This is a genomic window from Paenibacillus sp. Soil750 (assembly GCF_001428045.1).
In the GTDB taxonomy this organism is placed as follows: domain Bacteria; phylum Bacillota; class Bacilli; order Paenibacillales; family NBRC-103111; genus Paenibacillus_E; species Paenibacillus_E allorhizoplanae.
This window is the reverse complement of record NZ_LMSD01000040.1, coordinates 57,672-115,342: the sequence shown is the minus strand read 5'-3', so window position 1 is coordinate 115,342 and position 57,671 is coordinate 57,672. Positions and strand designations below refer to the sequence as shown.

The window sequence follows — 57,671 nt, the reverse complement described above, 5'->3', positions numbered from 1 at the left end:
GGACAATCATCGCTACCTAAAATATTAATTAGCCGACTAACTAAAAAGGAGGGTGTTTCATTGTCGCGTCACCATCATAATCCAGAATCTCTGACCCATTTGATGTCACACTTACTGAAAATGCACCGACATACGATTGATCAAATCATTCATCCCTATGATGTTTATCCAGGGCAGCCGCCTCTATTGCTGGCGTTGTCCGTAGAGGACGGACTTAGCCATAGCGAGCTTGCTGCTCGTATTCATAATAAACGGGCGACTCTGTCCGTCATGGTTGACCGCATGGAGAAAACAGGTCTAGTCGAACGACGCCCTGACGAGAACGATCAACGGGTTACACGTGTATATCTGACTGAGAAAGGCAAGGAAGTCACTGTACATGTCAAAGAAGCGATCAAGACTACGGATGAGATGACTTTTGCGCATTTTTTGCCCGAGGAAAAACTGCTATTTCGCCGTCTGCTACTTCAAATGAAAGATAATCTCCGTCCCAAAGAGGAGTAATTTGGTTAGCTGACAAACAAAAGGAAGGACGTCATGCCATGTGGAAACTACGATCGTTTGTTAAACCGTATTGGTTCATAACGCTACTCGCACCTTTGCTGATGGTGATGGAGGTATGCATGGATTTATCCCAGCCTCGTCTCATGGCGACCATTGTAAATCACGGGGTTGCTGAGGGAAATCTCGCATTGATCTGGTCGACAGGCATACATATGTTAGGCTTCGCCCTCATTGGTCTCATAGGTGGGGTGGGCTGTACATTTTTCACAGTGAAAGCGGCCCAAAGCTTCGGTGCTGACCTGCGATTAAGCGTATTCGAGAAGGTCCAGTCCTTGTCGTTCCGACAATTGGATACATTCTCGACCGGATCGCTGATCACTCGTTTGACCAGTGATGTGATGCAAATGCTGAACATCCTGCAAATTTTACTGCGCCAATTTACGCGTGAAGCGTCACTGCTTATCGGCAGTTTGATCATGGCTGTGGTCATTTCACCACGTCTTTCCTTGATCCTGCTAGCCGTTGTACCGCTTCAATTCGTCATTCTGTATCTATTGATGAAACGCTCTACACCACTTTTTCGCCAGATGCAGACGAAGATCGATCGCGTAATCACCGTTATGCAAGAGAGCACGACGGGCATTCGTGTGATCAAAGCTTTTGTTCGCGCCGCCTTCGAGCGGACGCGCTTTGGTAAGGCGAACACGGACCTACTGAACGCCAGTCTTAGCTCTGCTCGCGCCTTGGCTACAAGCGGGCCGTTGATGACGTTGATTTTGAACATAAGTATCGTTGCCGTACTCTGGTTCGGCGGAGCCCAAACATGGAGCGGTTCGATGGCTATCGGTGATTTGGCCGCATTCATTATCTATATCAGCCAAGTGCTGTTTTCGCTTGTATCCATAACGAATACGTTGATGAACATTTCCCGTGCGCAGGTTTCCGCTGAACGGATTCGAGAAGTGCTCGATACGAAGGTGGATCCGAATGAGCCTGCCAAGGATCAGAATAAACCAGAGCTACTTGAACCAGACCAATCTTCATCGACACCATCCCCTGTACTAGGTTGCGAATTGGAATTTGAGCGGGTTTCATTCGTGTATGAAACAGCTCCCGATCAACCAGTTCTCAAGGATATTTCGTTTAAAGCACTGCCAGGTCAAACCATTGGCATACTTGGGGCAACAGGTTCAGGTAAATCCACACTGGTTAGCTTGATCCCGCGACTCTATGATACGTCCAGTGGACATATTCGCCTAAATGGCGTAGATGTGAGAGAACTTCCTGTAGAACAGCTGCGGAGTCAGGTGGGTATCGTGCTGCAGCAGTCTATTTTGTTTAGCGGGACGATTCGCGACAACATACTTTTCGGCAAGCAAGGGGCATCGGAAGATGAGATGGTGGCAGTCGCTCAAGCCGCAGAGGCCGATAGCTTCATCTCCAAACTACCGGAGGGCTATGAAGCCAAGTTGGGGCAACGAGGCGTGAACCTATCCGGCGGTCAAAAGCAGCGAATAGCGATAGCTCGGGCTTTGCTTCTGCGATCTCCCTTACTTGTGCTGGATGACAGCACGAGTGCTATTGATCTAGGTACGGAGAAACGCATCCAGCGTTCTCTGCAAGCGTTGATGGCAGGCAGCACACGCATTATTATCGCTCAGCGCGTTTCCTCCGTCCTGCATGCCGATCAGATTCTTGTCCTCGATGAGGGACGCATCGCTGCGCGAGGAACGCATGAGGAACTGCTGGCGACAAGCGCGCTGTACCAAGATATTTACAACTCCCAGCAAGGGAAGGAGGCTGCTCTGCATGGCTAACAAGCAACCGCGCAAACCACGCGCGAAAAACATCGGCGCAACCCTCCTTCGCATGTGGGGGTATCTGAGGCTTCAACGTACCGGGCTGCTCACCGTTGCCATCTTGACGGTCATTGGTAGCGGTCTCGCCTTGCTCGGACCTTATTTAATTGGGAGAGCTATTGATGATTACATCATCCCGAGAGATCGGAGTGGATTGCTGTCACTCTGTCTCCTGCTACTGGGCTGTTACGTAGTCAGCGGAGCTGCATCTTGGATCCAATCCTATCTGATTGCTGGGGTATCCCAGCGGACGGTGTGGCAAATGAGACAAGATCTTTTTCGCCACCTGCACAAGCTGCCTATTAGCTATTTTGACAAGACCTCACATGGGGAACTCATGAGCCGCACGACCAATGATGTCGATAACGTTGCGACTACGCTCAGTCAAAATTTAACGCAGATTATGACCAGCATCATTATGATTGTCGGGTCTTTGATCATGATGATTACGTTGAATATTTGGCTTACGCTTATTGCCTTAATCACGGTTCCTATCGTACTTTTCACAACCAAGCAAATCACGAAACATACACAACGCTTGTTCAAAGAGCAGCAGCAGCGACTCGGTGAGCTGAATGGCTTAATAGAGGAGACGATCTCTGGGCAAAAAGTTGTGAAAACATTCCAGCGAGAAGCCGCAGCAGTCGATCAACTCGCTGCAATTAACAAACAGCTTCGAGTTGCTGGTACTGGCGCGCAGCAGCTTTCGGGTATGATGGGGCCGAGCATGAATATGATCAATCATTTTAGCTTCATTTTATTGGCTGCTATCGGCGGTTGGATGGTGCTGAGAGGATGGACGATGGTTGGCGTGATTATCAGCTTTTTGAACTATTCGAAGCAATTCAGCCGTCCGATCAACGATCTTGCTAACCAGTATAATATGATTCAGTCTGGGATTGCGGGTGCGGAGCGAGTTTTTGAAGTGATGGATAAGGAGACGGAATACGAATCGAATAAAGAGGGTATCCAGCTAACGGATGTCAAAGGGGAAGTCGTATTTCAAAATGTTTCCTTCAGCTACACGGACGAAGTACCCACGTTGCATGAGGTTTCGTTTACTGCGGAGCCTGGTGATTTGATTGCCTTAGTAGGTCCCACGGGTGCAGGCAAGACCACAATCATCAATCTGCTAACTCGCTTCTATGATGTAAATGAGGGCTCTATCACGATAGATGGGCTCGACATTCGTGAGATGGAAAAAGACAGCCTGCGCAGCCAGCTTGGTCTCGTGCTGCAGGATGTTTACCTGTTCTCGGGGACGATCCGAGAAAATATCCGTTTCGGCCGCTTGGACGCGACGGACGAAGAAGTGGAGGCCGCCGCGCAGCTTGCCAACGCGGACGGGTTCATTCGCAAGCTGCCGAACGACTATGACGCCAAGTTGACCGCCGGAGGCGGCAACTTGAGTCAGGGCCAGCGGCAGCTGCTCACGATCGCGCGGGCGATTCTCGCCGACCCCGCGATTCTTGTGCTCGACGAGGCGACGAGCTCCGTCGACACGCGAACAGAGCAGCACATCCAGCAGGCGATGGGTGTGCTGATGAAAGGGCGAACGAGCTTCGTGATCGCCCACCGGCTCAGCACGATCCGCGAAGCGAGTGCCATTCTGGTCATCCACGGCGGCGAGATCGTGGAGCGCGGCACGCACGAAGAGCTGCTGGCTCTTCGCGGGCATTACTATGACTTGTATGCGAGCCAATTCAGCGAAGCAAGTTCGCTTTGACGGACGGATGTGGAGGTCCGGCTACAAATAAAAAGGGAGTTCCCGTAGAGGGGAACCCCCTTTTTGCTATTTGGTACAGCACGCCACCAGCTGCCAACAGCAACCAGTGCTCCGTCAACCCTGCCACCAGCCATTTAACTAGATTTCCTCCATCTATTCGAGCACTTTTTCCCCGCGCGCGCTGAATTACTGGATTTCCTACAGCTAATTCAGGCCATTTTCGCCGAAATGCTCTCATATGACAGAATTAGCTGTAGTTTTTCCATCTAAACTCAGGAATCGCCGAGTTAAGCTAATTTTAGCTGTAGTTTCTACAGTTAATGCTCACCGCGAGGTGCCGAACGTTGCTTCCACAGGTCCTTCATAGACTTGGACCTGATTTCGTCCCGCCCGTTTGGCCTGATACAAGGCCATATCAGCATGCTTCAAAAGCATCTCCAAAGACTCTCCTCGATGGCTTGCCTGCGTTAATCCGAAGCTCGCAGTTACGGCTATCGAGCCGTAGCTGCCGCTCATCGGCTCAGCTGCGAGCCGTGCACGAATCTTTTCGGCGAGCAAGGCCGCCTCATCCAGCGAGCAGGCAGGCAATGCGATGACAAACTCCTCGCCCCCATACCTGGCAATCAGCCCACTAGGTACATCTACCTCAATTTGCCTCGCCACCCTCACTACATGCTGAATAGCGAGATCGCCAACATCGTGACCGTAGGTATCATTGATACTCTTGAAATGATCAATATCGAAGAGCAGGATGCACGTCGATTTCTCGCCAATCAGATCTTCTTCCAGAATCATCTTGCCCCGACGCAGAAACTCCGTTCGATTCAGCAGCTTCGTCAAACCATCATAATAGGCTAGCCGTTCTAATTGATCTTGGAGCAGTTTCTGCTCTGTGACGTCGATCAGCATCAGTAGACTCCCGATTGGCTCCCCATTGCGTCCTCGTACAACGGAGGAGCGGGTCTGATAATAGAATTCCTTGCCATCAGCGGCACGCCAACTAAATTCTTCCTGTGCACCGTCTTGTGATCGCAGCACGGGAAACGGCTTTCCCGACAACCGAATCCAAGCTTCATCGAGCGTTAGTCCAAGTGTGTCAGTTGTTAATTCTGGAAACATCGAGTTGATTACACCGTTGAAGTCCACCAGTCGGTCGGCGAAGTCCAGTACAATAGCACCTTCACGCATACTTTCAAAAATACGATCCTTCGCAATCGGAATAATCGTCAACATCCGTGTAGACACAATCGCCCAGATGTACATGGCAGAAGTGATACAAAGAATCATGGGCACGGGGTCAATGCCATACGGTGTTATGCCCATCAGATAGATGAATGCACCGGTCATTGGCATGAATTGTCCCATGATTAGGGTTACGAGCTGTAAACGGTAGGCTTTTTTGGTTTGACGCCATCTGCGCAGAAGCAAGACGACTGCTGCCAGCATACATCCGAATATATAAGCGCCGGGAACGATGTAATATTGTCCGATGACGATATCCGTAGTAGGGAAGGGGACATTTTCGCGAAAATACATGTCTTTATAAAATAAGTGGTGATATTCATTCGTACTCACCATAAAGAAGGTAATGGCTGGAATGACGAAGAGTGCTGCGATCTTACTACGAGTCAAGTTCAAGCCAACGTACTGCATGACAATCAGTAGACCAATGGCAGGCGCCGCCCCGATGCCGATATATTCGAGAATCGTCCATCGTTTTACTTCGGCTAACGTACTGCTGGCCATTTCAAAAGCATGGGCAAAAATGTAAATAGCTTCTGTAGCCGTATAGATGACGAATGTATATGCACCGGGGATTTCTTTGCGTTTGATATAGGCATACAAGCACAGAAAGACGGTGAAAACTCCCGAGGTCGCGATAAGTGAAATGAACATGGTTAGTTTAGGATCCATGGGTCGCACTCCAGTATTTGTAGAATGATAAGTGAACTTGTCGATTTAATGGTATCACATCCTAGCGTGTGGTCATAGGGAATGGTTGGGAAATGTGATTGGAGGTATAGGGATACAAGAATGGAAAGGAGATACAAAATTTAGTAAACTATTAGAATCAACTGAAATGATGAGCAATAGCTTGGAGGCGCGAATATGGATAGCTTTAACGCAATAGTCGTGGAGCGAATACAGGATCAGTTTTCTTGCAAAATAAAAGAACTACGCACGGAGGATTTACCGGCTGGGGAAGTGACGATCCGCGTCGCGTACTCCGGTATTAATTATAAAGATGCGATGGCTTGCAGCCCATCGGGGCGAGTCGTGCGCCAGTACCCCATGGTACCTGGCATCGATTTGGCGGGTACGGTCGTGGCCTCGTCAGATCCCCGCTATCGCGAGGGCGATGAAGTGCTTGTGACCAGCTACGAGCTGGGCACAGGGCATTTCGGCGGATTCAGCGCGTATGCGCGCGTGCCAGCCGATTGGGTCGTACCTCTCCCGCAAGGACTGACCCATCGCGAAGCGATGATCCTTGGCACGGCGGGATTTACAGCAGCCCTGTCCATTCACCGCATGGAACAGAATGGGCTGCGCAAGGAGCAGGGACCCGTGCTCGTGCGCGGGGCAACGGGTGGTGTGGGCAGCAGCAGCGTCTCGATGCTCGCCGCCCTCGGTTATGAAGTAGAGGCCAGCACAGGGAAGTCCGCTGACCATGCGTATTTGCTTGAGCTTGGTGCGACGCGGGTGCTATCTCGGGAGGAGCTTTCGCCTGCCGAAAGTAGGCCGATCAGCAAGGAGTACTGGGCTGGGGCTGTTGATCCTGTGGGAGGCTCGGCGCTCGCGCATGTACTCAGTCGGATGAAATACGGCGCCTCCGTGGCGCTGAGTGGATTGACGGGCGGCGCGGATTTTGCGGCGACGGTGTATCCTTTTATCCTGCGAGGCGTGAATGTACTCGGGATTGATTCTGTCTATTGTCCGTCAGTAGTGAGAAAGACGCTCTGGGAGCGGATGGCAACGGAGTTGAAACCACGGCTGCTTGAGCAGACGGTGTATAAGGAAGCCCGGCTGGATGAGGTTGCTGAGGCTGCGCAGTTAGTGTTAGAAGGTAAGGTCAGAGGCAGGGTGTTGGTTCGGTTGTAACGGGATCGTTAGAATAATGAGATGGGGGAGTGTTGGAATCATGAAGATGCGGGTATCCGCTGTTCAATATCATTTACATACAATAAGCAGCTTTGAAGAGTTTGCTGCACAGGTGGAGCATTATGTGAAGGTGGCGCAGGAGTTTGAGGCGGATTTCGTCCTGTTTCCGGAGTTGTTCACCACACAGCTGATGTCCATTGGCGATGAGAACGGCAAGGCATTGCCGATAGAGGCCCTCCCTTCTTTTACGGAGAAATATCGCGACTTATTTCAAGGACTTGCTCAGCAAACGGGCATGCATTTGATTGGCGGCACGCACATTACGGCTGAGGGAGACAAGCTGTTCAACACAGCGTTCCTGTTCTATCCAGATGGTCGTATTGGCGAGCAGAAAAAGCTTCATATTACCCCAACGGAAGTGAAGGAATGGGGGATGGGCGCTGGGGATTCGCTGCAGGTTTTTGATACGGACAAAGGGCGAATTGCCATTCTCGTCTGTTACGATGTGGAGTTTCCCGAAATCGTGCGGATGGCCCGGGCTCGTGGGGCAGATGTGCTATTCGCTCCTTCATGTACAGATGATAGACATGGGTTCCATCGGGTTCGATATACGTGTCATGCCCGGACGATTGAGAATCAAATCTATGTGGTAACGACGGGGACTGTTGGCGCTTTACCAACGGTTGATTTCATGAGAGCGAACTTCGGGCAAGCCGCTGTCATCACGCCAAATGATGTGCCGTTCCCGCCCAAAGGCATTCTCGTCGAAGGCGAGATTAATGGCGATATGGTTGTGACCGCCGATCTTGACCTCTCGCTGTTGGCAGTCGTTCGGGAGCGGGGATCCGTCACTACCTGGCGAGACCGCCGAACCGACTTGTACACCGATTGGTCATGATGCCATGAGAAAACATCTCTATGTATTCGATGGTGATACCCCCGTGGAGGCGATCATTCGTACTTATGGCGTGGCAGATTTCGAGGCGTTGATTGCTGTTCAGCAGGCAAGTTTTCCACCTCCCTTTCCATCTGAACTCTGGTGGACGAAGGAGCAATTGACGGAGCATGTGACTCGGTTTCCCGAGGGCGCTTTGTGTGTGGAAGTGGCGGGGCAGGTTGTAGGTTCAATTACGGGACTGCGTGTAGACAGTGAGGAAATGGCGGCTAGCGCTGATCATAGTTGGTTAACAGTAACGGATAGTGGATCCATCCGCACGCATCGTCCAGACGGGGACACACTCTACATAGTGGATGTCTGCATCATGCCAGCGTATCGTAAGCTTGGGCTAGGCAAGTGGCTTATGCAGTCCATGTATGAAGTCGTCGTTCAGTTAGGGTTGGTACGGTTGCTTGGAGGCGGGCGAATGCCAGGCTACCACAAGGTAGCTGACGCGATGAGTGCAGATAGCTATGTGTCAGCCGTGATGGCGGGGACGATGAAGGACTCGGTCATCACTTTTTTGCTAAGATGTGGCCGGACGCCAGTGGGCGTGGTTGCGGGGTATTTGGAAGATGAGGAATCGCTGAATCATGCTCTGTTGATGGAGTGGCGGAATCCTTTTACATATTACAAATAGGAGTGAGTTGAGCTTATGGAATTCATACGTATAACAAGCATTGAGGATCCGTTGTTCCGATCGATGCACGATTTAATGAAAGAGGTATTTCCACCGGAGGAAGTGCTGGATTATCCCTTGTGGAAAGAGCCGTTAGAAGACCCGGGCATTCGCGTTTTTGTTGCGGTGCATGAAGGCAAAGTGGTCGGTACGACGGAGTACCGCTATTACGAGGATTGGCAAGTGGCGATGACGGATTTCACCATTATTGGTGGGGCGGGGCTTGGGATTGGTCGGTTTCTAGCGAGAAAACGCTGGCAGGACCTTGAGCGACTGGCGGCAGAATCGGGTAAGCCAATGGTAGGGATGTTCGCTGAGATTTACGATCCGTATCGGATCGAGGGACATGCTTTTGGCGGCGTGAAGCCGATGGACCCTTACGTTCGACGTGAGGTGCTGTCGCATCTTGGCTATAAGCGGATTGATTTCTCCTACGTACACCCATCCTGGGAGAACAATGGGGAAGCTGTCGAGGAGCTGGATCTTTGTTTCCTGCCAACGGATGAAGATCAGGTGGAGATTAGTGCGGCGTTGGTGGCGAAATTCTTGCGGCGGTATTATGCGGTACTTGCGAATAAGCCACATGCTTGGGAAGCGATGGTTGATGGTTTGGAAGGTAAAGAGAAGCTGGCGCTGATGCCATTGTAATAGGTGTTGAGCTATGCAAAAAGGAGTCCAGATGGACTCCTGTATTTCTTTCTAGGTCAAAAAGTCTACCAACCGAAATCTAGCGTTTTACCCGTCTCGGCTAGCGTCTTGATATTGCTGAGAATCATCCACCAGCTGGACTTAGTAGACTCAAAGCTCGGGTGGTCTGGTGTCCATTGATCGTTCACAAGCGTCAATTTCGTACAGTTTCCAACCGTGTCTAGGGTAATTGTCATACGTGATTCAAACTCTGCGTGGTTCTCCCGATAGGAAGGACCTGCATGCTCGGTACAGCTAAGTAATTTCTCAGGCTCATAGGCCAAAATTTTGCCATACACATGAACCGTCTCATCGCCATCTTGACCAGGGCCAATATAGGAATAGTCCGAGCCAATTTCAAAGGTTGAATGCAGCACGCTGCCAAATAAAATTTGCCGAGTACCCTCTGGTGTGATGAGAATATCCCAAACTTGCTTTGTACTTGCACCAATATAAAATTCATACTTTAGCTCCATAACCGCTCGCACTCCTTCGCTTCTGTGATCCTACCTATCATACGGCAACTGTTGTTCCCATGTATTGTAAAAACGCGACAAGGAGTGTTCGATATGTCTACGAATCCGAATCCAAATCCGAGTACGAGGCTAGAGACGAAAGCGACTTCAGCTTCAAGCCCCCCGTTACCTAGCCTGGGTATCATCAATTTTCAGCAAGGTGGGCACAAATTTCAACTATGTCGGTATGCGCCGGCTGAGGATGTAGCCTTTTTCGTTCGGCATTATTGGGTTGTCAGATGGGACCTAGTCGGAAAAGAACCCTATACACAGCATGTTATTCCCAATCCTTGCGTGAATCTCGTTGTGGAGCCAGATCGCACGGCCATTTTCGGACCTGGTAAAGAGAAATACGGACATCACCTGGAAGGTCAGGGGAGTGTGTTCGGCGTGAAGTTTAAGCCGGGCGGCTTCTACCCTTTTGTCCAAGAGAACATATCTAGTATGTTAGACAATCCGTTAAGTATTAGGGATGTTTTTGACACTGACCCTCGTTCTTTGGAAGCTCAGGTGTTTAGCCATAGTGACGATGGGCGGAACATTCGTCTGGTTGAAAGCATGATTCGTTCTAAGCTTCCAACGCAGGATGAACAGGTCCTAGTAGTTAACCAAATTGTGGATTATATTTATGGGCAACCCGACATTACCAAGGTTGATGCGATATGCGAACATTTTCAAATGAATATCCGCACGCTGCAACGCCTCTTCGACCAGTATGTTGGTGTCAGCCCGAAGTGGGTTATCAAAATCGCCCGCATCCAAAACGCAGCGGAAACAACTGATGGAAACGACACGCACAACTGGGCTAAGCTTTCGATGGACCTCGGCTATCACGATCAGTCGCATTTTATTAAGGATTTCAAGTCGGTCCTGGGACAGACGCCGGAGGAGTATGTGTTAGGGAAGCGGGCAAAGTGATGGGAGGAGTGGTGGCGGGTGAGTGCAAGGAATGGGCAGATTCTTCGCAGGCACTTTACCGCCTATGCGATTGCGCAACTGCGGGATTGGATACTCGGCAGCTGCGCGTCAACCCGACATCTCTGGCACTTCGTACCTCCACCGAAAGGATAACTGGAAAAACTCCAGTTATTTTTCAAGTGTTTCATTGAGTTCAATGCTTAGCTGGAAAACCTCCATCTATTTTGCCGCTTTTCCGACTGAAGTCTCTAAACAGGGCGAATTAGCGGGAGGAAATCCAGTTATTTCAAGGAATGAGCTCTTATCGGGGAATTTAGCTGGAGAAAATCCATCTAATCGCTTCGGAGCAGATATACGCCGATGTAGTAAGTAACAATAACCCATGCAATACCTCCACCAATGCTACTCTACCTAAGACAACCACTTACTCGCCTGAGCGCCAAACTAACTATCAAGCTACAATAAGCTTCCCCGCAAACCCAGCTACTTAGCAAAACAACTTACTCACCCGATCACCAACTAGCAATCTTGCCACTCTGAGCTTCCCCATACAACCAGTCTCCCACATTTGCTGTGCATTACTGCCACTCACCACAGTCACACCTGGCGAAACGGATTCCGCCATCATTTCCTACATTGCCTGTTGCTTCGCACTTGCTTGCTTTTTCCGAAGAAGCGGGCCAAGCAACACGACCCCCGCGAACAGTAAACATCCACTCCAAACATAGACGGTAAACAACGATGTCGAATCCTTCAAATAACCGGATAAAGCCATGCCTATTAGCATCATCCCCATGAAAATCGGCGTAATCGCTCCGCCAACTCGCCCCATGAACGGCCCCTCGGTGTTCCGCATAATCAGGGTTTGAATACCAACATGGATACAAGGATAGAACAAGCCACTTACGATCTGTAGGATCAGCGTCACGGATACGAGAGTAGAGGCTCCGACGCCAACCGTGCAGAGGGCGCTGACGAGTAAACCAGTGGCAAGCAAAAACTGCGGTTTAACCTTCTTCGCAATCCCCATAATAACAATCCCGCCGATGAGCATAGCGGCCCCATTGGCCATCATAAACCATTGGAGAGACTCTTTGCTTAATCCTAATTTCTCAATAGCAATGAATATCGCGAGTGGTTGAACTAGACCTGCGGCTAAACCCGTGACACCGAAGGTGAGGCTTAGTGTTCGAAGTGCACGATTGGATTGCACATATCGCAGGCCAGACGTGAGCTCCTTTAAGAAGTTGCTGCTCCCCGAGGAGACTTCTTCTTCGTCGTCTTTCGGGAGGGAAGTAAGCACAAGTGATGAACCTAAGAACAGCACACCCGTGAGGATGAGCGAAGCCTCAATGCCATATTTCAGATAGATAAATGTACCGATGGCGGGTCCCAAGACCATGAAAATAGCTACGAGGGATTGCGACATGGCCATGACACCTTGGAGCCCATCCGCGGGTACATTCTTTTTGTAGAGCTTCATGGCAGACGGTTGAGAGAACTGCGATAAACTTGCGGAAATAAACGTCCCCACCAGTAAGGCGTACCAAGAACCAGAGAGTACAGCAAGCAGCACGATGAATACGGTAATGGCGGATATGAAATCACACCAAACCATGGTTAGCTTCGGGCGCCAACGATCCGCGAATGTACCGCCAATGAAGGCGAAGATAAAAATAGGCGCTGTCTCTACAACGGAAATCAAGGATACATACTGCGGATTATTATGGGTAATGTCCGAGATATAGAGGAGGATAGCGAAATTTCGGATCCAAATACCGAGCTGTAGGAGAACGCGGGACAGGAGAATGGTACGTACATAACGATTGGTTAACAATGTTTTCAGTCCTTTCGATTAATATTTACTAAATTACTAATTTACTAAGTTAGTAAAATAACAACCAAATCATAGCTCACTCGACCGAAGGAAGTCAATATGGATTTTGAATTGGAAATAAAAAAAGGCTGCCCTGGAAGGCAACCGTAACGGTAGTACGTCATTCATTTCCGGTGAATCTTACGCACTGCGAACAGATAAACAATCGTGGGAACCGGGGCCTGAATAATGCCCCAAATGCCCCAAAACCAAGGGTGGCGAGCGCCACGCCTGCGGGAGTCAATGTACAGCCATGTGCTTTGTACGAGTAAAATCAATGCGATACCGATCCATGCCCAAAGGGGCAGTTGATCGAATTTAGATTCAGTTGGTGTCATGAGAGTCCACCTGCTTTCTTAGGATTAGCCAAGCTAACGGAACCAATATGGCCGCGGCTTGGATGGAGAGGAAGGCAACCGGCTGAGCTGTTACCGTGAGATATAACACATAAAACGAAAGCATCGCGCTGATCCATAGGATCACTAGATCGCGCATCAGTTTGGATTTCCGTTGGAGCTTCGCGGAGGCAATTTGCTGATCAAACCATGCGGCGCTCGGCGTTGGCACGTGGACTGCAGCCTCAATCAGATCCAGCCCTTCACGCAGCTTGCGAGAGGTTATTACATCGGCCAGCTCCTCGCTCGTCTGCTCTCCGTCGTCCTGCTTCGCCGCCTCTCCTCCAAGCATCTCTGCTTGCCGCCGCTTGTGCAAATCATCAGCCATCTACTTCAGCTCCTTCCGTAGTTGTTTTAATGCATGGTGCACCCGAGATTTCACGGTGCCCTCCGCGATGGCGAGCATGCCGCCAATTTCTTCATAGGTGTATCCGTAGTAATGCTTGAGAATGAGCGGAATACGACTCTCACGCGGCATGTCAGCCAAGGCAACTAACACCTCCGGCCAAGCGTCATCGGTGTGATGTGCTGTCTGCCATTGCAACTGGCGTAAGGATTGCTGCTGCTCTTTCTTCTGCCACTTGCGCTCCCAGAGTCGACGTCTGCCCTGATCGATCATCAATCGTGTGGCGATGGTGATTAACCAGGACGAGAACTTTGAAGTCCCGTTGTAGAGCTTTATTTTTTCGATACATCGGACCATCGTTTCTTGCGTAAGATCCTCAGCTTGGGAGGGATTCAGCGTGATTTTGACCAAATATTTATACACAAATGCATAATGCTTCTGCAGAAGCTGAGACAGAGCTGCGGTGTCGCCTAACATGGCTAGACGAATGAATTCATTCTCATCCAAGTGATTGAACACCCTCTCTGTCTGATATCATAGATAGTACGAATAGCTACTGCATACCGTTCACAGCTACACGAAAAAATATGTAGAATGATTTATTAGCTAACCACGGCAGCGCTCAGACATGTATAATGACAGCAGGTAAGTCCATATGAATGATATGACTAATGGAGGACAACATATGAAACAAGGCATATATGCAAGAGCAGGATTATCTCCTGAAGAGCTAGAGGAAGTTCGAGCGCTATGGGAGATATGTAACAAGCACGAAGGCATTGACATCAAATTAAACTGGGGTACTTTATCCAGCCGTCCTGCTGGCGTGACGAACGATTTTGTATATTATGAAAATGACCGGATTGTTGGTTTCTTAGCTATTTACAGCTTCTTATCTACCGAGGTGGAAATCAGTGGCATGGTGCATCCAGAGGCGCGGCGCCGAGGAATTTTTAATCAACTTGTTCAAAGGGCTATGGAAGTGTGCAGCCAAAGAGAGGTTCCTAAGCTTATTTTCATCAATGAGCGTGGCTCGGTAAGCGGGAAGGCTTTTCTGACCAAGCTGGGCGCGGAGTATTCATTTTCGGAGTATGTGATGGAGCTGAAAGAGCAGGTCATCCCACCTGCCTCCACGCCAACAGAGTTGAGCATTCGCTTAGCAGATAGTTCCGATACGGAGCTGTTAGTTAAGCTGAATATGTCAGGCTTCGACATGTCGGAAGCTGACACACGTGAGTATGTTATGCAGACCATTACGGGTGACAAGGAACGGACGTGGATTGCGGAGCTAGGTGAGAACAAAGAGCCGATTGGAAAGCTTGGTGCCATGGTGGAGCCGGGTGTTAGTGGATTTATTTATGGTTTCTGCGTGTTGCCTGTAACCAGGGGTAAGGGGTATGGTCGTCAGATTTTGAGTCAAACGATCACAGCATTGAGAGAAAAAGATCAAACGGAGCATATCAAACTGGAAGTGTCGGTAGAGAATGAGAAAGCGCTCGGCCTCTATGAATCCTGTGGATTCGCAACGAAAAATGCGAATGACTATTACGTGCTTCTACGCGCTTAAAAACAAAAGGATAGAACAGCGATCTTTCTGCTGTCTATCCTTTTTTGCTATTTGCAGGTTCACACTCGTCGCCACCGCTCTACCCTGCCGAGCTTAACTGGAAAACCTCCATCTATTTCGCTGATTTAGCCCGAATGGGACGATTAGCTGGAAAATATACAGTTAAAATCCCCCGAATCCGCCGTTTCAACGAAAAAGGGTCAAATTAACTGGAGGAAATCCAGTTGTTTTATCCGATATGAGAAAAGTAACAGAATTAGCTGTAGTTTATACAATTAATGCCGTGACGTGGGATTGCGGATTGGTGCAATTGGCGAGTGGGCGTTGGTACAACGGTCGATGCTCGATAGTCTCTAGTGCGATGGTGAGGCTGAAATTTAAGCGAATCAATGATAAATGAGTTCAGATGACGCGCTAATAATCGTCCCCGTATTCAGCCCCGCACAGATGTCCTTCATCGAGCCAGGCTTGTCGAAATTGAACACATGAATCGGTACATGGTAGTCCCGCGCTAGAATAAAAGCAGATTGATCCATCACCTTCAAATTGTGCTGAATCACATCGTTGTAATGGAGAGATTTGTACTGGAGCGCCTCCTGATGGTGCTTCGGATCTTTGTCGAAAACACCGTCCACGCCCTGTTTGGCCACGAGAATGGCATCGCAATTGACTTCGATCGCACGCTGCACGGACGGATAATCCGTCGTAACGAAAGGCTGCCCATTTCCGCCGGCGAAAATGACGATGTACCCTTTTTCCAAGTGATGAATGGCTCGTAAACGGATGAAGGGCTCTGCCACAGATGCGATCGGAATGGCTGTCATAACACGCACCTCAGCATCCGTCTTCGCTTTCAACACCCCGCGCAGCATCAAGCTGTTGATGACCGTCGCGAGCGTGCCGATATTATCAGCCTCCGCTTTCTCGATGCCCCAACTTTCGCCCATATTGCCGCGGAAAATATTACCTCCACCAATTACAAGACACACTTCAACGCCTAAATTCACGACGGTCATAATTTCATTGGCGATATGATCGAGCTGTGTAGGGTCAAATCCGAAGGAGTTATCACCTGCTACAGCACCGCCACTCAGTTTAATGAGGACTCGTTTGTACCGTAAAGTCATTACCATATCCCCTCTCTCTGATAAGAACACTTGTACGATAGATTGTGTCTGACTAGGAAGTGTAGTGCGGCAACCAACGGATGCTTGCAAAAAAAACACTAAAGCCTTAAATGCTCTAGTGTTTGCTGTGTCTGATCCCTCATGTTAGAAGTAATTGTACATGAATTAAGCGGGATTTTGCAATTTTTGCGGAACTCGCATGTGGACGATGAGCCCGATGATGACTAGGACCAGTAAGGAGCCAAGTGCCACTCGACTCGCTAAATTGCCAGTGGAGGCCATTGCCCATGTGATGGAGCCATATAGGAGAGGTCCAACAATGGAAGAGACCTTCCCAGAGAAGGCGAATAGACCGAAGAATTGGCCGCGTTTTTCTTCCGGAGTTAACTGCACGATCAATGTACGAGAGGTCACCCACATCGCACCCATAGAGACACCGTACAAGCTGCCTGCTACCCAAAAGATGCTTTGACTTGTTGCTAAGGAAGCGAGGGAGATGGCCACAATGAGGATTATAGCGACAACGGTTACTGCTTTCTTAGGTCCAATACTGCGCGTCACATAACCGAATAGGAAGGACCCGATCACGCTAGACACCGTAGATACAAGATAAAGTAGAATGAATTGCCCCGTCGAGAAGCCCATGACGGTATTCGCGTATATGGCCATAACCGCAATCGCTGTGGCAATGGCATCGTTGAAGAAGAAATAAGCGATCATGAACGTGAAAGCTGCTTGGTACTTCCGAGCATCTTTGAATGTCGTCCAGATCTCGCGATAGCCACTAAGTAATGATTTATGGCTAGCCACTGGCTTTTGCCGCTTCTCTTTATACAAGAACATGATCGGCAGTGAAAAAATGAGGAACATGACCGCACTTGGGATGAATGTACTTTCGAAGTGATTATCATGCACGAATAGGAAAGCAATAAGTCCCACGAGCGTACCTACATAACCGACGGCTACACCAAATCCGGAGATCAAAGGAATCTCGCGTTCATTACCCAGATCAGAAATCATGGAGTCATAGAATACTAAGCTGGAGTTATAGAAAAATTTGGCGACCATGAAAAATAAAATAACACCGAGAATCGATGTATTGAGGCCGAGCCACTCTTTATTGGTATCCCATACGGCCGATGCCCCCATTAGAAATGTTGCGATGATCGCGACCAGTGTGAAGGGGACGAGATAGGCTTTCTTTTTGCCCGTGCGATCAATCCAAACACCGAATAAGGGAGATAGGAGCACTAAGAAGAAGCTGGATAACGCATTGGAGTATGTGATGAACGTACTTGCAATCTGGTTCATTTCCTCGCTGCTGCCTAAGGTTTCTTTTAAGTAAAAAGGATAGAACACAGTTACGATATTAGAAGAAAAAATGGTATTTGCAAAATCATACATCGCCCATGCGAAAATAGGCAGGGAGAAAAATAACGCCCAGACACTACGTCCACGCACTGGATTGGAAGCGGATTCGAGTTTTGCCATGAGGGCACGCCCTTTCTCTTCACTTATCTCTATTTTTCTATTATATTGGCGATTCTGTAGGGAAATCCCTCCTCTTCACAATAATAATAAAAATCTCCCCCACCTAAAATAGGTAGGAGAGATCAATAAACGATTACTTGTCCGACGGAGGCCGAATGAGATCAACCTCAATCATGTCCTGATTCTCTTGCATTTTGAGCACGTTAATGCCGTTGCGTTCTAGGGTGGTGGAGAGGGTTTCTTTGTTTTGAGCTGGGAAAACGTAGGCTAGGCTGCTTTTATTGTCGAGCAGGCGTTTCGCTACCTGCACGAGTCGTTCCATCGTGAATGGCTTCTTCAGATATTTCTCAATCTCTTTCTCATGATAATCATGAGGCGGATCGAGCGCTGTTGAAACAATGACTGGCGTTTGTGCATGCACGGGATGCTTGTACAAGTCTGCGATGAAATCCCAGCCTGTTTTCTCGCCTTCTAGATGGATGTCTACGATAAACAGAACAGGACCTTCACCCTCACAGCGACGCAATGCGATCATGCCTTCCTCAGCGGAACGCAGTTGGATGGAAGGTAGACTCAGCTTATTTAAAGCGACTTGAATTAATTTGGCCAAGTTATCATCGTCTTCGAAAATAACAATTTTTCCGTCAAGGCCGGAAATTTCATATTGGTCCAGTTCAATACGGAACGTGGTGCCATGCCCCATTTCAGACGTATAGGAGATGTTCCCGCCATGGCCCTCGACGATTTCTTTCACAATGGCGAGTCCGAGGCCTGTGCCGCCAATCTGACGACGGTCGGAGTTGTCGACACGGAAAAATTTCGAGAACATATGCTCATTTGCTTCCAATGGTATACCGAGCCCATAATCTTGAATGGCAATGGTAACTTTACCGTCATGTGTCAACAAGTGAATGTCGATGTGATCGGCTACCGGCGAGTATTTAATAGCATTGCTAATGAGGTTATCAAAGACTTGGCGAATACGATCAACATCTGCCCGTACCCAAAGCTCGGGCTCTTGCTGATGAATGACGATCTGATGCAGCTGCTTATCCTGCCATTGCTCTGCAATCTCGGTGACGAGAGACTGCAAATGAATCGGGGCAAAGTTGTACGATTGACGACCGGACTCCATCCGCTGTAGATCTAAGAAGTCATTGATTAAATTCGACAAGCGCTGAGCTTCGTTATAAATGGTTTCCATGTAACGTTTCTGCTTCTCTTGCGGCAGGTCGCGATGCAGTAAAATTTCGATAAATCCAAGCACACTGGCCAGCGGAGTCCGCAGCTCATGGGAAACAATGGAGATGAATTCATTCTTCATTTCATCCACGCGTTCTTCTTCCGTACGGTCACGGAAAACGAAGAGGTAGCCTTGTTGCTCGGTGCCTTCGCTAACAACGGTAGCATAGAGCTCTGCGTGTTGGAGCTGTTCGTCCTGCTGGAAGCTGAAGCGCTGCGTCAAATGAGACAGCGAGCGATCAATCAAGGCTTCGATGGAAGCTGCTACCCCATGGAAACTAGCCGATTTGGCCCCAATCTCATAGCTGCAGCTAACAAGGTTCTGGCCGATCCGTTCATTTAGCCCGAAATACTGATTCATCCGATGATTGGAAAAGAGAATCGTACCCTCTGAATCACACATCATCATACCCTCGTGGGCGGACTCTAGAATATTTTGAATAAGGTCATGCTGACCTTCTAAAAGCAATTTCTCTGCCGTGAGTTGATCGTTCAGCAAGGCTAGGCTTTCTGCCTGTTGCAGCTTCTCATCATTCACGACCTGTGCATAGAACGCGAGTCCGAATTGACGAACTAAACCTTTGGTTAGACGTTGATTATCTTCTTGATAGAGCGAGCTTTGGTAACTCGTCAATAATAGAAAACCAATGACTTCTTGCTTGTCATCCGTGAGCGGAATGTAATGATCGATGGCTCGTGTCATACCATTATGGACACCTTGCTCATTGCCTGTCACGTCACGAGTATGTGTGATCGAAACACCCTCATCGAATACACGTCTGGCTGGGCCGAAGAGCTCACTGCGAGAAGTTTGAATATGTCCCTTGGGATACCCGATGGAATGAATGACCTCGTAGGAACTATCACCATTCTCTGAGCGATCCTCAAGGACAACCAAGGCGGCATCCTGCGCAAGCGAATTTAATAACGCAGGGAGCGTATGTTTCAAGAAATCGGTTAATTTCACATAGCCAGTGAGCTTCTCTTGGTACGAGGAGATGAGTTCCAAATCCCGTTCGCGCTCAGACAGCTTAGCCAGCGTAATCTGCTGTTCCTCTTGTTGGGCAATAATTTCCTCGTTCTGGGATTCCAGACTCTCGGCCATATAGCGGTAAGTTTCCTCGCTCTTGCGCAGCTCTTTCTCCGCTTGGTAGGAGCGTAAGGAGATGATAATGGACATAGCTCCTGCAAGAAGAGCGATTAGGAAGCCGACAATGGTGATCAAACGGGAGGTTTGACCCGCTCGCTGAGAAGCCTCATAGGCTGTAGACGTGATCTGCCCAATATTTTTTTCAATACTCGTATGAATGACACGATAGCGATCCATTAGCGTTTTGCCGCCAGTGACACGGGCTTTCGCTTCTTCAATTTTACCTGCACGGAATAATTCTAAAGTCGTATCATAGTACTTTTGCAAATTGGTAATGGCTGGTATCGCCTGGGTATCAATAATAAGTTGTAGGGTTGGATATTTCTTGTCGTAGGTCGAAAGCGTGTTTAAATCCATGGCGACCTGCTCTCTTCCCGTGGTATAAGGTTCAAGAAACTGTTCATTTCCACCACCGAGTTGGTAACCGCGGAGCCCCGTCTCCTGATTGATTAAGCTGGTCAATAAACTATTGGCCGTCGTTAGAATCGGAATCGCCTGATTTACAATCGCATTGTTTTCTCTCTCCATATTTCGAGAAGCCATGTAGTTGGATACACTGACGAATGCTAGTAAAAGGACTATTAAAATAACATATAGCATGGAGATCCGCGATCTCGTGAAGGTTTTCATTCCAATCGGTCACCTAACTTCTAATAGAATAAAAGATCACTTAGAAATTCGACAAACATCAACAAATTCCTCTAAAATCTGATAATGTTATGTTTTCTTCCATGGGAGATTGCGGAAAAGGGCGATGTCGTTTAAAATATGAGTCAACAACGATATAGGATGTCAAGTCATATGACATGGAAAATTTTCTAAGAAGGAGGCGCACTGTGCAGGTGAAAAACATCAAGATTCCGCCGCGTCACGAAGTACGTCCCTATTTTCAACCGATTATCTCTTTGCAGAGTCAACGAATAATAGGGTATGAAACACTAGGTAGATGGGTTCGTCAGAGTGGTGTGGAGAGCTTAGGCCCCTTTTTCAAAGACCCTGATATGTCTGAGGACATGCAGCTTATGATTGATCGTCATTTAAGAGAGCAGGCCATAGAACGAATAGCTGCTGCATCGGACGAGAGCGAACTGTTTATCAACCTAAAGCCCTCTTGGATTTATAGAACCTACAAACGAACAGGAATCTTACCAACGATTGAATTGTTAAAAAAATACAAGATTAATCCCTCGCGGATCGTCATTGAAATTACCGAAGAAGAATTTACGGGCAAGCTCCAGGAGCTGACGTGGATTGTTGAATTATATCGTGAATTCGGATGTACGATCGCTATTGATGATGTCGGAAGCGGGTTTAGTAATTTCGATCGAATTGCGAGTTTGCAGCCGAAGATCTTGAAGGTTGACCTGAATATTTTGAAAAAGAGTATCGTCCACGACGGCTACAAGGCAGTTATGCAGTCATTCTCCATCGTTTCTGCTCAGATTGGTGCTTCCCTACTCGTTGAAGGCGTCGAAACGAAGCAGGAGTTGCGTAGCGCTTTACAGGTTGGGGCTAGATATGTGCAAGGCTTTTTATTCTCAAAAGCAGAGCCAGACCTGCAGCGTCCAGATGCCTACAAAGCCATGCTGGAAGAGGAGATTAAATCGTTCGGACAGGATGAATTTAGGCGATACCATCACCTGCTGAGTGTACATCAAAGGCTGGATGCGTTAATCAACGCCTCCGTTCACATCTCGAATGCAGAAGAGGCTGATGCGGTAATCGAACAAACCATCGGTAACGTTACGGACAATTGCATCCGTATGTACATCTGTCAGGGGGATGGCTACCAGATTTCCTCTAACTACACGCGTTCCGAAGATGGGTGGGGCAAAGACGAGAGCTATCGTCAAGCGAACTGGACGTGGCGGCCGTATTTCATCTCTAACATTCTGATGATGAATTTGCAAAAGCAAGGCATTCTCTCCCAAGCCTATACGGACTTGGATACCTCGCGTCAAATTCAGACGTACTCGTGTGCGATGGGTGAGGGGTATTATTTGTTCTTGGATTTGTTGATCTGAGTAACACCCCTATGCATTCGCGATAGCTGGCGTGTATAGAGTTAACTCCGTGGATTAGCTTGTTGGGTAGTGTGGATAGTAGAAGGTAGTAATGAAAGGTGAGTATTGGTAGGGAGCAGTAGGGATCAGAGGAAGAGTAGATAAGAGTATGTGCAAATAGAGAGATAGAGCGGGACGGAACGACGGATACGCATGGAGCACAAAAGAGATTATCCCAGGTGAAACTTGGGATAACCTCTTTTGTGTTTAAATCTATTGTTTTTTAGTACTACTTCGGAAGACAAAGATTCCACCCCCATTTCAATAGCGCTATACGGTAACGTTATTCGGGTTACTAGCACATTTTCAAAGAAAATAGAAGGATGGCATAACGCTATTTCTACTTTTAATAGGAATAAGAGCCTGTAGAAGGACAATAGCGCTATGCCATAACGTTATTCGGCTATATTCCGAATTTTCTCATGGTATAAAATGATAGCATAACGTTATCTATAACTCGAAATGAGGATGGTTCTAAACTAAAAAAGAGGCAGCCAAAGACTTTACTACGTCTCAGGCTGCCTCTTTTAGCTGCTACGCCTCCACCCACTCGCGGCGGAGTGAGAACAAATCGCGCAGCTCGTCGGTAGACAGCTCGGTGATCCAGTTCTCGCCGGAGCCCACGATCTGCTGGCTGAGGCCGAGCTTGCGCTCGATCATCTCGTCGATGCGCTCCTCCAGCGTGCCAAGCGTTACGAACTTGTGCACCTGCACATGTCGCGTTTGGCCGATCCGGAAGGCGCGGTCCGTGGCCTGATTCTCGACGGCGGGGTTCCACCAGCGATCGTAGTGGAACACATGATTCGCCGCCGTCAGGTTGAGCCCGATACCGCCGGCCTTCAGCGAAAGAATGAACACATTTCGCTGCTCGTCGACCGGCAGGTCATCATTGTCTTGAAAGTGTGCGATCATCTCATCGCGCCCATTCTTGGATGTTCCGCCATGCAGGAACAGTACTTTTTCGCCGAGCTCCTGCTGAAGCACATGCTGCAGCAGGTTGCCGGTCTCGACAAATTGCGTGAAGATCAAGCATTTGTCGCCCTCTTGACGCAACTCCTGCACCATCTCGAGCAAGCGCTCCAGCTTGTTGGAGCGTCCGCTCCACGGGGTGCCAAGCCCTTCCTTAAGCAGCAAAGCCGGGTGGTTACACACTTGCTTGAGCTTCGTCAACGCAGCGAGGATGAGGCCACGCCGCTCCATCGCAGAAAGTTTATCCAGGCGATCGAACATATCCTGGATGTAGTTCTCGTACAACGAGCCTTGCTCTGCTGTGAGCGAGATGAACGTTTTGGACTCGTTCTTCTCTGGCAGATCCAACTGGATAGCTGGATCCTTCTTCTCGCGCCGCAGCAGGAACGGGCGAATCAGCTTCTGAACTTTGCCAATCGTCGCTTCATCGCGCGTCTTCTCGATGGCGTTCACATAGCGAGTCGTGAACTCGCGTACCGTGCCGAGATAGCCAGGATTCGCGAAGTCGAAGATCGACCATAGCTCGGTCAGACGATTCTCGATCGGCGTTCCCGTTAAAGCGATGCGATGGAACCCATTCAAGCGGCGAATCGCCGTAGCTTGCTTGGTATAAGCGTTCTTGATATTTTGAGCTTCGTCCAAACAGATCGAGTTCCAAGCAATAGCGCCAAGCTCACTCTCATCCAAATGGGAAAGCGTGTAAGACGTTAAGACGAGATCGTATTTGCCAACGATTTTCTCCCCAAAGGCAGGACCTTTTAACCGCTGTGGTCCATAGTGAAGATGGACGCGCAAGGAAGGCGCGAATCGTTTCAACTCCATCTGCCAGTTGCCTAGCACAGAGGTCGGACAAACGAGTAACGATGGTGTATCTGGCTGCTCGGTCTCTTTTACTGTGAGCAAGTACGTAATCCATTGGATCGTTTTCCCGAGACCCATATCATCGGCTAAGCAGCCGCCAAGGCCGAATCTACGTAAGAACAACAGCCAAGAGATGCCGTCCACTTGATAGTGGCGAAGTGAGCCATGAAAACTAGGCGGCGGCTCAATTGTCGGAATCGCCGAGGTTTGCGTCAGCTGGTCAATCATGTGGCGCAGCTGTTCGTTCAGCTCAACCTCCATGTCGAGATAGCGCATCGCGTCAGGATCATCCTCAGCTGGCAGCAAGCCGCCTGCGTCACCGGCAAAATGCAGTTCCAGCACATCGCGGAACGAAAGTCCTTGCTTCTTGTGCACCTGCTTCATAATCTGCTCGACCTGTGCCATGAATTTGGGGTCGAGCTGAATCCAGTTGCCGCGAATCTGGATCAGCTTGCGCTTCTCCTCTAACAACAGACGGAATTCTTCCTCCGTCAGCTCCAAATCCCCAACAGCCAGCTTCCAGTCGAACTGCATCAGCTGGGTCAGCCCGAACATCGTCTCCCGTCCAGAACCGACGGAAGACTTGATCTTCGCTCGCAGCTTCGGTCGCATCTTGCGGATGCGATCCCACCATGCTGGCAGGAACACGCTTGTTCCTGACTCAACAAGCCTTACGCTTCCCTCTGCGAGGAAGCGCCAAGCCTCCTCCTCCGTCACCGTCTGACGGAGGACGCCTTCGCCCGCATCCAGCCATGGCAGGATGCGCACCCACTTCGCCGTGTCGCGTTCGACACGGCCCAGTTCAGGCAGCCACGCCTCCGGCAGTGGCTGTTCCCCTGCGACCGGCTCGCCGATGGTCGTCACGGTGCGCAGCACCTCCGGCGCCAGCCGGTCCTGCAGCAGCACGCGCAGCTGCCAGCCTGCGCCGTGCGCCAGGTCTGGCTCCACGAGCTGCAGGCACGTGCGCATCGGCGTCCGGTCCTGACGCCAACCAATGCTGACGAGCCAGTCTTCCTCGTCCAGCCACACCTCGGCGCTGACATCGCCGCGCCGCATTAACGGATACGCAGCTTCCAGCTTGCGTAAATTGTCTTTCATGATCCCGTCGGCATCGACCCATTCCGGGATCAGCGCATGAATCCAGCGTGAGATCGCTGGTGTTTCTAACAACTGCAGCTCCTCTGGCAGCTGCAGCTTCCAACCGATCTCGCCGGACTTCCATTTCTCATAGTCCGGCATGAAGCGGCCTGTCGCAAGCGACTCGCGAATAGCAGGAGCTAGCGCAATCACATCAGCGGAAGAAGCATGCCACTTCAATTGTAAGTGCTGAACAGGCTGGGGTTCGCTGAAATAATCAAGCGCTTCAAGCGGTTGCAATTCGATGCCTTCCCGGTTCTGCCATTCACTCGGTTCCATGAAGGTGCCGAAGAAGGAGGCGCGATGCCAGGCGAATAGCATATGTTTTAAATCAAGAGCATCCCAAATACCACCGTTTTCACGGGAACCCCATAGAAATAATGACCCGTTAGGTAAGGAACTAACGTGAATGGTCAGCGCGCTGGTTTCGATCATCGAATCCATTTTCCTTTCTTGAGCTCTTCTTGGAAAGCACGCAAACGCGAGAACTTATCCGCTAAGCGGTAAATATAGTGCTCCCAGCGGTCATCCTGGCCGATGTGTTTATAAATGCTATGCAGCTTCTTTAACAGGCGGACTGCCGTCTTGTAAGAAGCCCTATTTTTCTCCAGAACAGCCCGTTCGGCTGCTTGATGATAGAGCGGAAGGAGCAGCGCCGAGTCGTGCTCTTCGATCGCTTTAAGCTCCATCCCATATAAATTCAAGGGGGAAATCCGATTCGCCAGTTGCAAATCGACCCACTGACGGTACCGTTTCGTTTGCAGCAAATACGCGGTGTAATAGTAGTAGGAACGTGGGAGTAAGGACTCCATCACCTGTACCCACTCGCTATCGTTAGCCAGATGCTTCGTCGTATCCAGCCAATATTGGCAGAACGTGCGGAAATCATCATGATTCGCATTCGTTATCGAAGGGAACAGCCAGCGCAGCCAGATCAACATGTGATCCCACTGTCCATCGCTCGCAAATTTATTTAAATAGAGGAAGAAATCCTTCGCATGCGGTTGAGCGAGCTGCCCGAGCCGTTCGAAGGCTTGCTCGGTATGCCCCTGCATAATATCGAAATGCGCTCTAGCCGCAAGTAACGTATCCTTTTTCTTCGGAAGCAGTTCCTTCTTGGCCAAAAGACCGTCGAGACGTGCGATTTCCTCTTTCTGTGCACTAGGTTGATCGGTCAGTTTCCACCAGATGAAACGATACACGAACAGCCAATCAACTGGACTGTCTTTGCCTTGAAGGGCGGATTCTCCAACCATTTTCATTGTAGATAACCATATCTTAGGTTCAGCTAGGAAAGAGCGGTTCACATCGATCCGATCGACGTATTCGACAAGCTTATCTTCACAGTTTTTGGCGGAAATTTTGCATCCATTTTCATGGTAGTAGCTTAGGTAAGAGCTCTTCGTTTCTTGATAAAACTGTTCGATCTTCCGCATCATGAACAGCACAATATGGAACATATAGAGTTCACGTGTCGTATCGCGCCAATTGGCTGCATAAGGCGGCAACGACTCCAAAGCGGACTCATAGAAGGTTTCTATGGAATGTTGATGCGAGATGGAGAAGCCATGAAACTTACCTTCAAAAAAACGATGCCAATCACTAGGCATACTCTCTTCCAAAGGCACATTCGCCTGTGCGGCCGCTTTGCGTTCTTGTATAACGGAAGCTGCAGCACTTCGGGCTGGCTTCTTCCGTGTATGGATTTGCTGCTTTAGCTGCTGTAGGACAAGCTCTGCACGACCATAGGCGGCGTATAGGCTAAAAAACGTAGCACCAATATGCTGACAGAAGCCCTCAAAAGAACAAGTGCAGGTACTCGCAGCGAAATTTTCTAAATGAACTTCTACCTTATGGACTTGTTTGCTTGTGACGGTGGCCAGAACACTAAGCCCTTTGAGATCAACCTCGGTCACGCGACCTTTATGATAATACTCCCAGCCTTGCTCCAGACGGATGGCGTCAAAGTGAAGCGGGATTTGCTTGATGAGGTAGTTCATTCGATTTTTGGGAATTTGAAGTTTCAACATGTGATCGTTCCTACCCTCCGAGCGGCGCATTCCTTCTTCCATAGTAACAGATTTTTTCCGAAATTGCCCATTTCCACAGTTTATGCCAAAGGTGATATTTTTAATCCGTGCCGAAAGGGGTTAACCCTGCATTCTTACCTAGAATATGATAAAGTGAAGCTAGATGAAATGCTTCTTGAAGGGAGACTGCGCGAGTGGGTATTAAATTTGGTCGTGAATATAAGGACATTGTTACTGATTTTGTACGTGGGATCGAAATGGTGAATGGTTTCTATGAGCTGCTTGAGATGAATGCAGAAGACTGGCAGGAGCTAGACGCACATGAACAGGAAGAGTGCCTGCGTACGCTGGCTGACGATATATTCTACGGACTAGGCAGTACACCTGTGATGCAGGTTGGAGCAGGCTCAGTTAGGCATGATGCGGGTAATCACGTGCTCAAGGTGCATGATGGTGAGAAGTTGGTATCGGTTATTTATTTGGTGTAAAACAGGCAGAACTGTACGATAGAAAGGTGTAAACAAGCTATGTTGGATGGCGCAAGAAAGGTTCTACAACAGGTTTACGGGTATCCGGAGTTCCGGGAAGGCCAGAAAAATATAATTACGAACCTTCTCGAAGGGAAAGATACGCTGGGCATCATGCCGACAGGTGGCGGGAAATCGATCTGCTACCAAGTGCCAGCCTTGCTGATGGAGGGAGTGACGTTAGTCATTTCCCCTCTTATCTCTTTGATGAAGGATCAGGTGGATGCGCTTGGCGCTCTTGGAGTTCCTGCCACGTTCATTAATAGTACGTTGGAAGCTAGAGAAGTGGAACAGCGCATGCAGGGGGCTATGCAGGGCAAATATAAGTTGCTTTATATTGCACCTGAGCGTCTAGAGTCGGAACGGTTTCGTGCCCGGATGGCGGCGTTGAACCTGCCTTTGGTTGCGATTGACGAGGCACACTGTGTCTCGCAGTGGGGGCATGATTTCCGTCCGAGCTACGTCTCGATTGCACCGTTTATTCGGGGGCTGCCAAATCGACCTATCGTGGCGGCGTTTACGGCAACGGCTACCGCGGAAGTGACAGCGGATATTGCCCGATTGCTGGAGCTGGATACCGCAGGGATTTTCATTAACGGATTCTCGCGTGACAATTTGGAGCTAACCATTCTTCGGGGTGAGAAAAAGCGGGATTACATACAGAACTATGTGAAGGAACATACGCATCAGCCCGGCATTATCTACGCTGCGACGCGTAAGGATGTTGAGGATTTGTACGAGACGTTGCGCAAGAAAGGCTTCGCCGCAGGCAAGTATCATGCCGGCATGTCCGATGATGAGCGCTCCTATATGCAGGAGGCGTTTCTCTACGATGATATTCGCGTGATGATCGCGACGAATGCTTTCGGGATGGGGATTGATAAATCCAACGTCCGTTACGTGATTCACTACAATATGCCGAAAAATATGGAAGCTTATTACCAGGAAGCCGGCCGTGCGGGTCGTGATGGTGAGCCGAGCGAGTGTATTCTGCTGTTCAGTGCGCAGGATATTATGACACAGAAGTTCCTGATCGAGCAGAACCAGCTCTCGCCTGAGCGCAAAGCGAACGAATACAAGAAGCTCCAAACGATGATCGACTACTGTTATTCGCCGCGCTGTTTGCGGAATGCTATTTTACATTATTTTGATGAGCAAAATATTAAGGACACCTGCGGAAACTGCAGCTCCTGCAAGGACGATCGAGACACCGTCGACATTACGGTCGAGGCGCAAAAGATCTTCTCCTGTATTCGTCGCATGAACGAGCGCTTCGGGATTTCGATGGTTGCTTCGGTGCTTAAAGGCTCTAAGGCGAAGAAGATCATGGACTATCGATTTGATCGCTTGCCGACACACGGGATTATGAGCAATTTGCCCGAAAAAGAGATCGCTGAATTGATCAATGTGCTCATTTCGGAAGGTTTTTTGCAATTGTCCGAGGGTCAATATCCGGTTGTTCGTTTGATGCAGCCTGCTGCGGAAGTGCTTCAGGGCAAGCTGCCCGTGAATCAAAAAGTGCGCAAACAACCCGTTCGCGCTGTCGCCGCGATGGACAATACGTTGTTCGAGCAGCTGCGATTGCTGCGTCGTGAAATGGCTGCGCGTGAGAAGGTGCCGCCTTATATTATTTTCGCCGACAGTACGCTGCGTGAGATGAGTGAGAGCTGTCCGACAACGGAAGCCGCGATGCTGCGCATCAAAGGGGTCGGTGAGGTGAAATACCGAAACTACGGGAAGCCATTCCTAGAGCTTCTTCGGACGTATGCGGGAGAGAGTGATATGGGTGTAGTTGCCTATGATTACGAGTGAGGGAGTGCGTAGGCGTTGACGAGGGTGAAGCTTGAGAAAGCGGATGTGGATGAGCGGCTTGCTGAGGTAGGAACGTGGACTTTTGAGGCAGAAGAGAGCAAATGGATCGTGCGCAAGTACCGATTTAAGGCTTTCATGCAGGGAATCACATTCGTAAATGAAGTTGCCAGAATTTCCGAGGCTGTTAACCACCATCCCATGATCACCATTGATTATAAAATGGTGACGTTACGCCTGACCTCGTGGAGTGCTGGTGGTTTGACCGAGTTGGATTTCTCGACTGCTGCGAAGTTTGATCAGGCGTTTGTGGAGTTAACGGGCTAAGAGGATAGTCGGACCTGTATAGACCATACAGTGGAAGTCAGCTGTTCCGGTTGGCGTCCACTTCTCGTATGTATCCGTGATCGTGAAGCCAGCACGCTGGTAGGCGCGAATTGCTCGCTCGTTCCAGACGAGTACCTCGAGGTCGATTTCTTGCTCGGGGGCTCTTTGTTGGGCTTCTGCCACAAGGAGTTGAACGAATTGCGTGCCGAGTCCGCTGCTGCTAGCCCCGCTTTTACCACAAAGGTCAGGACGAAGCCCTAGGCCTAGCCGGGTAACGCCAACGATTGGGAAATACTGAACAAACCCTTGTAATGCATCCGATTCATCGACAACACCGCGATATTGTTCATCCCTTATTTGTGGATCAGCGAATTCGGCTTGGTTGTCGAGCATCGTGGCCCAGTACGGCCAGTTGTAAATGTCGTAGGGAGCCGGATAGCTCCACGTGCACAGCTCCTGACAAGCCGATTCCGTTAGCGAAACCACGCGCCAAGGTAAAGTTAAGGTAATAGATTCAGGCATATTGTGGGCAACCTTTCTATAGGCAGTATTTGGCCATTGTTCTATTTTAGACTAACAATACCCCTTATTTTACCCAATGACCTAGAGATACGGAACGACGTTCCGCAACTTTTTTAACATTCGATGTTGAAGCGCCTGTTTTCATTATATCAATTACAATAAGGAGGGCACCCGTGATGACACAAGTGACCATTCGTGAAGCTGTCATGTCCGATATCCCCCAGCTCAAAACTTTAATGCTCGCTTATATTGTGGATTTCTATCAGTACCGACAGCCGGAGGATGAGAAGCTGAACGCTTTGATTCATGAATTGCTCGAACAGAAAATTGGCATTCAATTTGTTGCTGAAACGGAGGAGGGGGCGTTAGTCGGTTTTGCGACGTTATATTTCACCTTCAGCACGCTGCGTGCCTCCAAAATTGCGGTCATGAACGATTTGTATGTTGTTGAAGCTGAACGTGGACAGGGCGCGGCGGCAAAGCTTTTCGCTGCCTGCAAAGGGTACTCAGCCAGACACGGTTATGCAAATTTAACCTGGACAACCGCACCAGATAACTTACGCGCGCAAGCATTTTACGATAAAATGGGTGGGGATCGAAGTAATTGGCAATCGTACTCCGCTAATCCCACAAGTGGGATGGGAGATTAACTGTAGGTAGGGGAAGGTGGCAGAAACCGTGGAAAATATCGTAAGTCAATCGTGGTTGCTTGGGCAATTGGGGGATGCGAATATCGTCATCGCGGATTGTCGTTTTGCACTTGGTAAGCCTGAATCAGGCCGTGAACAGTATGAGCAGGATCATATTGAGGGAGCGGTGTATGTCGACTTGGAGAAGGACCTATCCGGTGCCCTTATGGCGCACGGCGGACGCCATCCGCTTCCGGATCTCGGTGCATTCTCGATCCTCGTCGGCAGTCTCGGCATTGACGGCACGAAGACCGTCGTTGCTTACGACGATCAAGGCGGAGCTATGGCATCCCGTTTGTGGTGGATGCTGAAATTCCTCGGCCACTCCGAGGTATACGTATTGGATCAAGGGTACACCGCGTGGAAATCCGCGGGGTACCCGGTCACGGCTGAAGTGCCTGCGGTATTCCCGCGCACCTTCTCACCGAAGGTGCACCGCTCCATGCTGGCGAGCATGGATGAAGTGAAGGACAAGCTCGGTCGCCCAGGCACCGTGCTGGTTGATTCGCGCGAGGAGCGCCGCTACCTCGGCTTGGAAGAGCCGATCGATGCGGTGGCTGGCCACATCCCAGGCGCGCGCAACTTCTTCTGGAAAGGCGTTCTCGGCGAGAACGGCGCTTGGTTGTCAGCTGCGGAGCAGGAGCAGCACTTTGCCGCACTTCGTGACGCTGATGAAATCATCGTCTATTGCGGCTCGGGCGTGACAGCGTGCCCGAACGTGCTGGGACTTAGCGAAGCGGGCTTCGACAACGTGAAGCTCTACAGCGGAAGCTGGAGCGACTGGATTTCGTGGGCAGATAACCCGATAGCGACGGGTGAAGAGGAATAGCGCGAAAAGACCGCGCGGGACGGGAGATTGGCGTACAGTGTGATATCACTGTACGCCTTTTTGCGATGTTTCGGAGCAGCGGTTACGGGTCAACAGATTGTAAACAAGAATTCCTAGGGTAGATAGGCATTCACAGAGGTATATTCCTATGAGACAATACGATTGAAACAAACTTCTTGCATAATTTTGTGATGGGGGTACATACTGTGAAGCTGGAAAGGCTCTTATCCATAATTATTCTGCTTCTGAACCGCCGATTGGTGCAAGCCAAGGAGCTCGCGGAGCGGTTCGAGGTATCCGTACGAACGATATATCGAGATATTGAAGTCATTAATGGGGCTGGCATCCCCATCGTCACTTATCAGGGAACGAATGGTGGCATTGGACTGATGGAAGGTTACCGCTTGGATCATAATGTACTTACCAACGATGAGCTTGCAGACATCGTTACCGCGCTACGCAGCATCTCAACCTCATACGGCAACGAGCATCAACTGCGGTTATTGGAGAAAATCCATAGCGTTGTCCCGCCCGCATACTCCGAAGATTTCCAACATAAGACGAACAGTGTGTTGATTGACTACTCGCCTTGGGACGGCAATGAAAGGCTGCGACCTAAACTTCAGCTACTAAAGGAAGCCGTAGATAAGTGTCTAATAGCTAGATTTATCTATTCCAATGCCGAAGGTGAAATAACATACCGTACTGTAGAGCCGTACATGCTCATCTTAAAAGGGAGACAGTGGTACCTGCAAGCCTACTGCCTGGAGAAAGAGCAGTTTCGGCTGTTCAAGCTAAAGAGAATGAAGGAGCTGGAGATAGCCGCGGGAAGAACATTCATTCGCCGAGAGCTTCCGATGCAAGAACGTGACACAGGCCAAAACCCATGCGAGCCATCCAGGGTGACGGAGATCGTCTTGCGTTTCCATGCTGACTCTCGTCATTTGGCGGAGGAATGGTTTGGCATCGAAGGGCTTTTGCCGGTTGAAGATGGCAGTTGGCAAGTAAGGAAGGCATACCCGGAAGATGATTGGTTGTATAGATTCATTCTGGGCTTGGGCCACCATGCGGAGGTGCTTGAACCACCCCATCTGCGGGATATTATCGCTAGTCGTGCAGAGCAAGTTGCGAAAATATATAGCAGAGCTAAATCAACTTGACAGAAAGATGTCAGGTTTGTTGTTTTATACTAAACTCATTCCAATAAAGGAGAATGATTAGTGATGAAACAAGACCAATCCATATCAAACGAACACAACGGTCGGACTGAATTGAAACACTCGCTGTCGATAGATCCAGCTACCCGCAATCCAATTGAGCCTGCACGTATAGAGGAACTTCCCTCTTTCACGCTAGCTGGAATTAGCACTGTCACAACAAATGAAGCCGAGTTCAGCGATAAAGGCAAAATCGGCAAGCTGTTTGAACAATACTACTTACACAATATTAGCGGACAACTGGCCGCCTATGTACAACAGGATGGTCATTATAGCTGTTACTTCAACTATGAACAAGGCGATGCTGGGCGGTATGAAGTAATGGTTGGCGTACACGTTCGGGAAGACTTGCAGGGGCAATATCCCGAGTCCGTTAAGACGTTCACAGTTCCTGCTGCGAAATACGCCGTATTCGTCACAGAGCGGGGGCCGATTATAGAGGTGGTGCAGCGGGCCTGGGGCGATATTTGGGAATGGTCGCATCAATCCGGCAATGATCGAGCTTTCACAGGCGATTTTGAGTATTATGGCCAGAATATCGATCCGAACGATGGGCAAGCTGAAATTTATATCGCTATACGCCAATAGCTTGTTGCGCCGTTACCCAAAGAAGAACATGATGTGAGCGATTTTCTAGTTTGCAACGACAAAGCCTTCGAACCAACATAAGCTTGGATTCGGAGGCTTTACAAATAAGGAAAGGAGTGATCAATATGGGAGTGATTGAAAACACGAAGGTAGCAGCTGTATTCGAACATTACCCCGAACATATTCAGCAACAAATGTGGTTTCTTCGCGAATTAATTCTGGATACTGCAACGGAAACAGAAGGCATTGATACCGTGGAAGAGACACTAAAATGGGGTGAACCTAGTTACCTAACAAAAAATGGAAGCACAATCAGAATAGACTGGAAAAAATCTAGCCCGCATCAGTATGCCATGTATTTTAACTGTAATACCATGTTGGTCGACACATTCAAGGAGCTTTTTAGAGATAAGTTCAAATTTGAAGGTAATCGGGCGATTGTGTTTGATGAAAACGATGAAATACCTGTCGACGAGTTAAAACAATGCATTTCATCGTCTCTCACTTACCATACTAGAAAGCATCTTCCAATGCTGGGCATATGATAATGACACACATTTTGCGGTTGTTTAGTGTCCAGGCATAGCCTTATGCAACGCTGATTCGTAGCTGTAGCCGACTGCCGTTTGGCGGATTGCTAGGGCTCTTTCTTTTGCCCACGGAGTGCATGCTTTCTCATGGAGTGAAGTGGATATGCTTAAGCTTGAGGTTCAGGATTATATGACGGCACAGGGATATGGTAAGGATTTTGTGCCGATCGTGGATCATGTGGCCCAGATGGTGGCGGACCAATTCGTGAGAAAGCAGTTTGCGGACTTTGATTATTTGCAAATTGAAGTTAGTGATACGTCGATTTATATCATTTGGGGACTTGAGATGTCTCTGTTAGCATTTTACATGTACAGGTGCATCAAATCCTTCCTCCATCGTCGACGGAAGATGACATTATATTCATAAGTGAAAAGCGTTCTCCCGCCGGATGGTGAGAGGGCGTTTTTTATCATACCTAGCCAATTTCGTTAAATTAACAAAACAAAAATAATTGCCTGTTATACCCCTTACAATTAAGTAATACAATGTGTGGATTACGCTAAGTTAACGAAAGGAAACGAGGCGATGATACCAAAATGGATGAAGTCGACGCTGAAAACCATCCTTTCCGCAGTGATCGTGTCAGCAGACTCGCGAGGAAGGTGAGAAGTTATGAATCGTAAAAAGGTCGTACTAGTTACGGGTGTATTTCCACCAGGAATCGGTGGGATGCAAAGTTATTACTTCAACCTATCCAAACATACCAAACATGACATTACCGTGCTGGCTCCTGAGTATCCGGGGAGTGAAGCATTCGATGGCGAACAGTCGTTTCGGACAGTGCGAGGATCATTTATGCGTGGAGAACGTGCACACTTTTTAAGTTGGGGACGACTGTTCAGCCACGTGAAAAAAATGATGACGGTTGAAGAACCAGATGTCACGGTATATGGCTATGTGCTAATCGGTTTCATTGGATTGCTGTTTAAAGTATTTGGTGGGCGCCGTTATGTCATTTCGACACATGGCATGGATATGCTAATGTTTCGCCGTTTTTTCGGCTTAAATTATGTAGTTAAACAAATATTGATACATGCTGATGGCGTGTTGACGAATAGTTTATTTACTAAAAGGTTCGTGGAGGATTATGGGGTTAATCCTTCTCGTATTAGTCTTGTGCATCCTGGCGTAGAGGCCGTTTTTGAGCGGAAGCCTGTAAATGTGGAGCTACTTAGACGGCATGGGCTTGAAGGTAAATATATTATTTTATCCGTAGGGAGATTAGTCACGCGAAAAGGGCAAGATCGGGTCATAGAGTCGATGCCCCAAATTATCCAACACATTCCCAATGCTGTGTATGTCATTGTTGGTGACGGACCAGAACGAGCTCGCCTCGAGCAACTTGCCCGCACTACAGGCGTTACGAATGCTGTCATGTTCATTGGAAGCGTAAACGGCGGTGAGGAATTGAATGACTATTATAATTTGGCTGATCAGTTCATTATGGTATGCAGGGAACTGGAGAAGGGGGATGCGGAAGGGTTTGGTATTGTATATATGGAAGCAGCATCGACGGGTATTCCGGTCATTGCTGGAAGGTCTGGTGGTGCTCTAGAAGCGGTGCTTGATGGAGTGACAGGAGTTCTTGTGGATCCGAATTCACACGCCGAAATTGTAGAAAGCGTTCTCCAGTTGGCAAGGGATGAGGCGTTTAGAGAAAGGCTTGTACAGAGTGGTTATAGACGTGCGAAGTCCAGTTTCCAATATGATGTGTTGGCAGAAAAGTTCGATCAGTATGTGGAAAGCCTTTGTGCGACCCATCCTTCACGTAAAAAGTTTATTAGAAGTCGATTTGATATGAAGTCATGATAGTTGATAAGACCTTAGGTCCTTGTTATATTTCAAATAGAGGAATGCTCCTAGTAGACTCGTGGAGGTGAGACTTATGGAAATGACGTACTTGAGGACATTTCGCGAAGTGGCGAAGTGGGGAAGTTTTACGCGGGCCGCGGAAACGCTAGGCTATGCCCAATCAAGCATTACAGCCCAAATTCAGAAGCTCGAGGAATCCTACGGGGCTGTTCTCTTGGAACGTTTTGGACGGAGTATGAAATTAACGATGGCTGGAGAAGCACTCCTGCAATATGCGAATGAGATTAATAGGTTGCATGAAGAGTCTAAGGAAGTCGTATCCCAGCAATCCAAGGGGACACTCACGATTGGGACGATCGAGACGTTAGCAGCTTTCTACCTGCCCCCGTATCTACAGGCGTATCGCCGCGATTTCCCTGACGTCAACATTGTCATTCAACCAGGGAATGAACCCTTCATTATTGAATCGGTGAAAGAAGGCGCTCTGGACATCGGGATCATTCTGGACCCGCCATTTACGGATCCAGAGCTAGAGAGCCTTATTTTGAGAGAAGAACCACTTGTCATCATTGCAAGTCCCGATCATAAATTAGCTGGGCAAAGTGAAGTTCACGTGGAAGATCTGCAGAATGAATCTCTTATTCTGACCGAGGATGGCTGTACGTACAGAGCAATGTTGCTTAAGGTGTTAAAAGGAAATCAAGTGAGCTACAAGTTATCTTACGAGTTCGGTAATCTGGAGGCGATCAAGCAGTGTGTAACCTACGGACTTGGCATTGCACTATTGCCACGAATTGCGGTTGCTGAGGAAATCCGCAAAGGCCAGATCGTCGCGATCCCCTTCGTTGATCCAGCGTGTAAGTTCTACACACAATTGATTATCGCAAAGAAAAAATGGAAATCCAAAGCCTATCTAGGTTTTCTAGAGTTGCTCGGCGGCGCCAACTATCGAAATGATTGAAGTATAGGTTCAATAACTATCGATAACTCCAGTGTTTGAGGCTGTGTTACAGTAGCATTAAGAAATCGACAACCACACTGGAGGTAACCCAAATGACCATTCAAACAACCAAATCACTCGTTCTTGAGACGCCTGCTGCATCACCGGAGCATACGCACCAGCATTTTATGAATAAGCTTTCGGTAGAAACAGACGTTGCGGATGTACGTTACGACATGCAGCATGGCTGCAATGACTTCCTGCTCATCGATGTTCGCAGCGCAAAAGCCTACGGAGAATGCCATGTTCCCGGTGCGATTAACCTGCCTTCCAACCAGATCAGCGTCGAAACGACGGCTTCCTTTTCCAAAGAGCAAACGATCGTCGTCTATTGCTGGGGACCAGCTTGCAATGGGGGTACCAAAGGGGCCGCTCGTCTCTCAGGTCTAGGATTCAAGGTGAAAGAAATGCTAGGTGGTATTGAGTACTGGCGGAAGGAAGGGAATGCGGTAGAGGGAACACTTGGTCAAGCAGCGCCTTTAATCGGGTAAATATAGGTAAATGGAAAAGCATCCAAGGCGTTGGATGCTTTTTATGTGCGCAGATCAGCGTTCTTAGGTGTCGGCATCTTCCTATGTTTATTGATGAAATGATCAAGTAGTTTGACATAGCCAATAACGCCAGACACAGGTATGATAGTGGCAAAAGGCGTTTCGTAGCAGGGGAGGAGGATTAGGAATGGCTGAAGGAAGCGAATGGATCCAAACATATAAGCATTCTCCAGAAAAACAGCAGCAGCTCTACCGCAAGACACTGATGACCGTCATCATCTCTCAATTATTCGGTGGAGCAGGGCTTGCCGCAGGTGTGACGGTCGGAGCGCTGCTTGCGCAAGATATGCTAGGAACGGATAGTTTAGCTGGCCTCCCCTCCGCATTGTTGACGCTAGGTGCTGCTTCGTCCGCCTGGATAGTTGGACGATTGTCGGGGCGTTACGGTCGGAGGGTAGGTTTAACAGCGGGTTTCCTCGCCGGAGGAGTAGGGGCCATAGGCGTCGTATTCGCAGCTGTTGCGAATAACCTGCCACTTCTGTTCGTCTCGATGCTTATCTACGGCGCGGGAACATCAACGAATCTTCAAGCACGCTATGCAGGAACAGACTTGGCAGGGCCTAGGCAGCGGGCAAGAGCGATCAGCTTAGCCATGGTCTTCACGACATTTGGTGCAGTCGCAGGGCCGAACTTAGTCGGAGTGATGGGGCGATTCGCGACATCCGTCGGTGCACCAGCGCTTGCGGGGCCATTCATGCTAGCCGCTACGGCTTTTGTACTAGCGGGCTTGGTGTTGTGGATATGGCTTTGGCCAGACCCTTATATTGTGGCTAAAGCGATAGCCGAAGCGCAGGCAACGGATCCAACGCAAGGAGGAGTGACCGCGAAACCTTCAGCACCAGCTGGGCGTAACCGAGGTATTCTCATCGGGAGCACGGTGATGGTGTTGACGCAGATTGTCATGGTCGCGATCATGACGATGACGCCGATCCATATGAAGCATCATGGACATGGCTTAGATGCAGTCGGCATGGTCATTGGTATTCACGTCGCGGCTATGTTTTTGCCTTCTCTGGTAACAGGGATACTTGTGGATAAACTCGGGCGCATCTTCATGTCCTGTGCATCGGGAGTTACGCTGTTATTGGCCGGTTTGCTTGCCGCGTGGGCGCCAGCGGATTCGATGTTCTGGCTCATTGTCGCGCTGGCCTTGCTCGGACTTGGCTGGAACTTCGGTCTGATCAGCGGTACTGCGCAGATTATTGATGCGACAACGCCGGCAACACGTGCGAGGACGCAAGGAACTGTTGATGTCTTAGTCTCGTTGGCGGGAGCATCTGGCGGAGCTTTGTCAGGCATGGTTGTTGCGCATTCAAGCTTTGCTTGGTTGTCTTTGGCGGGGGGATTCCTGTCCTTGTTGCTGATCCCTGTTGTTATTTGGTCGCGTAGAGGGATTGCGAGTAGCCGCGAAGGTGTAACTAAGTCTTCTAAGTAGTCATTTTTGAAAAATACGAAAATCAGCGATTCATTCAAGAGATGGTTCATTGCCAAGGAATTGGCGGTGAACCGTCTTTTTGTTTTGTGATAAATAGGTATTTAGTTATATGGATGTATTTACCAATTAATAGTATATTCCAATGTATTCGTGTAAATGGGATTATCATCCAAATAATTAGATGAAATTACCAATTACTCTGAAACTTTTTAATAACTAGCTCCGTCTACTTTATCATACGGATAATTTGGAAATGAAAGGGAAATTAACGATATGGCGAGCTGGTTGCGTAAAAAAAGTACATTGGAGGCCTTTTCTGTCGAAGAAGAACCGTTTTCTAACAGCGCCTCCTCCCGCATCATTGGGCCCGATTCACCTTTGTTGACGGTACGTGATGTACATCGCTCCTTTCAAGTTGGGGGTCAGCAGTTAGATGTCCTGAAAGGGATTGAAATGGAGCTGAGGCCGCTGCAACTTGTCATGCTCAAAGGTCGATCGGGTTCGGGGAAAACAACCCTGCTTAATTTAATCGGAGGACTGGATCTGCCAACGAAGGGGGAGATTTTGTTTCAAGAGTATGCTTTTCACCACAGCAGTGATGATGAGAGGACGTTGATCCGTCGTAAAGAGATCGGTTTTATATTTCAGTCCTATGCTTTAATGCCGTTGTTATCTGCTTGGGAAAATGTTGAGTTGGCGCTGCGCATGGCAGGGATGCCACGCTCTCAGTGGAAAGAGCGGGTCAATCATTGCCTAGACCTTGTCGGTCTTAGCAAACGGATGCATCATCGTCCCTATGAACTTTCCGGCGGGGAACAGCAGCGTGTCGCGATCGCCAAAGCTATTGCACATAGACCATCGCTCATATTGGCGGATGAACCAACGGCTGAACTGGATTCTCAGATGGGCGCCCAGATTATGTCTGTTTTTCGCAGCATTATCGCTACAGAGCAAGTCACGATTTGTATGACAACACATGACCCTACAATTTTGGAGGTTGCCGATCATGTTTATGAAATGGTGGACGGACGATTCGTCACGTAAGTGGGCGATGAGACCGCTAGCAGCACTATTATTAAGTTCCACACTCCTTCTTGCTTCGGGATGCTCCCTATTGCCCAAGGAACAGGATGAAGAAGCGCTTCCGTCGATTAATCCACCTAAGCTTTCGAAAAAGCCTGAATATACGGTGAAAACAGAAACCCTTGAGACGAAAGTGAGAGGGAGCGGGCGATTAATGGCCTTACAAGAAGAGAAATTGTTCTTCTCCGAAGATATGTCTGCCAAACGGATAAGTGCCATACTTGTGAAAAATGGAGATTCCGTTGAACAGGGACAGCCGATTGCCGAACTCGACGTGTCGGATATAGAGAGCGATTTAAAACGGAAGAAGCTTCAAACACGTAAGGACGAACTGACGATGATCGAAACGCTTCGTAAGGCTGATGAAATGACGCCTGAACAAGTCGAGCAAGCGAAGATTGATTTTGAACTGAAACGCGAGGAGCTGACGAAGCTTGAATCACAAGTAAGTAAAGCGAAACTGCTCGCACCGTTCAGTGGAACAATTGTCACCGTATCTGTTAAGAAAGGTGATACCGTGAAGTCTGGGGAATCCGTAGCAACACTCGCGGATTTGAAAGAACTAACTGTCGCTGCAAGCATTAGTGCTGATGATGCGAAGAAAGTGGCTATCGGCATGGAGGTTCAGGTGGATATCAACTCAGCTGGTCAGCACAAAGGGAAAGTAAAACAGCTTCCTAACCCGCAAGCTGGGAACAACAATGGTAATGGTGGGTTCCCTGGTCAGGGGCAACAAGGGGAACAGGATACGATTGATAACTATTTGGTTGTTCAGTTGAATGAGTTTCCCAAAGGGCTGAATCGCGGTACGCCGCTAAGCGTGACGATTATTACCCAGAGGAAAGAAAACGCCACGACGATCCCGCTTGCAGCGCTACGTTCCTATTCGGGCCGAAATTATGTGCAAGTCGTTGATACCCAAGGAAATAAGAAAGAAGTGGATGTAGAAATTGGTCAGCAGACGTCAACCGATGTGGAAATCATAAAGGGTCTCACAGCCGGACAGAAAGTAGTAGGTCGCTAATGTCCATGCCGATGCTGCGGTTTTTATTTCGGAAAATGTGGAATACCCGCTGGCTAACGCTCAGCACCCTGCTTGGTCTTGTCATGGCCGTGGCTTTCACCACAAGCATTCCCATGTATGCCGATGGGTCTCTGAAGCGCGTCGTCGCCAAATCTTTAGAAGAAAAGAGCGAGGGACTTCCCGCAGGCTCACTACTTATGCGGTATCAAGCAGTAGGGACAGAACGTGCAGATTTGAATGATCTGGCGAGCATCAATACATATATACAACAGGATGTTCCCAAAGATATTGCTTTTCCTATACATACATATGCAAGTAGTTATGCAATCAAAGGGGCGCCGTTATCTCCCGCTGAGGGGACAAAAGCCGATCCAAGTAAACGTCGTCAAATGACGTTAACGTCACTAAGCGGGTTAAAGGATGAAGTCGATTGGTCAAATGGACACATGCCTTCGGGGCAACTACAAAATGGCCAAATGGAAGCTGTCGTCCTAGAAGAAGCGCTGTTTCGTAACGATTTACACGTAGGTGATGTGTTCAACTATTCCGTTGCAAGTGCAAGCGGCAGTCAATTGCTTAAGGTGAAGATAGTAGGTTCCTTCAAACCGAAGAACGAAACGAGTGCGTATTGGTTCCAAGGGTTAGAAGGGTTAGTTAATGCACTTATTATTAGCGATGATGTATTTATGAAGACGTTGCTAACGGAGAAGAAAATTCCGCTGCAGCTTGCTAATTGGTATTATGCATTCGATCTGCGAGACATTCAAACAAGTCAATTGTCACCGCTTGAGAGTCGTTTGGAACGACTAGATATTAACTTGTTTCAGAAACTTAAGAATACCAAGGTAGATGTATCCTTCAAGCCGATTCTGACCGAGTTTAAAGCCCAGAGCCTACAGATGCAGATTTTATTATTCACATTGGCGGCTCCCATGATTGTCATGGTTTTCTATTACATTATGATGAATGCCAGACAATCGCTGGATCGACAGCGCGGAGTGATTGCGATTCTGCGAAGCCGTGGGGGCAGCACGAATCAAATTGTAGGAATTTACTTCCTAGAAGGACTGTTACTAGGCGTAATTGCGCTGTTGATCGGACCGTTAATGGGCTGGTTCATGGCGAAGAGCATTGGTTCTACCAGTGGGTTTCTAACATTCGTGGATCGCAAATCGATTCCGATTAGCTTTACACCAGAAGCTATGCTTTACGGTGGGCTCGCTGTTTTCATTGCGATTCTTGCCAGTGTTATTCCAGCTGTGCTTTTCGCAAGATCTTCCATCGTCAATTATAAGCAGCAGCTCGCAAGGTCAGACCGTTCGCCACTATGGCAGCGGTGGTTCCTCGACATTGTCCTGTTGGGGGTTGTCGGTTACGGCTTCTACTTATTTGACCAACGCCAAGTACTATCGGTGCAAACAGGGATGACAACCGATCAACTTCAGGTGCACCCGTTGCTCTTTTTCGTCCCAGCACTTTCGATCTTCGCATTGGGACTGTTCTTTCTACGCATCTTTCCGTGGCTGCTGCGGTTGTTCGGTTGGTTTGGCCGAAAGTTCCTGCCTGTGCCGCTCTATTTAACGCTTGTTCAGCTGTCTCGTTCAGCCAAAGCATATTATCCGCTAATGCTGTTGCTTATTCTTACGCTCGGTCTTGGTGTGTACAATTCCTCGGCTGCACGTACGATAGATTTGAATTCTTCGGAGCGAATCCTATACCAGTATGGTACCGATGTCGTCATACAAATCGTGTGGGAAGGTTTCTCCGATGATTTGCCGCAGGATCCGAACGCCGGTGGAAAAGGCGGCGAAGCTCAAGGAGGTAATGGGGCAAATAGCGGGTCCGGTTCAGGCGGTGGCCAAGGCCAGGGTCAGGGTCAAGGTGGCCCGAAGCCTGGTGAGGATACTCCCACCAAAATACGTTATGTAGAGCCGCCATTTCAAGTATTCCGCGATTTGGAAGGCGTTCAGGCTGCTGCCAGAGTGATGCAAACCAAAGGGAATGTCGTCGTGTCCGGTAAATCTACCGGGCAGGGAACGATTATGGGGATCGATAATACGGATTTCGCTAAAGTAGCGTGGTTCCGACCTGATTTATTCCCTGCCCATCCGAATCAATATTTGAATTTGCTAGGCAGCTTTGAGCAAGCCGTTATCATTCCATCCAGTTATGCCAGCAAATATGCCCTTAAGGAGGGTGATTTGCTATCCATTACAATCGGACAGCAGCCCTTGGAATTCGTGATTGTTGGGATATTACCGTATTGGCCGGCTCAATATCCGGATCAAACACCATTTTTCGTAGCAAATCTGGATTACATCTACGATCAAGCACCAATTATACCCTATGAGGTATGGCTCAAAATGAAACCGGATGCTAAAGTGACTCCGATCGTTACAGCTTTACAGGCCAAAGGGATTGAAATTGCTTCCATTAAGGATGTTCGCAACGAGCTTATCGTCCAGAAGAAGCTGCCAGCAAGAGGCGGCGTGTTCGGTATTCTTAGCTTAGGTTTCCTTGTTTCTGTCGTCGTGTCTTTGATCGGTTACATGCTTTATTGGTTCTTTAACTTATCTAGCAGGGTCGTACAGTTTGGCGTCCTACGTGCCATGGGGCTTTCCCGCAAGCAATTGACCGGTATGTTGTTGCTCGAGCAGGGTTTCACTGCTGGACTATCCATCGTGTTAGGTATCGTAATTGGCAAGCTAACAAGCTATTTCTTCCTACCCTTTCTGCAAACTTCCCAGAATGTAAAGACGCAGGTGCCGCCATTCCGAGTCATATTCGATTCCAAAGACACCTATCAGTTATATTTCGTGGTTGTTTTCATGATGCTAACTGGTGCAATGTTGCTGTTCCTACACATTAGAAGGCTGCGCGTTCATCAGGCAGTGAAGCTAGGGGAGGAGAAATAGCATGATTACTTGCGAGGGCTTAGTGAAAATTTATAAAACCGACGAGATCGAAGTTGTCGCTTTGCAAGGGCTTAATATTCAGATTGACGACGGCGAATTGATGGCGATTATTGGCAATAGCGGAAGCGGGAAATCTACCTTGCTGAACATTTTAGGAGGTCTTGATCGCCCTTCCGCAGGTCAAGTGAAAGTCGGAGACTGGGATTTGCTTAAGATTACAGATAAGCAGCTCGTTGATTACAAACGACATACGGTGGGCTTTATTTGGCAAAATAATGCGCGAAATCTCGTTTCTTACTTGACTGCACTTGAAAATGTGGAAATGCCCATGATGCTTAGCGGGAACTATGATCCTGCCTACGCGAAGCAATTGCTGGACTGGGTTGGCCTTAGCCACCGCTTGAATAATAAACTGCAAGAGCTTTCCGGTGGTGAGCAACAGCGCGTAGCGATTGCGATTTCACTGGCAAACCGTCCGCGTTTGCTGCTTGCGGATGAACCGACGGGGTCGGTAGATACGAAGACGGCGGATATGATTCTTTCTATTTTCCAACGATTGAATAAGGAACTAGGTGTCACGATTGTGATTGTTACCCACGATATGTCTATGGCGGGCAAAGTAGGGCGCGTCGTTGCTATACGAGATGGGATGACAAGCTCGGAGTTTATTGCCCGCAACCCTTCGATATCAACTATAGAGGGAGTATCGACAGGACTCACAGGTGAAGCTCACGAGGAATATGTCGTGTTGGATCGTGCGGGCCGTCTACAGGTTCCCAAAGCTTATTTGACCGCTCTGAACATTAACGGGAAAGCAACGATGGAGTTTGATGGCGATACGATCATGATTAAAGCACCGAGAGCACTATCGGCAAATGAGGAAAAAGATTCATCTAATTCACGAACGGTTGGAGGAAAATTAAAATGATAAACATGACACGTAAGGTGCTCGTTACAACCTTAACCTTAGCATTGATGGCTCCACTTGCTGTTGCTTGTACCAAAGGGGAGAAAGCCGACGATAACCAAGAGCGTGTGCTGAGGATCGCGACTAATATGGGGTATGGTGGTAATTATGAATATTTCACACAGCAATTCACTGAAATATTTGAATTTGCTAATCCGAATATCAAGCTAGAAATAATTTCAACGATGGATGAAAAGTTCATGAACGGAAACATTCAGCCGGGTGAGAAGATGCCGGATCCGATGGAGAAGCTAAAAGAAGTGATGCAGGGCGATAATCCGCCGGATGTGGTTATGCTTGGTTATGAACAGCTGCCAGAAATCATCGAAAGTAACCTGCTATTACAGTTGGATTCTCGCATAACGAAAGATAAATTCGATACAACCGGAATTGTTCCAGCCGTGATAGAGGGAATGAAGAATGCAGGCGGTGGCAAGCTTTATGCCCTTGCTCCGACATTCAGTTCCTCAGCACTTATTTATAATAAGAAAATGTTCCAAGATGCGGGAGTCGATTATCCGAAGGACGGTATGACATGGGATGAGACATTTGATCTTTCCAAACGATTGGCGAAAGGTGAAGGGGATAAGCGTATCAATGGGTTCTCTTTTACAACTCAAGCCCAGGGTGGCGATTTGTTCTACGGCATGCAAATGTATACAGCTCCTCTGCAATTAAAAATGTTTGATGATGCTGGGGAGAAGATGACAGTAGATACGGACCAGTGGGAGAAAGTATGGGCCAAAATGGCACAGTTGCAAAAAGATAATGTTTTCCCAGCGGTAGCAGATCCACAGAAACAAATGAATCAAAGGTTTGATCAGAATAATCCCTTTGCGTACGATGATTTTATGTCGGGTCGGTTAGCTATGGGGATTCTCAATTATGGCCAAATTCAACAGCTTACGAACGCAAATAAAAATGCAGCCAATTATAAAGGTTTCACACCGATCGATTGGGACGTTGTCACAATTCCTTCTCACCCCGAAGCCAAAGGCGTTGGCGGCTCTATTTATATGAATGGCATTATGGGCATTAACGCCAAATCGCAAAATCCAGACGATGCCTGGAAGTTCATCAAGTTCATTAACGGAGATGAGTGGGCCAAACTGAAATCGCGCAGTCAAAACATGTTGGTGGCACGCTCCAAATATTTGAAACCTACTGAAGGACTGGATTTTCACATGGAAGCTTTTTATAATGTCACACCGGCTCCAATTGAAGATAATTCGAAAATTTATCGAAATAATCCTAATATTTATCAAGTGCAGGAGATTGGTCGTAAGCTGTTTGCCGATGTCCTACAAGGGAAAATAACGGCTCGAGAAGCGCTTAAGAAATGGCAAACGGATGGCGATGCCATGCTCAAACAAATGAAAGAAAACCCAGGTGCACCCTTGCAACCGATGATGAATCAAGCTCAAGCAGTTCCCGCAGGATAAGATGGATATGGAAGGAGGAAATAGCCCATCATGATTATCAAAATTCACCACAAACGTGTAGCAACTATAGCCTTGTCAGCACTGCTTACGCTAGGAGCCATTACACCTGTCTGGGCCGATAGCAGCCCCTCCACACTTGTTCTAGATGTGGGAAAGGTCAACATGACTGGAAGCAGTTACTTTGAGTTGAAACAGATTCATCTACTACAGGATCAAAGTGGGAGGTTAGCGACATTTACCATTACCATCCATAATGAGGGCAGCAGTGAACTGCAATTTATCGATTATTGGGTGCGTCTGAAAAGCAAATCGGGCAATCAATTCTCAGTTCGATTACTTCCGGCAGATAAGGATAAGAACCGGGTAGCTCCCGGTTCAACGACAGATATAACGTTTTATGCAAATGTGAATACGAGCACGAACTTACAAGACCTCGTTGTGCAATTTATTAAGTGGGATTTCAACCAACCTAATTTTGAACGAGTTTTGGGTGAGGTTGCCATTCCTGATGACTATACAGATGTAACACCTGCTGATCTTGCATCTGTGATTTCTGTCGGTGGAACTAACGTGAAGGCTTCGATTAAAAAGTTCGTCAGTAACAAGAATGAGAAATATCATGTTCCAACGGTGTATGTGAGTTTGGAGAATGTTGGAAGTCATACCGTAACTATTCCTGCGTACCTCTTCTCTATTCGTACTTCAGAAGGGCTGCTGTATCCGATGGAAGCCAAAGGATTGAAGGATTTGCAGATTAATCCGAAGGAGACGAAGGAAATTCAGCTCTCCGGCTCGATTCCGATTGCTGTTGCTGCAGATGCTTGGCAATTAGCGGTTGCGGAGACGATTCCAGACTTGAAATTGAATGTCGCCGTTGCGAACTTCCAGCTTCCAGCTGTTTCTCAGCAGGAAGGGGGCTCCGTAGGGAAGGCATATACCTTCACAAGTAAATCTGGTGTGTATACGACTCAGCTGAACGGTTTGCACAGATTGCCGTGGGAAGATCAGGATCTGCTTACAGCCGATTTAACACTGAGCAATAATGGGGAAGAAGCGCTGCCTATACCGAAATTATCCGGGTATTTCTTATTGGATGACGCAGTGAAAATTGATGCAAAGCTTATCCAGACGGCTAAAGTGATTGGGTTGGGAGCGGGTGCAAGCGTCAATCTGCAAATTGCAGGCAAGGTGCCCTATACGTACGAGTTTTCTCAAATTAAATTAGTTCTCCAAGAGAATGAGGGGGAAACGGCAGGGACAGGAACGGGTACAAGTACAGGCAGTACCACAGCAACAGATGTGCTGGAGTTCTCGACACAAGCCGAACTGCAAGCCATTCCATTCATCGGTATGGGGCAATTTTATACATCGAATGATATCGGGCGAAAGGCGAAGTACGGGGTTCGGAGCGTGTCGACCTATGAGGATAAAACGAATATCATGTACTCCGCGATGGTGGAAGCCACTAATTTGGAGAAGCGGTTCACGAATGTGTCCAAGCTTGTTGCCAATTTCCGTTCGTCAGACGGGACGGTATTCCCGGCAAACGTTGTTGAAGTGAAGAACAAGATTAGTCCTACTGGCAAAGCGCTGCTCAATGTTTGGGCAACAGTTCCCAAGGGATTCTCCACGACAAATATGAATTTACTTTTAGGAGAAGCAGTCACGGAAGGCAAGCTGTCGGAAGGGGAGAAATCCGTCCCAGATTCCTATGTGAATCCCATAGCTTACTGGCTGCCAGACGAGAAGACCCATGTAGCAACAACACTTAAAAATGTGGATTTATTCCCGTATACGATCTCGATTGATAAAATAGGAACATCCATATCGGACGGTGTATTTACGTTGCAATTCAACTACGAGTTAACCAAAGAGAAAATGACAGAGATTAATACCGAAGGTCATAACTTGCTGCTTGTATTTGAGGATGGCGGCGGAATTAAGCGATTTGAGAGGGCATTTGATTTCAAAGATTTTGATGTCATTAATGGTGATTCAACAGCGGATGAAGATTCTAAGATTCGTCTTGGTCAGAGAGACAATTTCAAAATAACAATTCCAGATCCTGGCCTCATTTATAATACGAAGTTTCTACAAAAATATACATTCAGTATCTATGACGAATTCCAAGGTCAAAGAAAGCTACTAGCTACACAAAAAGCTGATTGGTTTATTACTACGGACTAAAAGCCGAAACCAAAGCGCTTAAAGCAAGATTTCCTATCTTTGCTTGCAAAACCCAGCCTAAGCTTACACTACTCTGTGAATGCTTAGGCTGGGTTTTTTACTGCGAATAAAAGCTACTAACGTTGGCGAGGCTGTGGGTAACAATCTTTTGGACAGGGGGTTAGCCGCGAATGAAATTTGAACTGGGTCGTTGTTTACTACAAGAACGCTTGGATGAGCGCGGAATGGGTAGGGAAGAACTAGCTCGAGCCCTGTTGTATAAGCCTGAGCGGATCGCTGACTATATGGAAAATAAGAGAGTCATGCCTTTGCAAGTGGCGATTTCCGTTGCGGATACCATCGGTTGTCAGGTGAGGGACTTGTATGAGTTGATTAACGAAAATCCCACCCTTTAATAAAGGAGTGGGATTTGTTCTTTTATTTTATGGAGATGAGTTCGTAAAAATAATTTCAAAATCAGGCACGAAGGAATTATCACTGCTGTATCTTAATTTTTCCGTTGGAGTGGAAATGTAGGATAGAACGACAGGGAAAGTTGACGCGTGTCCGAATGTGAAGTTGTACAAATTGGAATAATAGCCCGTTCCGTTCATAGCTAGATAACCGCTCTGGTTACGTGCAAATACCGAATACATTAAGCTTCCAGTTATATTTTGGTGAAATTCAAGGTTGTACGTGTCTGTGCTCGCTGACGGGGTTTGATGAAAAGACCTAACAATGTGCATACCATTAATAATTCGGCGGATCGAGCCTTCTGTAAGCACATTGCCATGTGCAACGTAGGCCGATTCCAAATTACTTGTAAGAGTAGTAAAGCTAAGTCCAAGCAAGCTTGGCAGGTTCCCTGCGGTAAACAACAGTTCATCCACAATGTTCAGTGTATGATTCGCGACTGCGTGCTCGATTAACGCGGCTTGTCTACTCACCGAAATCTCAGTTGCAATTGGAATATACGAGTAGCCAACTCGAACCTTTAATGCATCGATCGATAGCGGATTTGCTAAAGCCGATTGCAAGACTTCAAAACTGTAAACACCGTTTCCAAGATTCAGGAAGTTCGAGAACAATGCGGAGTCGTATAAGCCTCTTGTCTCCCCGTCAACGATTGCTTTTACATCCTGCGAAGTAAGGCCTGTGTTACCCTCGTTGTATAAATTGGCAACTTTGAATGTCACAACAACATTGGAGCCGTCATTTTTCAAATGTTGGCTTATCATTTGAGTGGCATAAACAGTTGGATTATAATCTCTAATGGAAAAGCTAGGTACATTAGCAACCAGTGTATTTAATTGTGTACGCCCGAGTGGACCGCCATCTTCGATAAATGTATCCAAGATCACTTGCTTTACATACTGGAAGTTGGTAGCATCCGCTTGATAAACGCCAAAAGTGGCTAAAGTATCTTTATCCAGTGCATCCCAAGCTGCAGGGTTGTCATCGATATACGCGTAGAGTGCTTGGTTAAGTGCTGCGGTAGAGGTGTACTCACTAAATATGTCTTGTAGTAAATTTGAAATTTGATAGTTTTGTAGGCCCACGAATTCGCCGCGTTTCGCTACGATTGCTCTTTTGTAATTGTCGAATGCCGTATCCACGATATTACCGACACACGTGTTTTTCAAATCTTCCAAAGTTAAGGATGCAGTTCCTTCGCTTGCTGCGTATGCTTGAACGGCACTCAGCGCAGATCCACTATCTACGGCTTCCAACTCTAGTGTCTGACTTATCCCGTATAACTCGTTCTTTGCTGTGAGTGTGAAATGCCCTATGCCCGTAACATTCAGGTAACCCTGTTGGGAAACTGTTGCAATCCCACTTGGCTCAATGCTCCAGAAGATGTTTTTATTCGTCGCATTATTAGGCGCAATATTTAGGCTGACTGTACTGGAGCTATTGGTAGGAATGCGATTAGAGTTCGTATAAATACTGAGCTCAATAGATGTAACTGGGACTCCCAGATCTGGAGTCGTTACGGACAATTCTTCTGCTTGGATGACTACTCCTCTAAGAGAAAGATCCGAAAGTGTATACGTTGTCGAGCTCTCTTCGCCAGCAAACACGATTTGATAGGAGCTGCTGACATTATCGTATACAAGCGAAGGGAAAATCTCGCTATCACTTAGACTTGTTTCTTCACCGTTTATCTTAACTGTGAGATCGTTGGCTGTGTAGCCTTTTAACGAAATCCCTTTAGCGTTTTTGATACTCAAACGGAGAGCTACACGCTTCGTTCCAAGTCCTTGTTGAATAGGTGTTCCTTCCCAGTTAGATAATTCAGGAGAAGGTAAGCTGTCGTTGATTGCCTCTTGAATCGCTGTTCTACTCAAAAGCTTATAATTGCCGCGCTGGAACTCAAGCTCCATGAAATGCTCTGCTATAGCAAGTTGTGAGTTGGAGGAAATCCCGGTTAACTGATAAGCACTGAGGATGCCTTCAGCGTTGTTGTTGAGAATTGACCAATTGAAAGAGTTATAAAATCCTGACATTAACGCTCGTTGAATGACTGGCGCGATATTCGCAACATCGATCCAACCTTGCATTCTTGTAACAAAATCTTGATTACTTGAGGCTGAAAGTAATGCGTCCTTATCCATATTAAGAGCAAATTGATACAAGTCGAGATGATCTTCGTCTATATTTTGTAGTCCTGCTCTCTTGAAATCATAGGTGGTTATCCAAGTCATGTTTGCTATATCTAAGCCATGGCGGATATCCGACAAGACCTTCGATACGGATTTATGCACATGGATGACGGCAGACGGTACTGAGATATTCCCAGTGCTATCAACGGCATACAGCACATAGTCACCTGGAGGGACCGATGCTAACTTCAACGAAGCTTGCCCGTCAGTTGAGGCAAACACACTTGTTACTGCGTGAGAGGTAATCTCTCCTAATACGCGTGTTGTTCCTTCTGGCACTAAATAAAGCGTGGCGGCTTCATTCAAAGTGGCTTTGACATCTTGTAGATCAAGCTCCACGTCGCCAGTGGAGACAGCGGTTAGGGTAGGCGGTACCGTATCGTGCTCTGGCAATAATCTGACGTTCGTCAGTTGTACTTGGCTAGCATTGGAGTAACTATCTTTTTGAATTGCTTTCTCCGATTGACTAGTAAAGTGAATTGATCGGTTTGGAAGATTTAAATTACCGTAGGAATAGATATTTTCAGCTACATAAATAGTTGAAACATTTGGATTAGCAAGTGCATTTCCTAATCCTTCGGCGTTATTTACAAACGCAGTAAGGTTGCTAGTACCATCCGTGATAAAGTAATTCTTTTGAGATACTATTTTAATAATTCCATCGTAATTTCCTAAACCATTTAATTTAATGGCTCCTACGAAGCTGTAAAGTGCTGCTCGAAGTTTCGTTTCATCATTGCCTACATCGCAATACATATCTAATCCACTCCAACCGACACCAGGAGATGAAATTAAAAAATTAGGAGAAGATAGCTTGATGTTGGAATTAGAAACGGATACCCCTCCGAGCGAGATAGGTCGGTTGAAATTGAACGGTTCCGTTAGATGGATATCATTGAGTAATAAAATATAAGGAACGCTAGTATTCGCATATGCCGCTAGTAACTGGGTTTCGTTAGTTACTGCAACACCTTGTTGCAAGTAAAGATATTTATAATTTTGACCCCTAGTAACAGTGAATGGCTGCATCGGATACAAAACATAGCCTGCTTTTTCAATAGTAAGGGTATAACTTGCATTCGCAGGAATATTGCTAAAGCTGAACGAACCGTTTTCATCTGATGTGGTCGTTTGCACATAACTATCGCCAATTGCCTGCAGAGTGACAGTCACATTAGATAGCACGGGGTTGTTATTGGTTGCATCGCTTGCTCGAACAACACCTGTTATTGTCCCCACGGGTTGAAACTCAAGTGTACCGATACTGTTCAGATTCGGGGTAACCGTGATCGCAGGTAACGGAAGTTTTGGCTGGTAGTCCGCAATAACGATCTCCTGAATCGTATATCCCACAGGCAGATTATAAAATGTGAATTGACCGCTTTCGTTCACATAAGCCGTGTAGCTAGTCCCTGGAATTGTAGCTTGTGTATACGTGATGATCTCACCAGTAGTGGATCTGGCGTAGCCCTGAACATTAGCCGTTTGATGTGTGAGGCTCACTGATACCGGCGAATTCTCATTTTGCACGACCGTCACGGAGATATCTTGGCCTATGTAGTTATCAGCTGAAATTTGTAGGGTGTAGCTGCCCACTGGGAGGTTATTGATTGTAAAATTACCTGATGTATCTGTATATGCCGTTGTTTCGGTTCCTTTAACACGGATTTGTACGGATGCTAAGCTGCTGCCAGTAGTAGAAGTAATGCTTCCGATTATGCTACCTCGGAGTTTTTGCATGATAAGATTGCCAAAATCCTTGGTTTCACCTGGTGATAAATTAAAAGGAATCAAATATACAGTCTCATAGTTGTCTTTCGTGATCTCTAACCGTGCATCGTTCCGAGGCGTAACATCGTTGAACGTAAACTCCCCAATCTCATTGGTGGTTGCTGAAACGCCGTCGAGTGAGNTTTCGTGATCTCTAACCGTGCATCGTTCCGAGGCGTAACATCGTTGAACGTAAACTCCCCAATCTCATTGGTGGTTGCTGAAACGCCGTCGAGTGAGACTAGGGCTCCGCTAACGAAATGGCCATCCTCATCAACTAACGTCCCTTTTACACTACTCGCGATCGGAGTGAGGCTTACGGTAACTGGAGTAATCTCGTTTCTCGTGACTGTCACCGTCAAGCTTTGTCCGACAGAATTCTCCGCGGAAACGTGAAGTGTATAGTCGCCTACTGGCAGGTCACTAATCACAAAATGCCCATCTTCATCGATTTCAACCGTATGATTAGTTCCTGTTAGTGTGATTAGTGCGGATGCTAGATTGCCACCGAACGGCAAAGCAACACTTCCTGAAATACTGCCTTTGGATTTCTTAATTACCAAATCGCTAAGAACCTTGGTTTCACCTGGTGATAAATTAAATGGAAGCAAATATATAGTCTCATAGTTGTCTTTCGTGACCTCAAGCTGTGCATCGTTCCGAGGCGTAACATCGTCGAACGAAAACTCTCCAGCCGCATTGGTGCTTGCTGAAACGCCGTCGAGTGAGACTAGGGCTCCGCTAACGAAATGGCCATCCTCATCAACTAACGTCCCTTTTACAATACTCGCGTTTGGAGTGAGGCTTACGGTAACTGGAGTCGTCTCGTTTCTCGTGACCGTCACGGTCAAGCTTTGTCCGACATAATTCTCCGCGGAAACGTGAAGTGTATAGTCGCCTACTGGCAGGTCACTAATCACAAAATGCCCATCTTCATCGATTTCAACCGTATGATTAGTTCCTGTTAGTGTGCAGGTCACTAATCACAAAATGCCCATCTTCATCGATTTCAACCGTATGATTAGTTCCTGTTAGTGTGATTAGTGCGGATGCTAGATTGCCACCGAACGGTAAAGCAACACTTCCTGAAATACTGCCTTTAGATTTCTTGATGACCAAATCGCTAAGAACCCATGTTTCACCAGCTGATAGGTTAAATGGAAGCAAATATACAGTCTCATAGTTGTCTTTCGTGACCTCTAGCTGAGCATCGTTCCGAGGCGTAACATCGTCGAACCTAAATTCTCCAGCCGCATTGGTACTTGTGGAAACGCCATCGAGTGAGACTAGGGCTTCGCTTACGGAATTGCCTTCCTCATCAACTAACGTTCCTTTTACACTACCCGCGTTCGGAGTGAGGCTTACGGTAACTGGAGTAATCTCGTTTCTCGTGACTGTCACCGTCAAGCTTTGTCCGACATAATTCTCCGCGGAAAYSTGAAGTGTATAGTCGCCTACTGGCAGGTCACTAATCGCAAAATGCCCATCTTCATCGATTTCAATCGGTCTATTAGTTTCTGTTAGTGTGATTAGTGCGGATGCTAGATTGCCACCGAATGGCAAAGCAACACTTCCTGAAATACTGCCTTTAGATTTCTTGATGACCAAATCGCTAAGAACCCTTGTTTCACCAGCTGATAGGTTAAATGGAAGCAAATATACAGTCTCATAGTTGTCTTTCGTGATCTCTAACCGTGCATCGTTCCGAGGCGTAACATCGTTGAACGTAAACTCCCCAATCTCATTGGTGGTTGCTGAAACGCCGTCGAGTGAGNTTTCGTGATCTCTAACCGTGCATCGTTCCGAGGCGTAACATCGTTGAACGTAAACTCCCCAATCTCATTGGTGGTTGCTGAAACGCCGTCGAGTGAGACGAAGGCTCCGCTAACGAAATGGCCATCCTCATCAACTAACGTCCCTTTTACACTACTCGCGATCGGAGTGAGGCTTACGGTAACTGGAGTCGTCTCGTTTCTCGTGACCGTCACGGTCAAGCTTTGTCCGACATAATTCTCCGCGGAAATCTGAAGTGTATAKTCGCCTACTGGCAGGTCACTAATCGCAAAATGCCCATCTTCAYCGATTTCAAYCGGTCTATTAGTTTCTGTTAGTGTGATTAGTGCGGATGCTAGATTGCCACCGAACGGCAAAGTAACACTTCCTGAAATACTGCCTTTAGATTTCTTGATGACCAAATCGCTAAGAACCTTGGTTTCACCTGGTGATAAATTAAATGGAAGCAAATATACAGTCTCATAGTTGTCTTTCGTGACCTCAAGCTGTGCATCGTTCCGAGGCGTAACATCGTCGAACGAAAATTCTCCAGCCGCATTGGTGCTTGTGGAAACGCCATCGAGTGAGACTAGGGCTTCGCTAACGAAATGGCCATCCTCATCAACTAACGTTCCTTTTACACTACTCGTGATCGGAGTGAGGCTTACGGTAATTGGAGTAATCTCGTTTCTCGTGACCGTCACCGTCAAGCTTTGTCCGACATAATTCTCCGCGGAAACGTGAAGTGTATAGTCGCCTACTGGCAAGTCACTAATTGCAAAATGCCCATCTTCATCGATTTCAATCGGTCTATTAGTTTCTGTTAGTGTGATTAGTGCGGATGCTAGATTGCCACCGAACGGCAAAGCAACACTTCCTGAAATACTGCCTTTGAATTTCTTGATTACCAGATCGCTAAGATCCCTGGTTTCACCAGCTGATAGGTTAAAAGGAATCAAATATACAGTCTCATAGTTGTCTTTCGTGATCTCTAACCGTGCATCGTTCCGAGGAGTAACATCGTCGAACGAAAATTCTCCAGCCGCATTGGTGCTTGTGGAAACGCCATCGAGTGAGACTAGGGCTCCGCTAACGAAATGGCCATCCTCATCAACTAACGTCCCTTTTACACTACCCGCGTTTGGAGTGAGGCTTACGGTAACTGGAGTAATCTCGTTTCTCGTGACCGTCACCGTCAAGCTTTGTCCGACATAATTCTCCGCGGAAATCTGAAGTGTATAGTCGCCTACTGGCAGGTCACTAATCACAAAATGCCCATCTTCATCGATTTCAACCGTATGATTAGTTCCTGTTAGTGTGATTAGTGCGGANAGTGTATAGTCGCCTACTGGCAGGTCACTAATCACAAAATGCCCATCTTCATCGATTTCAACCGTATGATTAGTTCCTGTTAGTGTGATTAGTGCGGATGCTATATTGCCACCGAACGGTAAAGTAACACTTCCTGAAATACTGCCTTTAGATTTCTTTAGGGTTACACTGCCAAGATCCTTGATTTGACCTGTAGCTATATCAAAGGCAGGTACCGCCACCGTCTCGTAGGTAGCTTTCGTAACGACAAGTGCTGCACCGTTGCGCGCGGTAACATCATTGAAAGTAAATTCCCCACTCGCATTGGTGGTTGCTGAAACGCCATCAAGCGTAGCTGTTGCACCAACAACGAAATGACCATCCTCATCAATAACCGTCCCTTTTACAATGCCTTTAACAGGAGTCAGACTTGCTGGAACTGAACTAACCTCGTTTTGTGAGACGGTTACCGTTCTCACATCACTGACGTAGTCATCGGAAGAAAACTGTAGTGTATAGCTACCAATCGGCAAGTTGTTGATGGTAAAATCACCATTTGCATCGGTTTCAAACACAGCATTGGTTTCTAGGATCGTGATGTGTATCGCTGCCAAAACACCACCATACACAGAAGTCACCTTACCTGAAATAGAACCTTTGGATTTCTTTAGGGTCACACTGCCAAGATCCTTGATTTGACCTGTAGCTATATCAAAGGCAGGTACCGCTACCGTCTTGTAGGTAGCTTTCGTAACGACGAGTGCTGCACCGTTGCGCGCGGTAACATCATTGAATGTAAATTCCCCACTCGCATTGGTGGTTGCTGAAACGCCATCAAGCGTTGCTGTTGCACCAACAACGAGATGACCATCCTCATCAATAACCGTTCCTTTTACAATGCCTTTTATCACGATAGGAGATAGTCGGATTGTTCCTGTATCATATACATTTTCTGAAACGGTAATACCTTGGATATCTATAGGTTGGAAACCTTCTTTTATTACATGAAGTGCAGTTATTCCCAAGGGGAGGTTGGTAAGGGTAAATGACCCGTTATTATCTGTCGAGGTTGAATAGGTAGTTCCAGTTACGCTAACGAAAGCTTCACTTAAGTTTTGATTGGTGGCTGATTTAACGACACCTCGAATGCTGCCCGTCAGTTGTGGACTATCTGCTTTTGCAAGATGTATGGTAGGTATCGTTGTTAAGTTACCCTTCGTTACGTTGAAAGCTTGTGAAATTGGCGAGTAGGTGTCCTTCGTTACGGTGAGGCTTTGATTGCCAGTCGGCACCTCGCTCAAGTTGAAAAGGCCGTTAATATCTGTAAGTACAGTCAGTGGTGTGGAGAGACTATCGACAGTAACAATTGCTGACGCCAGTCCCAAATTGTCAGGTCCATACACATAGCCAGAAACGGAGCCGTAGGAAGGGATTTTTCTCAATATCAAATTGCTCAAGTTGCGAGTGTCCCCACTCAATATA

47 protein-coding genes (1 of these 47 only partly in view) are annotated in these 57,671 nt (G+C 47.8%); 31 read left to right on the top strand and 16 right to left on the bottom strand.

Annotated features, from left to right (window positions below):
- The first annotated feature begins 60 nt into the window (after nt 1-60).
- Genes ASL11_RS28010 through ASL11_RS28000 form a run of 3 tightly spaced genes read left to right on the top strand, consistent with a single transcriptional unit; the run spans nt 61 to nt 4,089 of the window.
- Nucleotides 61-504, top strand: a complete 444-nt coding sequence (locus ASL11_RS28010) for a MarR family winged helix-turn-helix transcriptional regulator (RefSeq protein ID WP_327205119.1) — start codon at nt 61-63, stop codon at nt 502-504.
- A 38-nt stretch (nt 505-542) separates the two neighbouring features.
- Nucleotides 543-2,321, top strand: coding sequence for an ABC transporter ATP-binding protein (locus tag ASL11_RS28005; protein WP_056622140.1), 1,779 nt, complete (start codon nt 543-545; stop codon nt 2,319-2,321).
- Nucleotides 2,314-4,089, top strand: coding sequence for an ABC transporter ATP-binding protein (locus ASL11_RS28000; RefSeq protein ID WP_056622137.1), 1,776 nt, complete (start codon nt 2,314-2,316; stop codon nt 4,087-4,089). The genes ASL11_RS28005 and ASL11_RS28000 overlap by 8 nt, the downstream gene beginning before the upstream one ends.
- A gap of 324 nt (nt 4,090-4,413) precedes the next feature.
- Here the strand turns inward: ASL11_RS28000 and ASL11_RS27995 are convergent, their stop codons facing one another.
- Nucleotides 4,414-6,003: a histidine kinase N-terminal 7TM domain-containing diguanylate cyclase gene (locus tag ASL11_RS27995; protein ID WP_056622134.1), complete on the bottom strand. Its 1,590-nt coding sequence runs from the start codon at nt 6,001-6,003 to the stop codon at nt 4,414-4,416.
- Between the two features lie 195 nt (nt 6,004-6,198).
- Here ASL11_RS27995 and ASL11_RS27990 point away from each other — a divergent pair, with 195 nt between their 5' ends.
- Genes ASL11_RS27990 through ASL11_RS27975 form a run of 4 tightly spaced genes read left to right on the top strand, consistent with a single transcriptional unit; the run spans nt 6,199 to nt 9,452 of the window.
- Nucleotides 6,199-7,188, top strand: coding sequence for an acrylyl-CoA reductase family protein (locus ASL11_RS27990; protein ID WP_056622132.1), 990 nt, complete (start codon nt 6,199-6,201; stop codon nt 7,186-7,188).
- Between the two features lie 40 nt (nt 7,189-7,228).
- Nucleotides 7,229-8,086, top strand: a complete 858-nt coding sequence (locus ASL11_RS27985; protein WP_056622129.1) for a carbon-nitrogen hydrolase family protein — start codon at nt 7,229-7,231, stop codon at nt 8,084-8,086.
- A 4-nt stretch (nt 8,087-8,090) separates the two neighbouring features.
- On the top strand, nt 8,091-8,765 hold the full coding sequence (locus ASL11_RS27980) for a GNAT family N-acetyltransferase (RefSeq protein ID WP_056622126.1): 675 nt from the start codon (nt 8,091-8,093) through the stop codon (nt 8,763-8,765).
- Between the two features lie 15 nt (nt 8,766-8,780).
- The gene (locus ASL11_RS27975; protein WP_056622125.1) at nt 8,781-9,452 is read left to right on the top strand and encodes a hypothetical protein; all 672 of its coding nucleotides are present in this window, start codon (nt 8,781-8,783) and stop codon (nt 9,450-9,452) included.
- Nucleotides 9,453-9,517: 65 nt separating this feature from the next.
- Here ASL11_RS27975 and ASL11_RS27970 read toward each other — a convergent pair whose 3' ends face one another.
- Complete coding sequence (locus tag ASL11_RS27970) at nt 9,518-9,967, bottom strand: SRPBCC domain-containing protein (RefSeq protein ID WP_056622124.1); 450 nt, start codon at nt 9,965-9,967, stop codon at nt 9,518-9,520.
- A gap of 93 nt (nt 9,968-10,060) precedes the next feature.
- Between ASL11_RS27970 and ASL11_RS27965 the strand changes: the two genes are divergently transcribed.
- Together ASL11_RS27965 and ASL11_RS37915 are read left to right on the top strand one after the other, a co-directional pair.
- Complete coding sequence (locus ASL11_RS27965) at nt 10,061-10,924, top strand: helix-turn-helix domain-containing protein (protein WP_056622122.1); 864 nt, start codon at nt 10,061-10,063, stop codon at nt 10,922-10,924.
- Nucleotides 10,925-10,942: 18 nt separating this feature from the next.
- Nucleotides 10,943-11,077, top strand: coding sequence for a hypothetical protein (locus tag ASL11_RS37915; RefSeq protein ID WP_268796249.1), 135 nt, complete (start codon nt 10,943-10,945; stop codon nt 11,075-11,077).
- Nucleotides 11,078-11,555: 478 nt separating this feature from the next.
- On the opposite strand, the gene ASL11_RS27960 is transcribed toward ASL11_RS37915, so the two are convergent.
- The 3 genes from ASL11_RS27960 to sigY form a co-directional block, all read right to left on the bottom strand.
- On the bottom strand, nt 11,556-12,761 hold the full coding sequence (locus ASL11_RS27960) for an MFS transporter (RefSeq protein WP_056622120.1): 1,206 nt from the start codon (nt 12,759-12,761) through the stop codon (nt 11,556-11,558).
- A 363-nt stretch (nt 12,762-13,124) separates the two neighbouring features.
- Nucleotides 13,125-13,511: a YxlC family protein gene (locus tag ASL11_RS27950; RefSeq protein WP_157257081.1), complete on the bottom strand. Its 387-nt coding sequence runs from the start codon at nt 13,509-13,511 to the stop codon at nt 13,125-13,127.
- Between the two features lie 12 nt (nt 13,512-13,523).
- Nucleotides 13,524-14,048, bottom strand: a complete 525-nt coding sequence (sigY, locus tag ASL11_RS27945) for an RNA polymerase sigma factor SigY (protein ID WP_056622114.1) — start codon at nt 14,046-14,048, stop codon at nt 13,524-13,526.
- 178 nt (nt 14,049-14,226) lie between these two features.
- Between sigY and ASL11_RS27940 the strand changes: the two genes are divergently transcribed.
- Complete coding sequence (locus tag ASL11_RS27940; RefSeq protein WP_056622112.1) at nt 14,227-15,108, top strand: GNAT family N-acetyltransferase; 882 nt, start codon at nt 14,227-14,229, stop codon at nt 15,106-15,108.
- 386 nt (nt 15,109-15,494) lie between these two features.
- Here ASL11_RS27940 and pyrH read toward each other — a convergent pair whose 3' ends face one another.
- The 3 genes from pyrH to ASL11_RS27925 all read right to left on the bottom strand — a co-directional run bounded on the left by pyrH (nt 15,495) and on the right by ASL11_RS27925 (nt 20,748).
- Nucleotides 15,495-16,235 carry a UMP kinase gene (pyrH, locus tag ASL11_RS27935; RefSeq protein WP_056622110.1) on the bottom strand — a complete coding sequence of 247 codons (741 nt, stop codon included), beginning with the start codon at nt 16,233-16,235 and terminating at the stop codon, nt 15,495-15,497.
- Between the two features lie 165 nt (nt 16,236-16,400).
- Nucleotides 16,401-17,726 (bottom strand): MFS transporter, encoded by a 1,326-nt coding sequence (locus ASL11_RS27930; RefSeq protein WP_056622108.1) that lies wholly within the window; start codon nt 17,724-17,726, stop codon nt 16,401-16,403.
- Between the two features lie 133 nt (nt 17,727-17,859).
- The gene (locus ASL11_RS27925; protein ID WP_056622106.1) at nt 17,860-20,748 is read right to left on the bottom strand and encodes an ATP-binding protein; all 2,889 of its coding nucleotides are present in this window, start codon (nt 20,746-20,748) and stop codon (nt 17,860-17,862) included.
- A gap of 212 nt (nt 20,749-20,960) precedes the next feature.
- Between ASL11_RS27925 and ASL11_RS27920 the strand changes: the two genes are divergently transcribed.
- Nucleotides 20,961-22,142, top strand: a complete 1,182-nt coding sequence (locus ASL11_RS27920) for an EAL domain-containing protein (RefSeq protein ID WP_162261683.1) — start codon at nt 20,961-20,963, stop codon at nt 22,140-22,142.
- Between the two features lie 573 nt (nt 22,143-22,715).
- On the opposite strand, the gene ASL11_RS27915 is transcribed toward ASL11_RS27920, so the two are convergent.
- Both ASL11_RS27915 and ASL11_RS27910 read right to left on the bottom strand, forming a co-directional pair.
- Nucleotides 22,716-25,592, bottom strand: coding sequence for a DEAD/DEAH box helicase (locus ASL11_RS27915; protein WP_200962486.1), 2,877 nt, complete (start codon nt 25,590-25,592; stop codon nt 22,716-22,718).
- Nucleotides 25,580-27,178: an SWIM zinc finger family protein gene (locus ASL11_RS27910; protein ID WP_056622102.1), complete on the bottom strand. Its 1,599-nt coding sequence runs from the start codon at nt 27,176-27,178 to the stop codon at nt 25,580-25,582. The genes ASL11_RS27915 and ASL11_RS27910 overlap by 13 nt, the downstream gene beginning before the upstream one ends.
- 194 nt (nt 27,179-27,372) lie before the next feature.
- On the opposite strand from ASL11_RS27910, the gene ASL11_RS27905 reads away from it, so the two are divergent.
- From ASL11_RS27905 to ASL11_RS27895, 3 genes are read left to right on the top strand one after another with little or no spacing between them, the layout of a single operon-like run.
- Nucleotides 27,373-27,666 (top strand): hypothetical protein, encoded by a 294-nt coding sequence (locus tag ASL11_RS27905; protein ID WP_056622100.1) that lies wholly within the window; start codon nt 27,373-27,375, stop codon nt 27,664-27,666.
- Nucleotides 27,667-27,705: 39 nt separating this feature from the next.
- A complete protein-coding gene (recQ, locus tag ASL11_RS27900) occupies nt 27,706-29,517 on the top strand; it encodes a DNA helicase RecQ (protein WP_056622099.1) in 1,812 nt (603 codons plus the stop codon).
- 24 nt (nt 29,518-29,541) lie between these two features.
- Entirely contained in the window at nt 29,542-29,841 is a 300-nt protein-coding gene (locus ASL11_RS27895) for a 4a-hydroxytetrahydrobiopterin dehydratase (protein ID WP_056622741.1), read from the top strand.
- Here ASL11_RS27895 and ASL11_RS27890 read toward each other — a convergent pair.
- Entirely contained in the window at nt 29,830-30,363 is a 534-nt protein-coding gene (locus tag ASL11_RS27890) for a GNAT family N-acetyltransferase (protein WP_082595897.1), read from the bottom strand. The genes ASL11_RS27895 and ASL11_RS27890 overlap by 12 nt on opposite strands.
- Nucleotides 30,364-30,539: 176 nt before the next feature.
- Between ASL11_RS27890 and ASL11_RS27885 the strand changes: the two genes are divergently transcribed.
- The 17 genes from ASL11_RS27885 to ASL11_RS27805 all read left to right on the top strand — a co-directional run bounded on the left by ASL11_RS27885 (nt 30,540) and on the right by ASL11_RS27805 (nt 49,088).
- Entirely contained in the window at nt 30,540-31,013 is a 474-nt protein-coding gene (locus tag ASL11_RS27885) for a GNAT family N-acetyltransferase (RefSeq protein ID WP_056622098.1), read from the top strand.
- A 28-nt stretch (nt 31,014-31,041) separates the two neighbouring features.
- Nucleotides 31,042-31,881, top strand: a complete 840-nt coding sequence (locus ASL11_RS27880) for a sulfurtransferase (RefSeq protein WP_056622096.1) — start codon at nt 31,042-31,044, stop codon at nt 31,879-31,881.
- 206 nt (nt 31,882-32,087) lie between these two features.
- Entirely contained in the window at nt 32,088-33,041 is a 954-nt protein-coding gene (locus ASL11_RS27875; RefSeq protein ID WP_056622094.1) for a helix-turn-helix transcriptional regulator, read from the top strand.
- A 63-nt stretch (nt 33,042-33,104) separates the two neighbouring features.
- Nucleotides 33,105-33,686 (top strand): GyrI-like domain-containing protein, encoded by a 582-nt coding sequence (locus ASL11_RS27870; protein WP_056622091.1) that lies wholly within the window; start codon nt 33,105-33,107, stop codon nt 33,684-33,686.
- Nucleotides 33,687-33,811: 125 nt separating this feature from the next.
- The gene (locus ASL11_RS27865; RefSeq protein WP_157257080.1) at nt 33,812-34,231 is read left to right on the top strand and encodes a DUF1801 domain-containing protein; all 420 of its coding nucleotides are present in this window, start codon (nt 33,812-33,814) and stop codon (nt 34,229-34,231) included.
- Between the two features lie 148 nt (nt 34,232-34,379).
- Nucleotides 34,380-34,643: a hypothetical protein gene (locus ASL11_RS27860; protein ID WP_056622087.1), complete on the top strand. Its 264-nt coding sequence runs from the start codon at nt 34,380-34,382 to the stop codon at nt 34,641-34,643.
- Nucleotides 34,644-34,889: 246 nt separating this feature from the next.
- Complete coding sequence (locus tag ASL11_RS27855; protein ID WP_056622085.1) at nt 34,890-36,086, top strand: glycosyltransferase family 4 protein; 1,197 nt, start codon at nt 34,890-34,892, stop codon at nt 36,084-36,086.
- A gap of 76 nt (nt 36,087-36,162) precedes the next feature.
- Nucleotides 36,163-37,050, top strand: coding sequence for a LysR family transcriptional regulator (locus ASL11_RS27850; RefSeq protein WP_056622083.1), 888 nt, complete (start codon nt 36,163-36,165; stop codon nt 37,048-37,050).
- A gap of 92 nt (nt 37,051-37,142) precedes the next feature.
- Nucleotides 37,143-37,580: a rhodanese-like domain-containing protein gene (locus ASL11_RS27845; protein WP_056622082.1), complete on the top strand. Its 438-nt coding sequence runs from the start codon at nt 37,143-37,145 to the stop codon at nt 37,578-37,580.
- A 187-nt stretch (nt 37,581-37,767) separates the two neighbouring features.
- Nucleotides 37,768-39,075 carry an MFS transporter gene (locus tag ASL11_RS27840; RefSeq protein WP_056622080.1) on the top strand — a complete coding sequence of 436 codons (1,308 nt, stop codon included), beginning with the start codon at nt 37,768-37,770 and terminating at the stop codon, nt 39,073-39,075.
- A gap of 273 nt (nt 39,076-39,348) precedes the next feature.
- Nucleotides 39,349-40,119 (top strand): ABC transporter ATP-binding protein, encoded by a 771-nt coding sequence (locus tag ASL11_RS27835; protein WP_082595895.1) that lies wholly within the window; start codon nt 39,349-39,351, stop codon nt 40,117-40,119.
- The gene (locus ASL11_RS27830; RefSeq protein WP_056622078.1) at nt 40,082-41,182 is read left to right on the top strand and encodes an efflux RND transporter periplasmic adaptor subunit; all 1,101 of its coding nucleotides are present in this window, start codon (nt 40,082-40,084) and stop codon (nt 41,180-41,182) included. Before ASL11_RS27835 ends, ASL11_RS27830 begins: the two co-directional genes overlap by 38 nt.
- A 5-nt stretch (nt 41,183-41,187) precedes the next feature.
- Entirely contained in the window at nt 41,188-44,097 is a 2,910-nt protein-coding gene (locus ASL11_RS27825; RefSeq protein ID WP_056622728.1) for an ABC transporter permease, read from the top strand.
- A 1-nt stretch (nt 44,098) separates the two neighbouring features.
- Nucleotides 44,099-45,025, top strand: coding sequence for an ABC transporter ATP-binding protein (locus tag ASL11_RS27820; RefSeq protein ID WP_056622076.1), 927 nt, complete (start codon nt 44,099-44,101; stop codon nt 45,023-45,025).
- A complete protein-coding gene (locus ASL11_RS27815; protein WP_056622074.1) occupies nt 45,022-46,506 on the top strand; it encodes an ABC transporter substrate-binding protein in 1,485 nt (494 codons plus the stop codon). The genes ASL11_RS27820 and ASL11_RS27815 overlap by 4 nt, the downstream gene beginning before the upstream one ends.
- Before the next feature lie 30 nt (nt 46,507-46,536).
- Complete coding sequence (locus tag ASL11_RS27810; protein ID WP_056622072.1) at nt 46,537-48,693, top strand: hypothetical protein; 2,157 nt, start codon at nt 46,537-46,539, stop codon at nt 48,691-48,693.
- Between the two features lie 170 nt (nt 48,694-48,863).
- Nucleotides 48,864-49,088, top strand: coding sequence for a helix-turn-helix domain-containing protein (locus tag ASL11_RS27805; RefSeq protein ID WP_056622070.1), 225 nt, complete (start codon nt 48,864-48,866; stop codon nt 49,086-49,088).
- A 27-nt stretch (nt 49,089-49,115) separates the two neighbouring features.
- On the opposite strand, the gene ASL11_RS38255 is transcribed toward ASL11_RS27805, so the two are convergent.
- From ASL11_RS38255 to ASL11_RS38240, 5 genes are all read right to left on the bottom strand, one after another.
- The gene (locus ASL11_RS38255) at nt 49,116-53,075 is read right to left on the bottom strand and encodes an MSCRAMM family protein (RefSeq protein ID WP_442953103.1); all 3,960 of its coding nucleotides are present in this window, start codon (nt 53,073-53,075) and stop codon (nt 49,116-49,118) included.
- 173 nt (nt 53,076-53,248) lie between these two features.
- A partial coding sequence (locus ASL11_RS27795) for a carboxypeptidase-like regulatory domain-containing protein (protein WP_235550600.1) occupies nt 53,249-54,085 on the bottom strand: 837 nt, incomplete at its 3' end.
- A complete protein-coding gene (locus ASL11_RS38250) occupies nt 54,060-54,713 on the bottom strand; it encodes a carboxypeptidase-like regulatory domain-containing protein (RefSeq protein ID WP_442953102.1) in 654 nt (217 codons plus the stop codon). The genes ASL11_RS27795 and ASL11_RS38250, both read right to left, overlap by 26 nt.
- A gap of 167 nt (nt 54,714-54,880) precedes the next feature.
- Nucleotides 54,881-56,200: carboxypeptidase regulatory-like domain-containing protein (locus tag ASL11_RS38245; protein WP_442953101.1), on the bottom strand; the 1,320-nt coding region annotated here is incomplete at its 3' end.
- Nucleotides 56,201-56,210: 10 nt separating this feature from the next.
- On the bottom strand, nt 56,211-57,671 hold part of the coding region annotated (locus ASL11_RS38240) for a carboxypeptidase regulatory-like domain-containing protein (RefSeq protein ID WP_442953099.1) (this coding region is incomplete at its 3' end). 428 nt of the annotated region lie beyond the right edge of the window; 1,461 of 1,889 annotated nt are visible.

Coding starts and splice junctions, on each gene's coding strand:
- ASL11_RS27865 (WP_157257080.1), top strand. CDS start 33,812: ATGGGAGTGATTGAAAACACGAAGGTAGCAGCTGTATTCGAACATTAC.
- ASL11_RS27850 (WP_056622083.1), top strand. CDS start 36,163: ATGGAAATGACGTACTTGAGGACATTTCGCGAAGTGGCGAAGTGGGGA.
- pyrH (WP_056622110.1), bottom strand. CDS start 16,235: ATGACTTTACGGTACAAACGAGTCCTCATTAAACTGAGTGGCGGTGCT.
- ASL11_RS27815 (WP_056622074.1), top strand. CDS start 45,022: ATGATAAACATGACACGTAAGGTGCTCGTTACAACCTTAACCTTAGCA.
- ASL11_RS27860 (WP_056622087.1), top strand. CDS start 34,380: ATGCTTAAGCTTGAGGTTCAGGATTATATGACGGCACAGGGATATGGT.
- ASL11_RS27990 (WP_056622132.1), top strand. CDS start 6,199: ATGGATAGCTTTAACGCAATAGTCGTGGAGCGAATACAGGATCAGTTT.
- ASL11_RS27805 (WP_056622070.1), top strand. CDS start 48,864: ATGAAATTTGAACTGGGTCGTTGTTTACTACAAGAACGCTTGGATGAG.
- ASL11_RS27840 (WP_056622080.1), top strand. CDS start 37,768: ATGGCTGAAGGAAGCGAATGGATCCAAACATATAAGCATTCTCCAGAA.
- ASL11_RS27820 (WP_056622076.1), top strand. CDS start 44,099: ATGATTACTTGCGAGGGCTTAGTGAAAATTTATAAAACCGACGAGATC.
- ASL11_RS38255 (WP_442953103.1), bottom strand. CDS start 53,075: ATGCAAAAACTCCGAGGTAGCATAATCGGAAGCATTACTTCTACTACT.
- ASL11_RS27970 (WP_056622124.1), bottom strand. CDS start 9,967: ATGGAGCTAAAGTATGAATTTTATATTGGTGCAAGTACAAAGCAAGTT.
- ASL11_RS27925 (WP_056622106.1), bottom strand. CDS start 20,748: ATGAAAACCTTCACGAGATCGCGGATCTCCATGCTATATGTTATTTTA.
- recQ (WP_056622099.1), top strand. CDS start 27,706: ATGTTGGATGGCGCAAGAAAGGTTCTACAACAGGTTTACGGGTATCCG.
- ASL11_RS27845 (WP_056622082.1), top strand. CDS start 37,143: ATGACCATTCAAACAACCAAATCACTCGTTCTTGAGACGCCTGCTGCA.
- ASL11_RS27825 (WP_056622728.1), top strand. CDS start 41,188: ATGCCGATGCTGCGGTTTTTATTTCGGAAAATGTGGAATACCCGCTGG.
- ASL11_RS27830 (WP_056622078.1), top strand. CDS start 40,082: ATGTTTATGAAATGGTGGACGGACGATTCGTCACGTAAGTGGGCGATG.
- ASL11_RS27975 (WP_056622125.1), top strand. CDS start 8,781: ATGGAATTCATACGTATAACAAGCATTGAGGATCCGTTGTTCCGATCG.
- ASL11_RS27835 (WP_082595895.1), top strand. CDS start 39,349: ATGGCGAGCTGGTTGCGTAAAAAAAGTACATTGGAGGCCTTTTCTGTC.
- ASL11_RS27965 (WP_056622122.1), top strand. CDS start 10,061: ATGTCTACGAATCCGAATCCAAATCCGAGTACGAGGCTAGAGACGAAA.
- ASL11_RS27915 (WP_200962486.1), bottom strand. CDS start 25,592: ATGGATTCGATGATCGAAACCAGCGCGCTGACCATTCACGTTAGTTCC.
- ASL11_RS27940 (WP_056622112.1), top strand. CDS start 14,227: ATGAAACAAGGCATATATGCAAGAGCAGGATTATCTCCTGAAGAGCTA.
- ASL11_RS27855 (WP_056622085.1), top strand. CDS start 34,890: ATGAATCGTAAAAAGGTCGTACTAGTTACGGGTGTATTTCCACCAGGA.
- ASL11_RS27930 (WP_056622108.1), bottom strand. CDS start 17,726: ATGGCAAAACTCGAATCCGCTTCCAATCCAGTGCGTGGACGTAGTGTC.
- ASL11_RS27810 (WP_056622072.1), top strand. CDS start 46,537: ATGATTATCAAAATTCACCACAAACGTGTAGCAACTATAGCCTTGTCA.
- ASL11_RS28005 (WP_056622140.1), top strand. CDS start 543: ATGTGGAAACTACGATCGTTTGTTAAACCGTATTGGTTCATAACGCTA.
- ASL11_RS27980 (WP_056622126.1), top strand. CDS start 8,091: ATGAGAAAACATCTCTATGTATTCGATGGTGATACCCCCGTGGAGGCG.
- ASL11_RS27995 (WP_056622134.1), bottom strand. CDS start 6,003: ATGGATCCTAAACTAACCATGTTCATTTCACTTATCGCGACCTCGGGA.
- ASL11_RS27885 (WP_056622098.1), top strand. CDS start 30,540: ATGACACAAGTGACCATTCGTGAAGCTGTCATGTCCGATATCCCCCAG.
- ASL11_RS27910 (WP_056622102.1), bottom strand. CDS start 27,178: ATGTTGAAACTTCAAATTCCCAAAAATCGAATGAACTACCTCATCAAG.
- ASL11_RS27870 (WP_056622091.1), top strand. CDS start 33,105: ATGAAACAAGACCAATCCATATCAAACGAACACAACGGTCGGACTGAA.
- ASL11_RS27985 (WP_056622129.1), top strand. CDS start 7,229: ATGAAGATGCGGGTATCCGCTGTTCAATATCATTTACATACAATAAGC.
- ASL11_RS28000 (WP_056622137.1), top strand. CDS start 2,314: ATGGCTAACAAGCAACCGCGCAAACCACGCGCGAAAAACATCGGCGCA.
- ASL11_RS27890 (WP_082595897.1), bottom strand. CDS start 30,363: ATGCCTGAATCTATTACCTTAACTTTACCTTGGCGCGTGGTTTCGCTA.